A 57,671-nucleotide genomic window follows, 5' to 3' on the forward strand; every position below is an offset into this window, starting at 1 on the left:
TATTAACTCAAATAAAGCAATATTGTATATTTCTAATATTCTAAAATTATAATAACGTTTTTTTATTATTTTATCAGCTAACTTCCTAGCTTTTTCTATATCGTATTTTTTACCTTTTTCATTATACATTTTTACTATTTCTTTAGTCAATTTATTAGAATTATTACTTAGAATTTTATTTAAATTATCATTAGTATATGTTTTATATATTTCTTCAAGTAATTCTGAAAGTAAATATAATTTTTTATTATCTACATCAGTATACTTAAATTTATTTTTCTGAATATTTTGTCCTGTACTTTCATTAAACTTTTTCAAAAAATTTAATAATACTAAAATTTCTTCCTTATTTTTTAATATATTGTAATAATTATCATTATATATTAGTCGTGATTTTGCAAGCATTATAATGATAAATATAGAAGATAGTAATAAAATAATTATTGTAAAAAATATTTTACTATTATAAAATTTTAATATTAAATAAAACATAATAGAAAATATTAATAGTATCAAAAATACAAAAAATTGAGTATTCAAAAGTAACTTAATATTTTTTGAACTACTATATTCTAGTATAAATAATACATTTATTATAACCGTCACAGTAAATATACTTACTACTAATTTATTAATAGGATGATAAGTATATGCTAAAATTAGGTAAATTATAGAAAAAACATACATATATTTATAATTTTTAGATATATGTTTAATAGTTTCCACACAATCCTTAAGCTCTTCCTTACCAAATTTTAATATATTTAATATTATTTTTATCATAAAACTTATATTTAGTTACCTCCTATTCTGTATTACATAAAATAACACTACTAAATTCAGTAGTGTTATTTATTTTGTTACCTTATCTCTGCTCCATTAGGAATATCCTCGTTAATCTCAACTACTCTTAGTATTCCGTCTTTTTCTGCTGATAAAATCATTCCTTCACTTAATTCACCGCAAAGTTTAACTGGTTTCAAATTAGCTACTATTGCCACTTTTTTACCGATTAATTCTTCTGGTTTATAATATTTTGCAATCCCAGAAACTATTTGTCTCGTATGATTACCAACATCTAATTTAAATTTTAATAATTTTGAACTTTTTTTAATTTTTTCACACTCTAAAACTTGAGCAACTCTTAATGAACTTTCAAAAAATTTGTCTATAGTTATTTCTTTTGCTAAAGGAACGTAATTATCTTCCTTATTATCACTATTTTCCAAATTTTCTAAAGCTTTTGATGACATTTGTGATTTTATATATTCTATCTCGTCTTGTTTTTCAAATCTTGGGAATATTGGAGTTGGCTTTTCTACCACTTTGTTATTACCTTCAAACACTCCAAAAGTAGTAACTGTTTCGTAATTTAAATATTGTTCATCTATATTTAATTGCCTAGCAATTTCTATTGGTGCTTTCGTCAAAAAAGGAGAAATTACAATAGCTGCTATACGCAATGATTCTGCCAAATAATTCATAACTTTAGATAATTCTTCTTGCTTTTTGTCATCTTTAGCTAATACCCAAGGCATAGTTTGGTCTATATATTTATTAGTTCTTGATATAAATTTCCATACACTTTCTAAAGATCTAGAAAATTGCATAGTATCCATATATTTCTCATAATTTTCTACCATTTCTTTTGCACAATTAATTAAATCTTTGTCAACGTCATTATCAGTTTTCACAAAACTAGGTATAATTCCATCACAATACTTGTTTATCATCGAAATAGTTCTATTTAACAGATTACCTAAATCATTAGATAAATCTGAATTAATTCTGTCGATAAAACTCTCTGGCGTGAAAATACCGTCTTGACCAAAAGGAACTTCTCTCATTAAATAGTATCTTACTGCATCTAGTCCATATCTTTCTATAAGCATATATGGTTCTACAACGTTCCCTTTTGATTTACTCATTTTTCCATCTTTCATAAGTAGCCATCCGTGACTAAATATTTGTTTTGGCAATGGTAAATCTAGAGCCATAAGTAATATAGGCCAATAAATCACATGAAATCTTACTATCTCTTTTCCTACCACATGGACATCAGCAGGCCAATATTTATTAAATAATTCTTCACTGTCATCTGTTTTATAGCCAAGTGCCGTAATATAATTGACTAAAGCATCTATCCAAACATAAATAACATGTTTTGGATCCGATGTTACTTTAACTCCCCAATCAAAAGTTGTTCTAGTAACTGCAAGATCTTCTAATCCCGGTTTTATAAAGTTATTTAGCATTTCTGTTTTACGTGCTTCTGGTAAAATAAAATTAGGGTTTTCTTCGTAATATTTTACTAAACGATCTGCATATTTGCTCATCTTAAAGAAGTAACAATCTTCTTTTACTAATTTGACTTCATTACCACTAGGCGCAATACCACCAATCATTTTTCCATTTTCATCACGAAAAACTTCTGATAATTGCGTTTCTGTAAAATATTCCTCATCACTTATAGAATACCACCCCTCATATTGACCCAAATAAATATCTCCTTGTTTTAGAAGTTGATCAAATATTTTAGCTACTGCTTTTTCGTGATAAGAATCTGTAGTACGAATAAACTTATCGTATTTAATATCCATTGCTTTCCATAGTTTCTTTATATCAGCAATCATACCATCTACATACTCTTGTTCACTTAATCCTTGTTCTTTTGCTTTTTGTTGTATTTTTTGACCATGTTCATCAGAACCTGTTAAAAAAAATGTATCATAACCTTTTTCTTTTTTATATCTGCTCATTGTATCACATGCAACAGTAGTGTAAGCATGCCCTATATGCAATTTACCGCTAGGATAATATATAGGGGTTGTTATATAAAATGTTTTTTCTGACATCGTTGTATCCTTTCCTGAAAATTTAATTATAGCTGTTAATATTTTACCACAAAACAGCACTATATGTATACATAAATTCTATATTAAAGCAATATAAAAATGAACTTTATTATATAATAAAGTTCACTAATACTAAAGTTATTTTATTCTTTGAAATGTAAAATGCTTAAAAAATTGTAAAATATTAACTATTACAAAATATATAACGACATAATAATAAATAAATTCAATAGCAACATTAGATTTTAAAATAAATGTTATAGAAACTAATAACAGTAATAAATTAATAGAAACTTCTATTTAACCTATAAGAGGTAATTTAGAAATTTTTATAAGTTGTATTATAAGCAATAAAGTTAAAATAATTAAAATAAAATATTTTACATTATCTATAAAAATATTAGGAAACTTTTTGGCATTCCAAAAAGTTATGTGTCGTACTACTCCCATTTTCGCATCTTTCAAATTATTCCAATATAATATAGCTACTGTGAAAATAACTTCTAATGAAGTTATTATAAAATATAAATATTTATTTTTTATATTTTTCATTTTTCCTCCTAAATATAAATATTTGTAAAAAACTGTTGACTAAAGTGTCAACAGTTTTCTTCTTTATTTATAATCATTTTTTGCATCTGGTTTAGTAGTTTTATCTTTATTTATATCAACTGGTAGACTACTATCCATCTGCCAATCATTCCATCCACCGTCATAGAAGTAAGTATTAGCCCTACCTGTTAATTGTGTCATAAACCAAGGTATTCCATTTCTCCAACCTGTTCCACAATATAGAGCTATTTTATCATCTTCTGAAATTTCTTGCAATGCCCATAAGTTATAAATTTCTTGTGGATTTCTCAAAGTTCCATCTGGATCATAATAATCGTCCATATTGCTAGCACTTGTTCCTGAGAAACCATATATTGCTCCTTGAGGTTCCCCTGCTCTTTCTATATAATCATATCCGCTAGTTTTTCCTGTATATTCATCCCACGAACGAATACTTACAAGTTTTATTCCTTCTTCTTTCGCCCTAGTTGCCATTTCTTGTGCTTTAGCAATTGTATACTCGGGATTAGCTGGAACATCTATACCGAATTCTTTTTCTTCTGTAGGAGTGTTTACTTTAGTTTCTGTTTCTCCTCCAGCATCTTTCCAAGATTTCAGACCACCATTTAAGATTCTTACGTCTTTAACTCCTAGCCATTTTAGTGCATAATTAACACGGAAAGCAGCAGAAGCATCGTCAGAATAAAGAACAACTGTAGTATCACTAGTAATTCCTTGCTTCAAAGCATTTTCTTTTATTTTTTCAGCAGTTTGTAAATTCCATACTGGACCTTCTTCTATCCAGTCTGTATTAAAGTGATATGAACCTTTTATATGTTCTTTATTATATGCTTTCGCTTTATCTGTTTCTCCCCAAGATACTTCGAACACTTTATAATTGTTGTTATCATAAGTTTCTGGCTTTTCTCCACTTGTTAATTTCTTAACCCACTCTGCTGATACTAATGTATTATAGTGAATGTAACTTACAATATTTTCCTTATTATTATCATTATTTGCGTATTCTTTATAATCTTCAAATTTAAATACTTCATAGCCTAGCTTACTAAACTCATCAGCTACTTTTGTTAGATTTTCTTTGTTAGTATCATAGAGAACTACTTTTTTGTTAATGTCTATCCCTTTGTCACTAACATATTTTTTTAATTTATCTTTTGCAACATTCCCTACAAAAGTTGAACTGTATTGAATAGCATTTTTTAAATGCCCTCCATATTTAACCTCACCATTAGTAAAACCATTAAATAAATCATCACTTCTAGTATCGACAAATTGATAGTCCGATTTATTAATTGCATTTTCAAAATCTGTTAAATTTATAGTTTTTACTTCTTTAACCTCTACTTTGTCATTGTTATTACTGTTAGTTGTATTACTAGATGTAGAACATCCCGTAACTACCAGTCCTGCTGCTACCAAAATAGGTGTTAATTTTTTGAAGTTAATCATTTGTTTTCTGTGGTAACCTACCACTTTACCTCCTAGTTTTTTACAATAATATTATAACATCTAACATATTTTTTGTAAATATAACATGAAAAACGATAACATAAAAATATTCAGTATAGAGATTTTTTTCTCCATACTGAATATTATATAACCTTTATTTAATTTGTTTTCTAAGTGCCGTCAATGTATTACGCATTAACATAGTTATTGTCATAGGTCCAACTCCACCTGGCACCGGAGAAATATATTTTACTTTTTCTTTAACAAAGTCAAAATCAACATCTCCCACTAATTTATCATTTTTATAGTTATTTCCTACATCTATAATAAGAGAATCTTCTTTATAACTATAATTATCTCCTAAAAAATGAGCTATTCCTACACAACTAACTATAATATCTGAGTTTGCTATAAGATTTTTTAAATTTATAGTTTTAGAATGGGCTATAGTAACTGTTGCATTTTCGTGAATTAATAAATTAGCAATTGGCTTTCCTACTATGTTGGATCTACCTATAACTAAAGCATTTTTTCCCTCTATATTTATATTAGTAGATTTAATTAATTCAAGTATTCCTAGTGGAGTACACGGTATCAAATCAGCCTTTCCTACCGAAAGCTTTCCTATATTAACAGGATGAAATCCATCAACATCTTTGATAGGAGATATTTTTTCTAAAACTGTATCAGAATTTATATGCTTTGGCAAAGGCAATTGAATTAATATACCATTAATGCTATCATCGTTATTTAGTTTATTTATCTCTAATAATAGTTCTTCTTCTGTAGTATTTTCTGGTAGTTCAATCTTTATAGAGTTAATACCATTTTCTAAGCAAGCTTTATGTTTAGCATTTACATAACTTTTAGAGGCTCTATTATCTCCAACCAGTACAACAGATAATGTTGGATTTATTCCTAACTTTTTAAATTCTTCTGCCTCTTTTTTTATTTGATTTCTAGTACATAGTGCTATCTTTTTTCCATCTATTATATGAGCCATACTCCCTTACCTCCTAAAATTTATCTTTAACTTAGATACATTTTCCGTTCCATTTAATATTCTTTTTATATTACTTCTATGCATATAAATAACCAAAACACACATAGCTACCAAAATAAATCTATACATACCTTCACCATATAATGTTATATATGCAGATCCTATTGCAGATATTATTATACTTCCTAATGATACATATCCAGTAAGTAGTAAATTTACAAAAAATACTACAATCAAAATTAAAGCTAAATAGGGATAGAAATATACAAATAATGATGAGCCTGTAGCGACAGATTTCCCTCCTCTAAAATTAGCAAATATAGGAAACATATGCCCTATCATAGCAAATGCTCCAAAAATAATTATATAATCTACATCACCCAAAATAAAACTAGCAAATTTAAGACTAAGGTAACCTTTAGCAAAATCTAAAAAGAATACTACAAGTCCTGCTTTTCTCCCTAGTATTCTCATTGTATTTGTAGTTCCTAAATTACCACTTCCTAAATTACGAATATCTGTTCTAAAAAATATTTTCCCTATTATTAAGGCAAACGGAATAGATCCTAGTAAATAAGAAAATATTATTAATGAAATTATATTTATCATAATTGTTACCTTATAGTTACTCCATAATCAAGTAGCACTTTTTCTACTTTATTATGAACTTTATTAATATCTTCTTCTGTCAATGTTTTATCTTTGTCACTGTAAGTTAAAGTAATTGCTATAGATTTCTTATCTGCTGGTAATCCTATACCCTCATAAATATCAAATAATTCAACATTATAAATCAATTTATCATTTATATTAGTTATAACGTCATAAATATTCTGATATTCATCTGAACTATCTATTAACATTGCTATATCTCTTGTTACTTTTGGATATTTAGATATTTCTTCATATTTAGGATTAACTTTCTCCTCAAACACTACTTTATCTAAATCAATTTCAAATACATATGATGTATTTATATCATTATCTTTAGTATACGATGGGTGTAATTCTCCTATAAATCCTATTTCATTATTTTTATAAAACACTTTAGCACATCTTCCGGGATGCATATTTTCAATAATTTCTTTAGAATATTTAATATCTTCTAAAATACCTAATTTTTCAAATAACAATTCTAAATACCCTTTAGCTGTATAAAAGTCTATTTTTTGTTCTTCTTTTAACCATTTTGTAGAAAATTCATTACCTGTTAGTAGCACTGATAAATATACTCTTTCTTCTGGTTGAATATTATCATCTCCACTTCCAAAAAATACTTTTCCTATTTCTAACAATTTCAAATCATTTTGACGACGTGCTGTATTATAGTTTGCAGTATTTACAAGTCCAGGTATCAAACTTTGTCTAAGAGTAGAATGGTTTTCACTCATAGGCATCAATAATTTTACAGTAGGGTTAGGCTGTAATGAAAATTGTTTAGATTCTATTTCTGATACTAGAGAATAATTAATAGTATCCATAAATCCTACATTCATATACATTTTTCTTACATCACGTAGTATTTTTTGTTTATAGGTAAAGCCACCTTTTGTAGACTTAGAGAATCTAGGCAATGTCGAAGGTATATTGTTATAGCCATAAATTCTTGCAACTTCTTCTGCTATATCTTGTTTGATAGTTATATCTTGTCTACGCGATGGTACATTAACTAATATACTCTCACCGTCAACAATAACATCAAAACTAAGACTTCTTAAAATATCTACAATATTTTCTTCTGTTAATTGTAATCCTAATAAATTATTAATATAACTTACAGTAACTACTACTTGCTTAATTTCATTATCTTTTGCGTGTCCTACATAATTTTCTATTATGGCTTCTGGGCATAATTCTTTAATTAACTCAACTGCTCTTTCTAATGCTAATAATTGTAGATTTTTATCTATACCTTTTTCAAATCTTGCTGAAGAATCACTACGTAAACCGTGATAACTGGATGTTCTTCTTACAGATACAGGATTAAAGTAAGCTGATTCTAAAACTATATCAGTTGTACTATCACTAACTTCTGTATTTTGTCCTCCCATTACTCCTGCTAGAGCTACCGGTCTATCCCCGTCAGATATAATCAAATCATTATTTGTTAATTTTCTTTCAACTCCATCAAGAGTTGTCAATACTTCTTCATCTGTTGCTTGTCTAATTACTATTTTTTCTCCAAGTAATTTTTTATCAAAGGCATGCATAGGTTGTCCATACTCTAATAATACATAATTTGTTACGTCCACTATATTATTAATAGGTCTTATTCCACTATTAATTAATTTATTTTGTAACCAAAGTGGCGATTGTCCAACTCTAATATTTTTTATCACCTGTCCGTAATAATTAGGACATTTATCACTTTTTATAGCTACATCTAAATTTGTTTCGTCATATTTTCTATTATCTAATTTTTCTTTGAAATTAACTTTTTTATTGTATAAAGCTGATACCTCATATACTAAACCTCTTATACTCAAAGCATCTGCTCTATTAGGAGTTATCGATATATCAATAATACTATCATCTAAGTCCAACAATTCTACCGCGCTAGTTCCAATCTCTTGTGGTTCTTGAAAAACGTATATACCTTCTTCACTATTTTTTGGTAATAAAGATTTACTTATTCCTAGTTCTGCTAAAGAGCAAATCATTCCATAAGATTCTACTCCACGTAATTTTGCTTTTTTAATTTTTATTCCTGGTAATTTTGCACCTACCTTAGCAACTATAACATATTGACCTTTATCTACATTTTTAGCACCACATACTATTTGAACTATTTCATCACCAATATCCACTTTACAAACACTTAACTTTTCTGCATCGGGATGTTTTTCTTTTTCTATTACGTACCCTACTACTATATCAGATAAATCACTATCTAATTTAATTACTTCTTCTACTTCTAATCCTCCTCTAGTTATTTTATCTGCTAGAGCCTTAGGATTATCTTCAACATTTACATATTGCTGTAACCATTTGTAACTTACTAACATTTCATTCTCCTTTTAATCATTTCTCGTATTATTAAACTGTTCTAAAAATCTTACATCATTAGTATAGAAACTACGAATATCAGTTATTCCGTATTTTAACATTGCAATTCTTTCTGGTCCCATACCAAATGCAAACCCTGAATATTCATTGGGATCAAAACCAGCCATTTCCAAAACATTAGGATGCACCATTCCTGCACCTAATATTTCTAACCATTTTATACTTTCTTCATCATCTTCATTTTCCCAAGATATATCAACTTCAACCGAAGGCTCCGTAAATGGAAAGAAACTTGGTCTTAATCTAATTTTTTTATTTTCTCCAAATAATGATTTTATTAAATACTCCAAAGTTCCTTTTAAATCAGCAAAAGTAATATTTTTATCAACTACTAAGCCTTCAATTTGAGTAAATTGATGTGAATGCGTAGCATCATCATTATCACGTCTAAAAACCTTACCTGGACAAATAATTTTTATAGGACCTTTTCCTTCTGCTTTTAACATTTCTCTAGCCTGAACTGGAGAAGTTTGTGTTCTCATCAACAATTCATTAGTTATATAAAATGAATCTTGCATATCTCTCGCTGGATGATCTTTAGGTAAGTTTAACATTTCAAAATTAAATTTATCCGTCTCTACCTCTGGTCCTTCTGCAACTGAATATCCCATTGTAATAAACAATTCTTCTATTTCTTCAATTACTTTATTTAATGGATTCATGCCTCCTAAAGAATACTTTCTAGCAGGTAGGGTAACATCTATTTCTTCACTTGCTAATTTTTCTGCTATAGCTTTCTCTATAAGAATTTGTTTCGTTTCTTCTATATTGCTACTTATGTATTCTTTAATTTCGTTTACCAATTTTCCAAATGTAGGTCTTTCTTCTGGTAATAAATCTTTAGCTCCTTTCATTATTTCTGTTAATATTCCCTTTTTTCCTAAAAATTTAACGCGTAAATCATAAAGCTCTTTTTCGTTAGTTATTTCTTGTACTAATTGTTGATATTCTTTTTTTATATTTTCTAAATTCATCATTATCTCCTTTTAATATATAAATAAAAAATCCCTAGGATGTAAAATTTACACCCTAGGGACGAATTAATTCGTGGTACCACCCTATTTTAAGAAAATAGTATTTCTCCTTAATTTTGATTTTTAACGCAAATCAACACGACTATACTCACAAAATGCTTATATAGTTGCTTATAAGCTGAAAATATATAAAAATTAATATAGTATCTCTCAGTCTAGGAAACTATTCCCTGTAAAAAATTAATTATATACCGTCTTAATCATAGCATTTATTATTTATATTTCTTCACCACTAAATATATATTCCAAAAAATATTCCTTTTGAACTTTTATATAAGTTCCTTTCATTCCTAGAGATTTTGATTCTATTATTCCTGCACTCTCAAGCTTTCTTAATGCATTAACTATAACAGATCTTGTTATACCTACTCTATCTGCAATTTTACTAGCTATTAAAAGTCCTTCTGTACCATCAAGATTTCTAAAGATATGCTCTATAGCTTCTTTTTCAGAATACGACAATGAACTTATCGCCATAACTACTAAATCTTTATCTCTAGCTATATTCTTTTCTTTATCTTGTTTTTCGTGCAGAATCTCTATCCCTACTACTGTCGAAGCATATTCGGACAGAACTAAATCATCCTCACTAAAATTTTCTCCTATTTTACCTATTACTAAAGTACCTAATCTTTCTCCAGCCCCCCTAACCGGTAGTATAACTGTATATGTACGACCATCAAATCTTTCTTCTTCTTCTATTGGAAAAATTGATAACTCATGTCTAAAAGGAATATCAACTTTCGTTGAATAAACTTTCAAAGCTGCATTTATATATTCTTTAGAGACTTTTCCAGTTTTTATCATATCATCTAAACGTTCATTTGAATAATCAATACTCGAATCGTATCCTAATATGTTCCCTTCATTATCAATTATGTATACAACAGAATCAAGAATAGCACTAAGACGCATTGCCATAGCTTCAAAGTCTACTTTAGAATGTCTACCTTCTTGTAAAATAGCACTTATTTTCCTAGTTTTTTGTAATAAACTTGCCATCTCATTCTCCCATAATTTTTAATCATTCTTACATATTATACAGTTAAATCTTTATATTGTAAATAATTTTTAGAAAATTTAGTGTATATTTTCTAAAAATTCACTCAAAATGTTTAGAGAACGTTCTGCATATTTAGTATATTTTTCTTTTTTATCTTTTATTCTAATATCAAGAGGCTTTATTATTCCAAAATTAGCATTAATAGGTTGGAAGTTTTTATTAGTATTGTCTACTATATAATTTGCCATAGCACCTATCATAGTTTCTACTGGGAAAATTATTTCTTTTCCTTTATAATTATTTATTGCATTTAATGCAGCCACTATTCCTGATGCAGCACTCTCCACATACCCTTCAACACCTGTCATTTGACCTGCGAAGTAGATGTTACTTTTTTCTTTTAGTTGATAAGTTCTTTTAAGTAATGACGGAGAGTTTAAATAAGTATTTCTATGCATAACACCGTAACGTACAATATTAGCATTCTCTAAACCGGGTATCAAACTTATAATACGTTTTTGTTCTCCCCATTTTAGATGTGTTTGAAATCCTACTATATTGTATAACGTACCCTCTGCATTATCTTGCCTTAATTGAACAACTGCGTAAGGACGTTTTCCTGTTTTAGGATTTTCTAAACCTACAGGTTTCATAGGACCAAATAACAAAGTTTTTTCTCCACGTCTTGCCATTTCTTCAAAAGGCATACATCCTTCAAAATAAATTTCTTTTTCAAAATCTTTTAGTGGCGCTACCTCTGCATTAATTAGTTCATTATAAAACAGTTCAAATTCCTCTTTTGTCATAGGACAATTTAAATATGCTGCTTCTCCTTTATCATATCGTGATTTTAAATATACTTTATTCATATCTAAAGAATCTTTTTCTATTATAGGTGCGGCAGCATCATAAAAATATAATCCTTGTTGATTAGTATATTTTTTAATATCTAAACTCAACGCATCTGAAGTTAAAGGTCCAGTAGCTACAATAACAGGATAATCTACTTGGGGAATTTGTGTAAGTTCTTTTTCTATTACCGTAATATTAGGATGATTTTTTATTTTATAGGTAATTAGTTCAGAAAATTTATCTCTATCAACTGCTAGCGCTCCTCCAGCAGGAACTTGAGTTTTATCAGCACAAGATATTATTAAAGAGTCTAATTTACGCATCTCTTCTTTTAATAATCCTACTCCATTAGTAATACTATTTGCTCTTAACGAATTTGAACACACTAATTCTGCAAAATTTTTAGTTTTATGAGCTGGAGTCATTTTTGTTGGTCTCATTTCATAAAGCTCTACCTTTATGCCTCTTTTAGCTATTTGCCAAGCAGCTTCACTTCCAGCTAAACCTGCTCCAATTACTAATACTTTTTCCATCTTATTCTCCTTAAAATTTTATTATAATAGAGTAGAAAAATCATCTTCTTCAGATTTTTCTTCATTTTCAGAAGTTAATAATATTACTGAATCTTTATTTATCAAATATGTTTTTACACTATTAACAGTTTCTAACAATAAATCACTATAATCGTCTCTATTTTCGTATTCTAGTATTTTCTCTAACTTAGGTTTTGTTTTTGGCGCCTTAGGTGTAAATATAGTACAACAATCTTCAAATGGCAAATTAGATATTTCGTAAGTACCTATTTGAGTAGCTATTTTAATTATATCTACTTTATCCATAGTAAGAAGCGGTCTTAGAACAGGTAATGTAGTTACATTATTTATACAATGCATTGACTCTAAAGTTTGACTAGCTACTTGACCTAAAGATTCTCCTGTAGCAAGTGCTAAACAATCTTCTTTCATAGCTATTTCTTCTGCAATTTTCAACATAAATCTACGTGTTGAGGTCATTGTATAATTAGATGGTATTCTTTTTACTATTTCTGTTTGTAATTTTGTAAAGTTAACTACATTAACTCTTACTGTACCTATTACTTTGCTAAGTTGTTTTGCTAAACTAAATATTTTTTCTAAAGCATCTTCTGAAGTAAACGGTGGTGATTGGAAATGTAGCATATCTACCTCAACCCCTTTTACTTGTAGCATATGTGCAGCTACTGGAGAGTCTATTCCTCCTGAAAGTAATAATAAAGCCTTTGATGAAGTATTTACAGGGAATCCTCCTACTCCTTTTATGAAATCGGTAAATATAAAAATTCCTTCACTACGAACTTCTACATTAACAATAAAATCAGGTTTTTTCACATTTACAGACAAGTTTTTATATTTAGATAATACATAACCACCAAAAATATTATTTAATTCATTAGTATTATATTTAAAATTTTTATTTGGTCTTTTAGTTTGTATTTTGAAAGTATAATTTTTATCTAATTTTGTATCTAATAACTTAGAAATATTTAATTTAGCATCTTCTACATCTAATTTTGATTTAAGAACTGGAGAAAATGTATGTATTCCTGGAATTATTTTTAATTTACTTAATATTTCATTTATATATTGATTACTATCAAGATTTATATACATTCTATCTCTTTTAGTTTGAATGTGATAGCCTTTGTATTCTTTTAAATTAAGCTTAATATTCTTAGTAAGTTTTTTCAAAAACTCATTTCTATTACCTGATTTTAAAGTTAATTCTCCATATCTTACAATAATGTGACTATATTCCACTTTCTATCACCTCTCTAAATTGTTCATATTTTTCTTCAAATATTTCTACAAATTTTTTAACTTCTGCTTCTGTAGTAAAATAAGAAAAACTTATTCTTATACTACCTTTAATATTTTCTTCTGATAATCCTCTAGAATTAAGTGCTTCATTAACACTAAATTTTTTTGACGAACAAGCACTAGTTGTAGATACCATTATATCTTTTTCACCCAATGCATTTACTATAGCTTCACCTTTAATTTTAGGTAGGCTAATATTTATTATAGAATCTACATAACTATTTGACAATGGTGAATTTATTTCTAAATAATCTAAGTTACTTAACTTTTCTAATATATATTTCTTAAATTTATGATGTTTTTCTTTTGTTATATCCGATTTTTCAAAACACAACCTTAATGCTTTCGCCATTGCTACTATAGCGGGTAAATTAACTGTCCCACTACGCAAATTATCTTCTTGTCCACCACCATAACTAATATTATTTGTAGATCTTCTTGATTTAACATATAACATTCCTATTCCTTTAGACCCATGAAATTTATGAGCAGAAATAGAATAACTATCTACCTTTGATAAATCTATACTATTTTTCAAAACTCCTTGAACACCATCAACGTGAAAATGAACCTTAGGATAGTCGACCAATATATCAGCTATTTGCTCGATTGGTTGAATAGCTCCAAAAACATTATTAACTTGCATAATACTAAGTAAAACAGTATCTTTTGTTAATAAACTTTTTAAATGCTTTAAATCTATTTGTCCATTCGGTAACACATCAACATAATCTAATATAAATCCTTTATTTTCTAATGATCTAAAAGTTTCTAATACTGATGGATGTTCTAAACGAGAAGTTATTATATGTCTACCAAAATCTTTTTTATGTTCAGCTGCTCCTAAAATAGCTATATTATTACTCTCCGTAGCTCCAGAAGTAAAATATATTTTATCGTAGGGAATGTTCAAAATATCTCCTATTTGTTTTCTACTAGCTTCTAATAATTTTGCAGCTTTCTTTCCATATAAATTTATACTAGAAGAATTACCAAAATAATTATTATTCACCGCAATATATGCTTCTAATACTTCTTCGAAAGGTTTAGTTGTAGCTGCATTATCTAAATAAATCAATTTAATTTCTCCTTTTCATCAATAAAAGAGTGTCTTTTTTTATCAAAATAAACTAAGTAACAGTTAATATAAAACTATTTTTAGTATCGACACTCTTTTTATTAATATTTTATGTATATATTTTATAATTCATTATTAACAACATCTTTTAATATTTGATCCCATTTGGGCAAATATCTATCCATTCTAACTGCACGTTCACTATCTGAGCTAAGAATATTATGAGAAGATGATGCTGTAAATATAATAATACCATCTATACTAGCTTCATATAAAAATATAGATTTTACACCACTATGTTTAGAAAGTGAAACTTTTATATACATATCTTTATTGGTTTGTTTTATATTTTCATTGATAGAAATTTTTATTTCATTATCAGAATAATAAAATCCATACTGACCTAGACTATCTATATCTACTCCTAGACTACTCAAAAAATATTTTCTAGCCAATGTTAGCCAATCATAAATATACTTATTATCTAAATATCCCGCCTCATTAAAAAACTTATTTTTCAACTGAAACTTAATGACTTTTTCGTACATCTTTTTTCTCCTTTTCAATAATATTGGCTATAGAATCCATTATAACTTTAGTAATTTCATCATGTTTATATCCTTGTTCTTTAAGACTTGTAGTATTGATTATATCACCTATAACAATTTTTATCTCAGAAAATATTCTAAAATTTTTATTAGGAATAATGGCAAAGGTTAAAACATCTGCCTCTGCTCTAGTTGATATTAATGATACTCCATTGTGTGATTCTCCTAATTTTAAATCTTTATCTTTTGATCTTGTTCCCTCAGGAAAAATTCCTACATTTTCTCCATTTTTTAGTGCTTTTATAGCTTCATTTATACAGGTTCTATCAAATGTTCCTCTTTTTACAGGAATTGACCCAGTTGATAATAAAAATCTTTTCAATAATGGAATATTAAATAATTCTTCTTTAGCTATAAATCTAACCTTATTATCAAAAAATGGAACAAATAGTAAAGGATCATGATTACTCAAATGATTCCCTGATAAAACTATTCCTCTAACATTTTCCAATTTATCTTTGTTTAAAATAGTTACTTTATAAAATAACGTATAATAAATTTTTAATGACCATTTTACAAAATTATACACTTTTAATTCCCCTTAATCTTTTCAGCTATAATATCCTTAATTCTAATCACTACTTGACTAATAGTCATATTAGTAGTATCAACTAAAATAGCATCGGCACTTTTAATAAGTGGAGCTATTTTTCTATTAGAATCTTGATAATCTCTCTCAGATATTATTTTTTTTAATTCTTCTAAAGAAATACTTTTATCTCTTGATGACAATTCATTATATCTACGTTTTGCTCTCTCTTCAATTGATGCTGTCAAATATATTTTCACATTAGCATTAGGCAATACACAAGAACCTATATCTCTTCCGTCCATAATAACATTATAATCTTTTGCTAAATCACGCTGAATATCTATTAAGTAATTACGCACAGCACGACTAGTTGCAAAAAGGGAAGTATATTTAGATATCTCATTAGTTCTTATATTATCTGTAACATTATTACCATCTATTATGACCAACTGCTTCCCATCATTAAAAATAACTTCTAAATTAGTTTTATCTAAAATATTTAATATTTTCTCCTCATCTAATTCATACAAATTATTTTTCAAAAATTTATAAGTTAATGCTCGGTACATAGCACCAGTATCTACATAATTGTACTTTAAATCAGAAGCTACTTGCTTTGTTATCGTACTTTTACCCGAACCTGCTGGACCATCTATAGCGACAGATATATACATACAATAATTAACTCCTTACGATTATTTATTCTAAGTAATTATACAACATAAGTATATAAATAGCAATAAATCAAAGATATTAACACTACAATTATTAAAAATTTCCAAATTCAATAAAATATAACTATTTTATCTATATAACATTGAATTATAATATCTAATTTATTATTTCTAGAATAAACAAAATAAAACACCTCTTAAGAGGTGTTTTATTATTTATTTAAAGCTGCTTTAGCTTGATCACATAAAGTAGTGAATGCTGTTGCATCATGGATAGCTATTTCAGAAAGCATTTTTCTGTTTATTTCGATACCTGCAACTTTTAAACCATTCATTAAACGGCTATATGAAAGACCATTTAATCTTGCTGCTGCATTTATACGTACAATCCATAATCTTCTGAAGTTACGTTTTGTTTGACGACGGTCTCTAAATGCATACATTCCTGATTTCATTACTTGTTGCTTAGCAACTTTGAACAATGTATGTTTTGAACCAAAATATCCTTTTGCTAATTTTAAAACTTTTTTACGACGACGACGAGTCACTGTCCCACCTTTTACACGTGGCATATCAAATTCCTCCTTACAAATATATAAAATAAATTATTTTATAAACAACTAATATATTATTTTACTAATAAAGTTCTAATACGTTTGTAGTCACCACGTGATACTAAAGATGCTTTACGTAAATGACGTTTTTGTTTAGTAGTTTTTCTTGAAAACCAGTGTGATGTATAAGCACGGCTTCTTTTTAATTTTCCGCTTGCTGTTCTTTTCACGCGTTTTGCTAAACCACGGTGAGATTTCATTTTTGGCATTATCAGATTCCTCCTATATTAAACCTTTATTTTTCTTTCTTTGGTGCTAGAACTAAAAACATACTGCGTCCATCCATTTTAGGCTTTTGTTCGACAGTTGCTATATCACTAGCTTCGTTAGAAAATTGATCTAAAACTTTCTGTCCGATTTCTTTGTGCGTTATTGCACGTCCTTTAAAACGAATTGATACTTTTACTTTATCTTCTTTTGATAAAAACTTTCTTGCATTTTTCAGTTTTGTCTCAAAATCATGTTTATCAATTGTTGGTGATAATCTAATTTCTTTTACAGTTACAATTTTTTGCTTTTTACGTGCTTCTTTCTCTTTTTTCTGTTGCTCAAATTTAAACTTACCATAGTTCATTATTTTGGCAACTGGAGTTTTAGCATTTGGAGCTACCATAACTACATCAAGATTCATTCTTTCTGCTAATTTAATAGCTTCATCTTTAGACTTAACACCTAATTGTTCTCCATTTTGACTTATTAAAAGAAATTCCTTCGCTTTAATACCTTCATTTATTTGTGCAGTATCTTTACTAATAACTAGCACCTCCTATTTATAATTTCATTAAATACTAAAAGTAAATGGACTAGATATACAAAAAACGCATACCCAGTCCATAAATAATATAATTCATCTATCACTAACCTTACAGTTTTACGACTGCAGGTGAGAAACTGGTGCTTCTACTTTTGTATTCAACTATTATATTATACAATTTTAAGTTTTGATTGTCAACACTTTTTCTTAATTTTCTACAACTTCAGATAATTCTTCATCTGAACTTGAAAGTTCTTCTTTTTCTAAGTAGTCAACTTCTATATTATTATATTTTGTCATTCCTGTTCCTGCTGGAATAAGCTTACCTATAATAACATTCTCTTTTAATCCCATAAGTTTATCAGTCTTACCTTTAACTGCAGCATCTGTAAGAACCCTTGTAGTTTCTTGGAATGAAGCAGCTGATAAGAAACTCTCTGTTTCCAATGAAGCTTTAGTTATACCTAAAATTACTGGTTTAGCTGTAGCCATAGTTCCTCGTTTGGCTAATATCTTAGTATTTTCATCTGTAAACTTATGGATATCAACTAATGATCCTGGTAGTAAATCTGTATCTCCTGAATTTATGATACGTACTTTTCTAAGCATTTGACGAACCATTACTTCTATGTGTTTATCACTAATTTCTACCCCTTGCATTCTATAAACTTTTTGTACTTCTGTTAATAAATAACTTTGTACAGCTTGTATACCTGCAACAGATAACAATTCTTTTGGCTCTATTGATCCTTCTGTTAGAACTTGACCACGAGTAACACGATCTCCTTCTTTAACTAGTAATCTACTAGCTCCATAATCTTGATATTCTCGCTCTTCTTGTATATCACTTACAACAAATATACGTCTAACATGGTTCATATCTATATCTATCTTAGTTATAACACCATCAACTTCTGAAATTAATGCTTTTCCTTTAGGATTACGAGCTTCAAATAACTCTTGAATACGAGGAAGACCTTGTGTAATATCCGCACCTGCAACTCCTCCAGTGTGGAAAGTACGCATCGTTAACTGTGTTCCTGGTTCCCCTATAGATTGAGCTGCTATAGTTCCTACAGCTTCTCCAACTTCTACTTTTTCACCAGTTGCTAAATTCTTACCATAACATTTTTCACAAACACCATGTCTACTGTTACAAGTAAATGCAGAACGAATAACTACACTTTCTATTCCTGCTTTTTCTATTTCTTTAGCTTTATCTAGAGTAATAATCTCTCCGTCGTCTACAATGATATCTCCTGTATTAGGATTAATTACTAACTCTTTAGAGTATCTTCCTTCAAGTCTTTCTTGAAGTGATTCTATTTCATCAGTACCGTTTTTAAGTGCTGATACTTTCAGTCCACGTGACGTTCCACAATCTTCTTCACGAACTATTACATCTTGAGCAACATCAACCAAACGTCTAGTTAAGTAACCAGAATCCGCAGTTTTTAGGGCTGTATCCGCCAATCCTTTACGAGCACCGTGAGATGATATAAAGTATTCTAATACTGTTAAACCTTCTTTAAACGATGAACGAACTGGCATTTCCATAATACGCCCAGATGGAGAAGCCATAAGTCCACGCATACCAGCAAGCTGTGTAAAGTTAGATGCATTACCACGAGCTCCAGAATCACTCATCATATAAATAGGATTTGTTGCTGGTAAAGAGTCCATAAGTTGATCTTGAATAAGATCTTTCGCTTTCGCCCACTGAGCTATAACATTTTGATATCTTTCTTCTTCTGTTAACAATCCTCTCTTGAATAAGTTAATTATTTTGTCAACATTTTTTTGAGAATCTTCTAGAATTTCATATTTATTAGGTAATACAAAGACATCACTTACCCCTACTGTAATACCTGCACGAGAAGAATATTTAAATCCTAAATCTTTCATTCTATCAAGCATAGTAGAAGTTTCTGTAATATGGAATCTATTAAATATCTCAGATATTATTTTTGATAAGAAACCTTTTTTAAATGGTGTTACAGGTTCTAATTTAGATATATATTCTTTTAATCCTCCAGATGATAAATCTTTAGAAGAAATAAAATATTTATCAGGAGTTGATATTTCTAAATTATCTTTTGTAGGTTCATTTAAATATGGGAATTCTTCTGGTAGTATATTATTGAATATTACCTTACCTATTGTTGTAATAAGTATTTTTTTATTTTGTTCTTCTGTAAATGTAATATTATTGAATGATTTAGCTAAGATACCTATTCTAGTATGTAAGTGTATATATCCATTTTGATAAGCTATACTAGCTTCATTGGCATCTTTAAAAATCATACCTTCACCAACTGCACCTGGTCTTTCTAAAGTTAGATAGTAATTTCCTAAAACCATATCTTGAGAAGGTGTAACTACAGGTTTTCCATCTTTAGGGTTCAAAATGTTTTGTGCAGCTAACATTAGCATTCTAGCTTCTGCTTGAGCTTCTTTTGATAAAGGTACATGGACAGCCATTTGATCCCCATCAAAGTCGGCATTAAATGCAGTAGTTACTAGTGGGTGAAGCCTGATTGCTCTACCTTCTACTAATATAGGCTCAAAAGCCTGAATACCTAATCTATGCAGAGTAGGTGCACGGTTAAGTAATACTGGATGTTCTTTTATTATATCTTCTAATATATCCCAAACGTGATCTTCCATTTTTTCAATTTGTGTTTTAGCATTTTTTATATTATTTGCTAATTCACGTTTTACTAACTCACGCATTACAAATGGTTTAAATAGCTCTAAAGCCATTTCTTTAGGTAAACCACATTGATACATTTTCAAGTTGGGTCCTACTACGATAACTGATCGTCCAGAGTAGTCTACACGTTTACCTAATAAGTTTTGACGGAAACGTCCGTGTTTCCCTTTTAACATATTAGATAATGATTTCAATGTTCTATTTCCTGGACCAGTTACTGGTCTACCACGTCTTCCATTATCTATTAAAGCATCTACTGCTTCTTGTAACATACGTTTTTCATTTTGTACAATAAGCCCTGGTGCTTTTAATTCGATAAGTTTTTTCAAACGATTATTACGATTTATTACTCTACGATACAAATCATTTAAGTCACTAGTTGCAAAACGCCCACCATCTAATTGTACCATCGGTCTTAATTCAGGTGGTATTACTGGTAGCGCAGTAAGAATCATCCATTCTGGTTTATTACCTGAATTTTTAAATGCTTCAAATACTTCTATTCGTTTTATAATCTTAACTATTTTTTGTCCAGATTTATAATTACTTTCACTTAATTCTTTAAGTTCATTTCTAAGCTCTCTAAGTTCTTTTTCTATATCTAACTCAGCTAATAAATCTCTAATAGCTTCTGCACCCATTTTTGCTACAAATGATGAAACTCCAAATTTACTTCTAGTTTCTCTAACTTCGCGTTCTGAAATAATTTGTTTTTTAATTAAGTCAGTTTCTCCTGGATCAACAACTATATAAGAAGCAAAATAAATAACTTCTTCTAATTGTCTAGGAGTTAAATCTAATAATAACCCCATTCTACTAGGTATTCCTTTAAAATACCATATATGACTGACTGGAGCAGCTAACTCTAAGTGCGCCATTCTTTCACGACGCACTTTAGATAGAGTTACATCTACACCACATTTATCACATTTTATATTTTTATATCTTACACGTTTATATTTTCCACAAGAACATTCCCAATCCTTTGTTGGACCAAATATTTTTTCACAAAATAGTCCATCATTTTCTGGTTTTAAAGTTCTATAATTTATAGTTTCTGGTTTAGTTACTTCTCCATAAGACCAACTTCTTATTTTTTCTGGAGAAGCTAAGCTAATTTTCATATATGAAAAATTATTTACATCTATCAAGAAGCCTACCTCCTTTATTTAATAACAATAACTCTTGATTAGTTCCTATTGTAAGTCTTCTTCGATTTCATCGTCTATTTCTACATCATCATAGTCATCACTATCACTCATCAATCTTGATAATAAATCTTGCACTCCTGATTCTTGAGCATTTTCTTCAAGTTCACTACCTGATTCATCTTTTGTTGAATCAATATTTTGTATCTCTTCTGACACTTCTTGTTCTTTAGCATTATTATCTGATGTTTTGTTGATTGAATGATGTTCTACTGTATCTGAAATTTCAATTTGTGACAAGTCAACTTCATTATCATCTTTATCCATAACTCTAAAGTCCATACCTAAAGATTGCAACTCTTTCATTAATACTCTAAATGATTCTGGAACTCCAGGACGAGGGATATTTTCTCCCTTAACGATAGCTTCGTATGTTTTTATACGTCCATTCGTATCATCAGATTTATAAGTTAAAATCTCTTGTAATGTGTACGCAGCTCCATAGGCTTCTAAAGCCCAAACTTCCATTTCACCAAATCTTTGTCCACCAAATTGTGCTTTTCCTCCTAGAGGTTGTTGAGTCACTAGTGAATAAGGTCCTATTGAACGAGCATGAAGTTTGTCATCGACCATGTGGGCCAATTTAATCATATACATTACACCCACTGAAACACGACTGTCGAAAGGTTCTCCAGTTCTACCATCGTATAGAACTGTCTTCGCATCTTTAGCCATTCCTGCTTCTGCTATCGTGTTCCATACATCTTCATCAGTAGCACCATCAAATACTGGAGTAGCTATATGAATACCTAATTTTTTAGCAGCCATACCTAAGTGAAGCTCTAAAACTTGTCCAATATTCATACGTGACGGTACACCTAGAGGATTTAACATAACATCAACTGGTGTGCCGTCTGGTAAATATGGCATATCTTCTTCTGGAAGAATATTAGAAATAACCCCTTTATTTCCGTGACGACCAGCCATTTTATCTCCAACACGTATCTTACGTTTTTGAACGATAAATACTCTTACCAATTCATTAACACCATTAGCAAGCTCCGCTCCATTTTCACGTTTGAAAATTTTAACATCTGCAACTACACCGTCTGCTCCGTGAGGAACTCTTAATGATGTATCTCTAACTTCTTTAGATTTTGCTCCAAATATAGCATAAAGTAATTTTTCTTCTGGTGTTTGTTCAGTAACTCCTTTTGGTGTTACTTTTCCTACCAATATATCTCCATCTTTTACCTCTGCACCTATTCTTATAATACCGCGTGAATCTAGATTTTTAAGAGAATTTTCTCCTACATTAGGAATTTCTCTAGTTATTTCTTCTGGTCCTAATTTAGTGTCACGTGTTTCTATTTCATATTCTTCTAAGTGAATAGATGTATAAACATCATCTTTTACTAGACGCTCACTCATAATTACAGCATCTTCATAGTTATATCCATCCCAGTTAACAAAAGCAACTACTAAGTTTTTACCTAATGCTAACTCTCCTTTATCCATAGAAGGACCATCAGCTAAAATATCTTTTACATCAACTTTATCTCCTACCTTAACTATAGGCTTTTGATTATATGATGTACTGTGGTTAGAACGAACGAACTTGTGGACTGGATAAGTATCTACATTACCTTTAACTTCTTCACCATCTAAAATTTCAATTCTACGAACTTTAATTTTTTTGGCATCTACATATTCTACTATACCTGGATATTTAGCTACTACTGCTGCTCCTGAATCTCTCGCAGACACGTGCTCCATACCAGTACCTACAAAAGGTGCTTCCGTTATCATAAGTGGGACAGCTTGACGTTGCATGTTAGCTCCCATAAGTGCACGGTTAGAGTCATCATTTTCCAAGAATGGTATACAAGCTGTTGCCGCAGAAACTACTTGTTTTGGAGATACGTCCATATAATTCATCATTTCTTTTGGTTTTGTAGTATTATCTCCTCTAAATCTACATACTACCTCATCTTCTAAGAAATAACCATTTTCATCAATTTTTGAATTTGATTGCGCTACAACATATTTATCTTCTTTGTCAGCTGTTAAATACTCTACTTTCTTAGTTACATAAGGACGACCTTTTTCATCAATTTCTACTTTTCTATAAGGTGTCATAATAAAACCAAATTCATTAATTCTTGCATAAGAAGAAAGTGAGTTTATTAATCCTATGTTAGGACCCTCTGGTGTTTCAATTGGACACATACGTCCGTAGTGTGAATAGTGAACGTCACGAACTTCCATTCCAGCGCGCTCTCTAGTTAACCCACCAGGTCCAAGTGCAGATAATCTTCTCTTATGTGTTAATTCACTTAATGGGTTAGTTTGGTCCATAAATTGAGATAATTGTGAACTTCCAAAAAATTCTTTAATAATAGCTGTAACAGGTCTTACATTTATCAATTGTTGTGGTGTAACTTCTTCAGAATCTTGAATACTCATTCTTTCACGAACTACTCTTTCCATACGTGAAATACCTACTCTAATTTGATTTTGCAATAATTCACCTATACAACGTAATCTTCTATTTCCTAGATGATCAATATCGTCAGCATTTCCTATCAATTCATATTCAAAACCATCACTATTTCTTCTATTTCTTATAAGTAATAAGTAATAGTTAATACTTGCCACTATATCAGCTATTGACAATGTTAATAAATCTTTACTTGGAGATGCATTACCTATAATATGTAATACTTGATCTGCAGTAAGGCTATCTATATCGTAATTGTTTCCTACTTTTACAAAATTAACTACCTTAAATAATTGCAATTTAAGCACATCATTACCATCTAGAGATTCATTCATATCAAATTCTTTTATATTTGCTGTTGTAGAAAGTTGTTCTTGAATTTCATCTAATATTTTTCTAGTTAACTTTGTACCTTTTTCTACTAAAACTTCTCCTGTTTCTGTATCTACTATTGGCTCTACCAATACTTGATTTTCTAGGCGTTCAGAAACATTTAATTTGTTATTAAGTTTATAACGTCCTACTTTGGCTAAATCATATCTTCTTGTATCAAAAAATCTTGCATATAAAGTAGCTTTAGCTGTTTCAACATTTGTAGGCTCTCCTGGTCTTAATTTATCGTAAATAACTTTTAACGCAGTTGCTGTATCTCTATTTTCATCTTTTTCTAAAGTGTTTAGTAACTCGGCATCTTCTCCAAATAAATCTATTATTTCTTCATCTGTATTAAAACCTAGAGCTCTAATTAATGTAGTTAATGGTATTTTTCTAGTTCTATCTATCCTTGCATAAACTAAACCTTTAATATCCTTTTCAAATTCTAACCACGCTCCACGATTAGGAATTACCGTAGTTTTATAAGCATTAGAAATATTTTTTACTTTTAACTTATCATCTTCCGTAAAATAAACAGAAGGAGAACGAACAAGTTGAGAAACTATAACACGTTCCGCACCGTTTATAATAAAAGTCCCAGTATCTGTCATAAGAGGTAACTCACCCATAAATACTTCTTGTTCTTTTATCTCACCAGTTTCTTTATTAAGCAATCTAACTTTTACTCTTAAAGGTGCTGCATAAGTAGCGTCACGTTCTTTAGATTCATCAATATTATATTTAGGTGTACCTAGTTTATAATCAATAAATTCTAAACTTAATTTATCGTTATTTCCTTCAATAGGTGAAACATCTTTAAACACCTCTTTTACACCTGTTTCTAAAAATTTATCATAAGATAATGTTTGAATTTCTATCAAGTCTGGTAGATCAATGACTTCAGAAATTTTTGCATAGCTACGTCTCTCTCTATGTTTACCAAATTTTACTTTTTGCAACTGTGTCACCCCTCAAATTTTTTAAAAATAATCTCAACAAAATATGTAATTTTCATTAGATTTCAGCACATTTTGTTAATGACTTTCGTAATCTTATTATAAAAACAATTAAATTACTTGCAATATATCATTCTATCATTTTTTCTAAATTAAGTCAATTTTTTTATTGATTTTAATATATAATATCCTTTATTTTTAGCTACAACTTCAACATTCGAAAAAATATCTTGTATTAATTTTTTGCAACTAGCCATTCCCTGCTTTTTCTGAATTACTACCCATAGTTCTCCATTATAATTTAGTCTGTTGTAACTTTGTTTTATCATTTTATGAACAATTTCTTTCCCAGCTCTAATCGGCGGATTAGTAAGTATTATATCAAAATTCTTTTCTACATTATCTAAGGCATTATTTTCCAAAAATTTAACAGTTGATTCTATATTATTTAATTGAATGTTTTTTTGTGCTAATAATAAACTTCTACTATTGATATCTATCATTGTATAATTGTAATTTTTATAAATAGTGGATAAAAAAATAGTAACTACTCCATAACCACAACCTAAATCACAAACTTCAGCTTCTTCTTTAGTGCTAGAAAAATTTTCTAACATAGTCTTTGTTCCAAAATCAATATTTCCCTTTGAAAAAACTCCATTATCTGTATAAAAATAATATTTTTTATCGTTAATGTAACCACTAATCTTGCGTTCATTACTATTTGAATTAGGTTTGTTAGTATAATAATGTTCCATAATATCACCTATAATTAAAAAAGTATATCTCCGTAGCACAGCTAACTTGAGATATACTTATCTGTTATTATCATCGTATCAATATTCTCAAATAGAATATTTATGTTAATTTTACATCTATCTAATTAGTTAAAATTCAATTATTTAACTTCTACTGAAGCTCCAACTTCTTCTAATTTAGCTTTGATTTCTTCAGCTTCTTCTTTAGAAACTCCTTCTTTAAGAGTTGATGGCGCACCGTCAACTTTTTCTTTAGCTTCTTTTAGTCCGTCTCCAGTGATTTCACGAACAACTTTGATTACTTTAATTTTTTGGTCTCCAGCTGATGCTAATACTACATCAAACTCAGTTTTTTCTTCTGCAGCTCCTGCTCCTGCTCCTCCAACTACAGCTACAGGCGCAGCAGCAGTTACTCCGAATTCTTCTTCAATAGCTTTTACTAAATCATTTAATTCTAAAACTGACATAGTTTTGATTGCTTCTAAAATTTGTTCTTTAGTCATTATATAATTCCTCCGATTTTTTAATTAAATTAATTTTATTTTTTATTAAGCTTCTTGTTCAGCTTTTTGATCTGCAACAGCTTTAACTGCTAAAGCAGTATTTCTCATAGGTGCTGTTAACACAGATAGCAACATAGAAAGTAACCCTTCTTTGCTTGGTAATGTCGCAATAGCTTTAACTTCTTCTAATGAAGCAACTTTACCTTCAATAACTCCCGCTTTAATTTCTAAATTCTCGTGTTCTTTAGCGAAATCGTTAAGAACTCTAGCTGGAGCTACTACGTCTTCAGTTGAAAAAGCAACAGCATTAGGTCCAGTTAAAACTTCATTTAAACCTTCAATTCCTACTTGTTCCATTGCACGACGTACTAGTGAGTTTTTGTAAACTTTGAATGTTAATCCTTCTTTACGCATATTATCACGCAGTTCTGTTACTTCAGCAACATTTAATCCACGATAATCTGCAATAACGATTGATGAACTTGCTTTAATTTCTTCAGCAATTTGATTTACAAGTTCTTGTTTTTTCTCAATAGCTTTTGACATTGAATTTCCTCCTAATTAGATTTATCAATCTCAATTGTACCAAAAAAGAACCCTTTTATATGTGAGAACATATAAAAGGGCATAATATAATACTCTTTAATATTGTCCTCGGTAGGATATTAAGGATAACTCCCCCTACTGTCTTAGGTACATCTTAACTGACTTAAATATTATATACTAGAAAAAAGAAATTGTCAATAATATTTTTTATTTTTTAAATATTTTTTCTAAATTTATAGTTTTGTGTAATATTTCTGTTAATACAACACCTATTACCATTACAATAATTTGTGATAATAATAGACCTCCATATATTGATAAAAATATATTCCAATCAAAAGCTATCTTAGATCCGTTATCTCCAGAAAATACTGCAATTTCATAAGCTATTATAGGCATACATACTATTAAATATATAACGATATTAATTATATGTCTTATAATTCTATTTTTTATAAATTTAAAAATGCATATACTTATAAATAAAGCCAAACCTGTTCCTAATGTTCCAAAAAAAACATCAACCAATCCTAGAGGACTGAATAAATTAGCTATAGCTACACCTAAAGTTAACGGTAGCCAAAACAATTTATTAAATACTACTAATTGCGTCAAAGATTCACTAAATCTAAATTGAATAGAACCATAAGAAAAACTCAGATTAGATATAGTTAGAACTACATATATTGCTGTTATTAACGCTTGAACAGTTAAAATTTTAATTTTGTTATTTCTCATTTTATCTCCTTTATTAGTTTAAGAGAAAAAATAAAAGAAGCTCTCATTAAATAATAAAATTTAATAGAGCATCCTTATCTATAGTTTTTTTTATAGATGGATCTCTCAAACATCTTATTTTATTATGATATACAATGTTAACATTATATCGTTTTTTAGTCAACTACCTATAAAAAATTAAAGTTATAAAAAATATTTTTTATCCCTCAACATAATTTATAAAACACTATCTTTTCACATATAAATAACAAAAAAAATAAAACAATAATCTTATCTCCCCCCCAATAAAGTTATTGTTTTATTTATATTAAGCGTGTAAACTTATAACTTCATCACATAACTCTTCTATATCTGTTCTTATATGAGAAGTTAATATAATAATTTTGTCATCACTCATATATCTTTTTATATAATCTCTTGTTTTTTGCGCTGATTTTTCATATAAGCCGCTAAAACATTCATCTAATATGAGAGTTTTAGGATTTGTCATAAACGCTTGAATTAATAACATTTTTTGTTTTGTTCCTAATGATAGATGCTTATATTTTTTATTTCTATGTTCCCACAAATCATAGAAATCTAACCAATAATCTAAATTAATTTCATCTTTCTTATCAGAAAATTTTTTTATTATATTCAAATTCTCAAGCAATGTATAATCTTCCATAAAGCTAGGATTTTCTATAATAATTCCTGCATCTTCAATAGAATTTAAAGGATTTCTTATTTTTTTACCATTTGCAAAACATCACCTTTATCAAGTGCTATATAACCACAAATAGCTTTCATTATTAATGTTTTTCCACTACAATTTCTTCCTAATATTCCGTATATTTTACCCTCAACAAAACTCATATTTATATTGTCTAATACGCTTTTGCCACGATATTTCTTCGTCCCATTTTTTATTTCTATCATATTTACCCCCTATAAATCGAATTTCAAAAATATTTATATAGTACAAATTATCACAAAAAATATATAAACAACAAATGAGAATAAGATATATATTTCACTAAAAAATATATACTGTTATTACTATTTACTAACATACTTTTTAAAATAGAATTTCCAAAGGTTCCTGCTAAATTGACTACATACCAACCATTCCATACAGTTTTCTCAAGATAGCCGGTATGAGTTACACTATTACTATTAACCCAAATACCATTTAAAGAACTGATGTACCTGGCATTGGCTACATCTAAACTTGTTCCAAGTAATGTCATTATAAAAACTGCTACTATTATTTTTTTTAATTTTTTCATTGTTGTTTATCCTTTCTTATTTACTCCCTTAAGAATTATCCCTATGAGGTCATTACATAGTACAATTTACACAAAGTAAAGTTAGATATACAACAGTTTTTAAAAATTTTATAAAAAAATATTTAGCATAAAGATTCTAAGCTTTACAATATTATTGAATCTTATATACCTAGAAATTAAAAAAGTAGTCTGTAAAATAATACAAACTACTTTCTTTAACTAATTATAAACTTTCTGTTTTATAAGCATCTTTTTTGTAAAGTTTTAATACGTCTGAACATATTTTATCAAAAACAAATGCTGCTACAAAAGGAATTACAATAAATGATAATATTATATAAGGAACTTGAGTTGATAATTCAGCTGCTTTTACTGGACCAATAAGACCAATAATTCCAAATCCTGCACTACTTTTATCTCCTAATACGTTAAATAACCAACCAGAAAATCCTGCAGTTGCTGCTGTTAAAAATATAGGTACTAAAAGTAATGGCGTTCTCGCACAGTTAGGCATCATTAATTTAATTGCACCTAATAAAATAGCCCAACTAACTCCTTTTGGATTCTTAGCTTTTATAGATCCTATCATAAGAACTGCTGCTGCTGAAACTACTCCTAGCGCTGCTGCTCCTGCTCCTAAGTTGTTAGCGTTAGAGAATAATACTATTCCCATTGCTACTGTAGATACAGGCGTAACTATGAATAAAGAAAAAGACATTGCGATTAATATACACATTAATAGAGGCTGTAATGTAGTAAATGTTAATACTCCATCAGCTAATAAATTAGTCAATTTCTTCATATATGGTAAAGTTAACAGTCCTATAAATGCTGGAACTGCTCCTCCTATAATAGGTAAAAATATAATAGTAAGAGAACCAAATTTTCCACTAACTGCTCTAATAATTACTACAGCAACTAAAGAAACTAATAAGACATTAAATAAATCACCCATTGGGGTAGCTGTATATAATTTTGTTTCTGCATTATAAACTATTGATCCGCTTCCTGCTAATATGGCACTTCCTAAAACGGCTGTTTCTAAAGCAGAAAACTTAAGCGTCATTCCAATAGCAACACCAACTAATACAGGAACAGCAAATTGTAACAGATAGACTGCTTGCCCTAACATAGCAAAAACATCAGTCAAGAAATACTTACCTAAATACTTAAAGACTGCTGATAAAACTGCATTAGCAATTAAACCTGCCACTATTCCTAAAGCCATTCCATTTAAAACCGTATTAAACAATTTTTTAAAACCTAGTTTTTCTTGCATAATATTCTCCTTTACATTAAATTATTATAGTAATTATAATAACATATTTTCTGAAAAAAGCAATATTTAACATAAAGGTTCAAATTAACTTCATGCTTATACTATATTAAAACATAATAAATTTTATTAATTGATATAGATAATATATGGTTCATAATATAAATACTTCAAAAATAACATTTTTGAAGTATTTATTCATTTTATAATTCTATAATATAGGATTTTTATTAGGCGTTCCCGCTTTTCTAGGATATTTTTTAGTTGTTCTTTTATTTTTTCTTATTTTAAGAATATGACGTTCTTCTCCTTCAACATAGAATAAATCATCACTTTCTAAAATTCCTCCTAAAACGTTTATAGCTTTAGATGCTTCTAGTTTTTCTTCGTTACATTTTTGAGCTTTTAAACTTAAAAAATAACCGTCTAATTTTACTAATGGTATACATAATTCAGATAAAACATTAAGTCTTGCTACTGCTCTTGCTGTTACAACATCGAAACTTTCTCTAAAATTATCTTTTTGGCCAAAATCTTCTGCCCTCCCATGCACAAAAATACAGTCTTTTAAGTCTAATTCTTCTGCCAATAAATTCAAAAATTTTATTCGTTTATTAAGTGAATCAACTATAGTTACTTCTAAATGTGGGTATATTATTTTTAGAGGAATAGACGGAAAACCTGCACCACTTCCAACATCACAAATACTTTTTACATTTTTAAAATCAAAGTAAAATGACGTGGCTATAGAATCATAGAAATGTTTTGTATAAAATTCATCTTCATCAGTTATTGCTGTTAAATTTATTCTTTCATTCCAATAAAATACTAATTGAAAATATTTTTTAAATTGATCTTTTTGTTTATCTGTTAAATTTATACCATTATTTTCTAAATGTTTGTAAAATTGATTTTTATCCATATTTTTACCTTGTTTTTCTTTGTTCTAAGTATACTATCAAAATCGAAATATCTGCTGGATTAACTCCTGATATTCTTGAAGCTTGACCTATAGTTAATGGAGAAACTTTCTTCAATTTCTCCCTAGCTTCTAATGCTAAACTAGGAACTTCATCATAATCTAGGTCAGTTGGAATTTTTTTCTCTTCCATTTTCTTTAATCTTTCTACTTGTTGAAGTGATTTTTTAATATATCCCTCATATTTCACTTCAATTTCTACTTGCTCAATAATATCTTTAGATAGTTCAATATTTTGATTAGCTAAATTTATTATGTCATAGTAATTTAACTCTGGTCTACGCAATAAATCTATCGCTAGAATTCCGTCTTTTAATTCAGCAGTATTTAATTTTCTCATTTTTTCTACTACTTCTTTTGTTGGTGTTATACGGAAAGTTTTTAATCTAGCTATCTCATCTTCAATTAATTTACGTTTTTGACAAAATCTTACGTATCTTTCCTCAGAAATTAAATTATATTTATAAGCTATTTCTGATAATCTCATATCTGCATTATCGTGTCTAAGTAGTAATCTATGCTCTGCTCTTGAAGTAAGTAGTCTATAAGGTTCATTAGTCCCCTTAGTTACTAAGTCATCAATTAACACTCCTATATAAGCCTCATCTCTCCCTAATATTAAAGGTTCTTCTCCCAAGATTTTACAAGCTGCATTTATTCCTGCTATTATTCCTTGACCTGCCGCTTCTTCGTAACCACTTGTTCCGTTAAGCTGACCTGCTGTGTAAAGACCTGATATTAATTTAGTTTCCAATGTAGGCCACAGAGTTGTTGGATTAATAGCATCATACTCTATAGCATATCCATTTCTCATAATAGTTGCATTTTCTAAACCGGCTATTGAATGTACCATATCACGTTGAACATCATCAGGCAGTGATGTAGACAATCCTTGAACATATATCTCTTTTGTATTTCTTCCCTCGGGTTCTAAAAATAATTGGTGTCTTTCTTTATCACTAAATCTTACATACTTATCTTCAATACTAGGGCAGTATCTAGGACCTGTTCCTTTTATTACACCAGAATACATTGCTGATCTGCCTAAATTTTCATCAATTATTTCATGAGTTTTACTATTAGTATAAGTTAACCAGCAAGGTATTTGATCTTTTATATATTCTGTAGTTTCATAACTAAAGGCATGTTCCTTATCATCTCCTGGCTGAATTTCTGTTTTCGAAAAATCAACAGTATCCGCATTAACTCTAGGTGGCGTTCCAGTTTTAAAACGTACTAAATCAAACCCTAGTTCTTCTAATTGTTTGGCTAAATCTATAGAAGGCATTTGATGATTTGGTCCAGAAGAATACTTTATATCCCCTATTACTATTTCTCCTCGTAAATATGTTCCCGTAGTTATTACAACTGCTTTGGCTTTATATTTTGTACCAAGCATAGTAGAAATACCTATAACTTTACCTTCTTCTATTAATAATTCCTTAACCATAGCTTGCTCTAAATCTAAGTTAGGAATATCTTCTAATAATTTTTTCATAGCTAATTGATATTGTACTTTGTCTGACTGAACACGTAAAGCTCTAACTGCCGGTCCTTTTGCTGTATTAAGCATTCTTGATTGAATATTAGTTTTATCAGCAATAATTCCCATTGCTCCACCCAAAGCATCAATTTCCCTAACTACTATACCTTTCGCAGGACCTCCAACACTTGGATTACAAGGCATAAATCCTATAGTATCCAAATTAATAGTAACTAATAGCGTATTTACTCCTTTTCTACTAGCAGCATAAGCAGCTTCAATTCCTGCATGTCCCCCACCAATCACAATAATATCATATTCTTTTAAAAATTCAGTCATAATTCCTCCAAATATACTTTAATATAGACAATTAATATTGTTAATTATTTAGTAACTATATTAACTCGTTAAACGATTGTTATACATTTCAAAATTATGCTTTCACCAAAATTTTGATTTTTCATTATAATATCTTAACACAATATATTTTTTTTATCTAATATTTCAAACAAAAAATGAATAAAAGTAGTTAATAATTACTTTTACCCATTTACATATTATAAAAAATTACAAAGCATTAGTAAAATCTTTTATAAATTTATCAATATTTTCGAAATCTTCATCACTATCTGCTTCTATTTCTATTTTTAAATTTTTCGTAGGATTAATTGCGCCTGTTTTCTTAATTTGTTCATCAAATTGATCAACACAGACACAATATTCCTCATAAAGAGTATCCCCTGTACCAATTACACCATAAACTTTACCTTCTAAATTTAAATCAGGAATAATTTCAAAGAATTCTTCCATTTCATCAGGTAAATCTCCTTCTCCATAAGTATAAGTTGCAACAATAAATGCGTCAGATTCTTCTAAAAAACTAAAGTCATCTAAATCCTCTACAAAATTCATATTTATATCAATATCTTTTTCATTTTTAAATTTTTCTACTATAAGTTCACAAAGTGCTTCAGTATTACCTGTTAAACTAGCATAAACTAATTGTATATTCATAAAATTTAACTCCTCTATTTTTTTTCTAACTTACTATATATTCTTTCAAATTCTTCTTGCCAATTATTCCAATCCAATCGAATTGTCGAATTTTCTTGTAAAATATTACGTGCAATATCTTCTATAGTAACGCTTAACAATGACTGTTTTAATATTTTATTAAATTCTGATATTGTAGACAAGTACTCTTCGTATCTTCTACTTATCTCTTTTGCTCCTTTAAATATCCTAGCTATGTAATCCGTCTTTAAAACAAACAAATCTATAGGCCCATTTATTGCCTCATATATGTCATATAAAGAAACTTTTTTATTTTCTCTATATCTATATCCGCCACCTACTCCAGTACTAGCTTTTACTAGATTATTAACTACTAATTTTCTCATGATTTTTTTCAAATAAGTAGGTGATATATCCAAACGATCACTTATTTCTTTGGAATTTAGATATATTCTTCTATCTTGAAAATATAACATTACCATTATACATATTGCTTGTTCTGTACTTTTTGTTAAATGCATTTTTTTCTCCTTATTTACATAGAAAAAATTAACTTATTAGTCCTTTTTTCTTTCTCCCCAATATTGATAATATGTACATTCTATAGAACCATTAAAAAGTTTTCGTCTTTTTGTAGCTTTTTTTCCGTATAAATGTTCAAACATTTTGTTAGATGTTAATAAATATAATGACCAGTATCTAAGATCTTTTAATTGTTCTCCCAAAAATTTATACATTTTCTCTACTTCTTTTTTCTCACCAATACGCTCTCCGTAAGGTGGATTAGCTATTACACATCCTGTTTCTCTTTTAGGTACAAAATCATAGACAGTCATTTGCTTAAATTCAATAACATCTACTAATCCTATTTCTTCAATATTATTTTTAGCTGTTTCTATCATTTTTGGATCAATATCTGATCCGTAAAGCTCTAATTTTTTATCATAGTCTATTAATTCTTCTGCTTTATTTCGTTCTTCTTCTATTAAATTTTTGGGTATCCAGTGCCATTTTTCAAAATCAAATCGTCTGTTAATTCCAGGAGCCATATTTTGAGCCATCATTGCAGCTTCTATTAATAAAGTTCCTGATCCACAGAATAAATCATAAAAAGGAATATCACCTTTCCAGTTAGTTAATTTTACCATCGCCGCCGCTAAAGTTTCTTTTAATGGTGCTGTCCCTTGTTTAGCTCGGTAGCCTCTTTTATGTAGTGCATCTCCCGAGGTATCTAAAACTATCGTAGCTATATCGTTTAGCATAATAATTTCTAGTCGGTACCTAGCACCTGTTTCTTTTAACCAACCACTTACATTATATGATTTTTTCATTTTCTCTACTATAGCTTTTTTTACTATAGACTGACAATCGGAAACACTGAATAATTTGGATTTGTGGCTACGTCCATCAACAGGGAATTTAGCATCTTCTGGTAAATATTTATCCCAATCTATCTCCTTAGTTTTCTCGAACAATTCTTCAAATGTATAAGCAGGAAATTGAGCAACAACAATTTTAACACGATCTGCACAACGCAACCATAAGTTCGAACGTACAATTGCACGTTTATCCCCTAAAAAATATACTCTACCATTTTCAACTTTAGTTTCATAACCTAATTCTTGCACTTCTTTTGCTACTATTGATTCTAATCCCATAGGGGTTGTCGCTACTAATTTATATTGCATTATTTTCTCCTAACTTAACTATAATATTAATCCTTTTAAATTATAAAAATAAGGCTCAAATGAGCCTTGCTAGTCAATTTACTTTATCATAAGCCATATTCTGTTCCTATACTTACTATAACGAGCAACTAGAACTCTCGTAAAAATAGGTGTAATCATCTGTCTAAATAATAAATTATTTCTCATCTCTATATTCATTTCTACAAGATGAGTGCTTCTACCAAAATTTGAATTGCTCGCTCAAGGGGTTTACCGCGTTCCACTTTTTATATTTCTATAAAAACTTCGTCACTGTGGCACTTTAAAGATACATTTTTCCATATGCAAACACTTAGGAAAAATCGTCTGCCGTTACTAAAATTAGTACCTAAACTTATTGTTTCATTTAGCATGAACACTACTAGCATCTCAGCTAGTGCGAGTATGGACTTTCCTCACCAAATTAAATTAGCGCGATTACTCAAAAGTAAATACTCTTAAAATTATACCATATTTATAACATATATGATACTATTTTAAAACATTTATTTTTCCAGCAGCTATCTCTTCTAATGCTTTTCCTACTTCTTTATGTGAAACATAATTATCTAACTGTTTTGATTCTGGTTCTGAAAAAATTACTCTAGCTCTCTTACTAGCTAGTGATACTAACATATACTTTGAATCTACCTTTTCTTTTAAAACATCTAATTTTGGGTATAACATTTTTATCCTCCTTATTATACTTCTTCTAACTCTAACAATGCTCTTCTATATTTCATCTCAACTCTATCTCGTCTCAAATGTTCGCTTTTTATAATAGCTTTTATTCTATCTACAGCTAATTCTACTTTATCATTTTCTACAACATAGTCATATAGGTGCATCATTTGAATTTCTCTACGTGCCTTAGATATCCTTTCTTGAATAACTTCCTCACTTTCTGTTCCACGACCTTTAAGTCTACATTCTAAATCGAAAATACTAGGTGGAGCTAAAAATATAAATAATGCTTCTGGAATTTTATTTTTTACTTGCTCAGCACCTTGAACTTCTATTTCTAAAAATATGTCTTTTCCTTTTTCCATAGTTTCTCGAACATATTTAACTGGAGTTCCGTAATAGTTATCTACATATTTTGCATATTCTAGAAGTTCCCCTTGCTCGATTAAAGCCTCAAATTCTTCTTTTGTTTTGAAGAAATAATCGATACCTTCTTCTTCTCCTTCTCTTTTATTACGTGATGTCATAGATATAGAGTACTCAAAATCAACACTATTTTCAAATATAGCTTTTCTTACAGTACCTTTGCCTACCCCTGATGGTCCTGATAATACAATTAATAATCCTTTCTCAATCATTGTTATATCCTTTATAGTTTTATTTATCTATATATATTATCATAAAACATATAAAATTTAAACCTATATATACTATAAATTTTAATAATATGTTATACTGAATATATTTAATTGGGAGGTAATAAAATTATGGCTTTTGATGGTTTTTTCACAAGAAAAATAATTACTGAATTAAACAATGAATTATCATATGGGCGTATCAATAAAATAAATAACATATCTAATAACGAAATTATCTTTACAATAAGAAAAAACACTAAAAAGAAATTACTAATTTCTATCAATCCACAAAAATCAAGAATACATCTTACTAATAATAAATATGAGAATCCAAAATATCCTTCAAATTTCTGCACTGTACTTAGAAAATACTTGACCAATGGATATATAATAAATTTTTCGCAAACAAATAATGATAGAATAATTTTTATGAAAATTAAAAATAATGATGAGCTAGGATATGAACATATATACTATTTAATAGTAGAATTGATGGGAAGACATTCTAACATTATTATTACGGATAATAACTATAAAATTATAGAAGCAATAAAAAACAGTTATGATATAGAATATTCTCGTTCTACAGTAGCAAATATTGAATACAGACTTCCTCCTACTCAAAAAAAATTAGATCCTTTCAATATAGAAAATTATAAAGATTTATATTACGATAAAAATGACGATAAATTTCTACTAAATAATTTTTCTGGGGTTTCTAGCAATCTAAATAATTACTTTTCACAAAAAAAATATAACTTATATAAATTCCAAGATTTTTGTGAAAACTTTGAAGATTATTATAAACCTACTTGTATAACCGAAAATAAAAAAGACTTTTATTTCTTTGATATCTATGATTCAAATTACGAAAAAGAAACTTTTGATAATCTGTCACAATTACTAGATTATTACTACAACATAACTAACTTTGAAAATGAAACTAACAAAAACTCTAATAAAAAAATATATACATTCGTAAAAAATAAAATATTCAAATTAGAAAAAAAAATAATCATTTTAACAAATGAAATAACTAAGGCAGAGAATAACAACACCAATGAATTAAAAGGAAATTTAATTCTAGCAAACAATTATTTATATAAAAACTATGTTCCTAATGAAATAACAGTTCAAAATTTTTATAATGAGGATTTAGAGAATATAACGATAAAATTAGATTCCACACTTTCTATTGAAAAAAACGCAGAATTATATTTTAATAAACATAAAAAAAACAAAAGAACAGTAGATAATTTAACTACTCAAATAGAAATTAGCAAGCAAGAGTTAGTATATTTTCAAAATATAAATGTACAATTAAATAATGCAGACATATCCGATATTGAAGAAATTATAGAAGAGCTAACAAACTACGGATATATTAAAGAGAAAGTAAATAAAAAAAATAAACAAACTAAGTATAGTATTTTGAATATTGATGGATCTGATATCTATATAGGAAAAAATAATATTCAAAACAATGCAATCACTAATAAATTAGCTAAAAGAAATTATTTTTGGTTTCATGCCGAAGATATCCCAGGAAGTCACGTTGTTATTTTCTCTGACAATCCTAGTAAAAATCAAATTGAGACAGCTTCTATTTTAGCTGGGTATTTTTCAAAAAACAAAAATGAAAAATATGTTAATGTAGACTACACACAAATTAAACACGTCAAAAAAATACCAGGCGCTAAACCAGGTATGGTTAGTTATACAAATCAAACTACTATAAAAGTAGAAATTGACAATTATAAAGTCCAAAGATTATTACAACAAATCAAAAAATAATCAATGCTTTTTAAGCAAAAAAGTTTGTAAGTACAAATATATAAATATAACTAGAAATAATATATCTGTACTTACAAACTTTTATTTTATTATATAGTCAAGAAGATAAGCAAGCGACATTATTATTGAAATTAAAATTGTCAATTTCGCTGTTAATACCATATATGGTGCCATTGTCTTCTTATCATTATTAGCTAAGAAACCTTTTACTATTTTTATTGCTAACGGAATAGTAATTAAAACCAACAAATTATAAACAGATCCTATTTTTGTAATACTATAAATCATATTAAGAATATAAACTAATACAAAAGATAACGCTAGAGTAAATATCGCTATCCTTCTTCCGACACTTATTGCATACGTATATCTTCCAGATAACTTATCGTTATCCAAATCTCTTATGCTATTAGACAATAATATAGCTCCTATTAAAAGAAATAATGGCAATGAAATCAATACTATACCTACATTTACAAAACCAGTTTGAATATAAAATGCTATACATGCTATTACAGTCCCCATAAAAAAGCCAGCAGTTACTTCTCCATACGGTGTATAGGCAATAGGATTCTTTCCACCAGTATAAAAATAACCTGCCAACATACAAACTAAACCTAATATAAGTAAATAATGGCTAGTTATACTAGACAAATAGATACCCAACATGAGTGCCACTAAGTATACTGCACAGGCTCCTAGAAATACTTCATTTGTTTTAAGTTTTTCATTAACTATTGAAGCTGATATCCCTTGTGAATCTTTTTTATCTATTCCATTTTTAAAATCATAATATTCATTAAATAAATTGGTACCTGCCTGAATAAGAATACAAGCTAATAAAAATATGGCAAATTTAAACCAACTAAAAGATATTACATATTTCAATGAGAAGCTACTTCCTACTAAAACAGGACCTATTGATGCAGGAAAACTATGGGGTCTAATACATAATAAAAACTCTTTTAATTTATTCAATAAAATCACCTTCCATTCCAATTCTAATTAATACCACATAATATTATATCTCATTTAATTAAAAAATACTTAATAAATAACATAAAAAATAAAATTTAGCTACAAATTTATTATTAATAGTCAGATATTAAGAACATCATAAGATTAAAATATACTCAAAAATTTTTGGGGATTTAGAATATAATAAAAATTAAAGATGATCAAAAATACTATTAATCATCTTTAAAGCATTAATTATTAAAATTTATATTATTTCGTTATAACTATATCTTCTATTGATATGTTAGTTCCATTTGTTATTCTATTTCTATAAGAAATTGAGGCCGGACTATTTATTGTCCATACATTATCAAACCAATTTATAAATTCAGTAATATCATAATCTATTTTTACTAATTCTACAAAAACACCATCTACCTCTTGAGAAATTATAGCGTCTTTATGTTTAGTATTAGCTATTCTAGTAATAAGACCAAATGTAGTATCTCTTACATTTGCCATACCTGCTGATCCATTGTTAACTACAACTTTATTTCCCAAGCTAAGTAATACAGGCAAGCAAGTATGGGTCGTTGCCAAAATGTCTACATTGTTATCTTCTAGCCAATGTTCTATTTCTTTTTGTCTATCAAACTTTTTTAAATTTTCATTGGAACATTGCCAACCAGCCATATTCTTCTCATCTCCATGAGTAATAGCAATTTTTTTATCTAAGTATTTCAAACAAATTGTAAACTTTCTATTTTTTAGATTTCTTAATATTCCTTCATCAGTAATATTATCTTTGAGCATTGAATGAATATTATTAGATCTTTCTACTATAGATTCATCAACATTTTCTGGGTAATTACACCCACAGCCAAATAAACTATCTTTATTTAATAGTTCATATTCTACATTTCCAAAAAGCTTTATACAAGATTCTATATCATTTTCAATAGCAAGAAAATCTTCTTCATACACATCAAACCAATGAATATCACCGTTAAATATTAATAACGGATTTTCTTTTTCCTCATTAGCCAACTCTTTTATTTTCATTAGTGATTGATAATTCCCATATAATCCCCCTATAATATAGATAGGTTTATCTGATAATATGTCTATATTTTCTGCCCACTTTTCTTGTAGCATATATTTTAGTGAACAATTTCTACCTTTAATCATTATTAGTACCTTTTACAAAGAAGCTAGGTAGCACGTATAACAGAGTACAAAGTATTAATCCATAAAAATTCACACCTAATGTTAGTGCTTGTTTTCCACTTCCTATTGCAAAAATTTTCGGTACACCATTAATTACTAGCAATATTCCCAAAATAATTCCTAACCAAAAACTCAAATGAAATCCTATTTTTGTAGGTTTTACTACTCCATGCAATAAAAATATTGGTGCTAATCCTATTACCATCGTTCCACTAATAGTTGTCGCTTTTAATATGTCTGTTCCCATAATCATAGGTAAATTTCCTAATATAGCAAATATAATCATTGTAATTATCGCTATAAGTTTAGCATTATTTAACCCTGATTTTCCGGCAACTTCTGGCAACTCTTTTGCAGTTAATTTTCCTAAACTTGAGAAAGTTGAATCAAGAGTTGATCCTGCTGCAGAAACCATAACTACTATCATAGCAAAATATCCTGCTGTTCCCAATGTTTTCCCTAACGCTGCTGGTACATTGCTAGATAATTCCATACCTATTAAATTTGCATGAATACCTATGAAACTAAAAATTAATATTGAGAAAAATCCTAATATTCCAGAAACTGTAAATGCTTTAACCATTTCTTTTTCATCTGAGATAAAACCTCTATCAGTAAGCACAGGATCATGAAACGGATAACTAAATAATTGAAGTACTGTTACTAATAGCATATCTACACCAGCATCAAGAGCCCACGATCCAGAAGTAACAAACTCTCCGATGCTATGTTTTGGTAAAATTAATAATACTACCCATCCTACAAAGAATATAAATATTATAGCTTGAATAACATCAGTAACTATTGAACTTCTTAAACCACCCATTATAGAATAAATCAGTGTTATAACAGTAAATAATACTGCTGAAATTATAAATTCTTTACTTCCAGATTTACCATAATAACCTCCTACAACAGATGTATTACTCCAAACTTCGTTAAATAAACGAATTAAAATAGCTGCAGAAAAAGCTACTGCTGCCGCTCTACCATAGTTAGACGTTAAAAAACTTACCAAGCCTTTAGCCTTGTACTTTACACGTAATCTATAAATGGCAAATCCTGCTAAAGGAATACATAACCAATAAGTTGCATATGCCAATCCTCCTACAAATCCATACTGAGCCCCTAGATTAGCTGCATTAGTAACAGATTTAGCAAAAATCCAACTTATAAAAATACTAAGCATTAACATCATTTGCGTTGGCTTCTTACCACTATTACTCTCCCCTTCAAAAAATCCCTTATCTGTTACTTTTTTGGGAGATAATAAAAACATTATCAATCCATAAACAATCAAAAATCCCCAAAATAAATAACCAGTATATAAATTCATTATAATTCCTCCTAATAATTAATAAATTTACAATGATACTATGCATTATAACAAATTACATTATTATTGTAAATACTAATTAGATTGATTACCTATCAACAATATAATATAATAGTATAAAATATTACATTATTGAGGTAAACTATTAATGTTAAAAATTATATTTAATAAACATATATCATTATTATGTATTATCGTAATATGTTCTATAATAATTTATTTTTCTCATCAGACAGGAGTAGAATCTTCAAAAATTAGTAGCAATATATTAATTAGAAAATTAGGACATATTACTGAATATACTGCACTAAGCTTTTTTACTAATGTATTTCTCTCTAATCATATCAATAAAGAAAAGTCAATTATATATTATAGTTTTATGTTTGTAGTTTTTTTCGCTACTACAGATGAAATACATCAACTATTAATCCCTGGACGTACTTTTAAAATTACAGATATTTTTATTGATTCTATAGGGGGAATTATAGGAATACTACTTTATCTATCCATAAATAAAATATATATAAAACTTCCTAAATAAATATAAAAATATTTTAATAAATATATTTATGTTTTTTATAACTTATATTGTTATTTTTATTCAAATATGTTAACCTTTAATTTAGTAGAACATATGTGTTTTACGTTATTAAAAACCTATTTTTCAACATATTATGTAAATATACACTTTCCAAATAAATATATATTTAATATATTTTTTTAACACATTATTTGTAATTTCAAAAAAAAAGATGTATAATTATATTTAATATAAAAAATAGAAAGAGGTCTAAAATGTTAAAAGCTCTTATTGTTGAAGACGATAAACTATTAGCTTCTTTATTCCAGAAATTTATAGAAGAAAAGTTTACTTCTGATATTTGCAGTAATGGTTTAGAAGCTATCGAAAAACTTAAAACAGAACATTATGATTTAGTTATAGCTGACAGTATATTACCTAAATTGAACGCTCTTGGTATTATTAGAGAACTAAAGAAAAATAATATGTTAATTCCCATAGTTGTTATATCATTTACTGAATCTACAGATGATAAAACAGAAATAATGGAATACCCTATGGCAGATTATTTCCTTAGAAATTACGGTAAAGAGACTTTCTTAATAATGGTTGATAATTTGCTACAAAGATTTAATAATAAAAAAGATAATGCTGTAATTTCGTACAAAAATCTTAAAGTGGATTTAACAAGCGAAGTTGCTTCTTTTAATGATGTTGTTTTAGAAAATATAAAAGGTAAATATCTTGATTTGTTGTATTTCTTTGTTCTTAACAACAATATAATTTTGAAAAAAGAAGAAATTTTCGATAGAGTCTGGGGCGTAAATTCAGAAACAACGATAAATGCTATTGAAGTATATATTTCTGGTCTTAGAAAAGAATTAAAAAAAGTTGGCTGTGATCAATATCTAAAAACTATTCGTGGGATAGGTTATTCACTTTCATAATGAAAAATTTAGAATTTGACTATCCTATAGATTATGATATATACTCAATTGAAGAAATAACCATAATTATAGATTTCTTTAATACTATTGAACAATGTTACTTAGATGGTGTCTTATTAGAAGACTATAAAAAAATTTATAAAAAATATAAAACTGTAGTCCGAACAAAATCAGAAGAAAACAGTATGCTAAAAGATTTCAAAAAAGTTTCCGGCTATGATGGCTACTTAACTACAAAAGAAATGAAAAACGAAAAAACAATTATTAGAATAAAAGTCTAATAATTGTTTTTTTTATTCAATCTAAATATAAAACTATATTTTCTATAGTACTTTTCTTCAAAGAAATAATTCTTTGATTACTACTCCCTCTAAATTTTAACGATAAATCTCTAAGCGCCAAAATAAAAGGTCCGTCTACTAAAATATCACATAAAGATAACAATTTTATTTTATCTTTATCTGATGACTTAATTAATTGCTCATAAGTATACCCACTATATACCCAAATATCTTTTGTATCACCAAATTCTTTTCTTACTCTTTCACAAAGTTTTATAGCTACTGTTGTGTTCAAAAAAGGTTCTCCCCCCAAAATAGTCAACCCTTGAACATAACTTCTGCTCAAATCTGTAATAATTTTATCTTCTACTTCATCAGTATAGTAACTTCCTGCATTAAAATTTTGAATACTTGCATTAAAACATTCTTTACAAGAAAATAGACACCCGCTAAGATAAATCGAACATCTAACTCCCTCACCATCAACAAATTGAAACGGTTTGTAACTTGCAAATTTATTCTTAGAATATTTTTTAGAAGTCCAATCTTCCTTAGGAGATTTGTAACTCTTTAAATTACTTTCATTTATATTTATCAAATTTTGATTACAATCTATATTGTTAATTATAGTTTTAAATTTTTCTTCTCTCGACACAACAGCACCTCCTAATAACTATTTTAATATATCATTTTATAACTAAATATTCAAACAATATCTTGACTAAAAAATTTAATTTACATATAATAACATTATATTAGGAGGTCATTATGAAAATTTTAATAACTGGTTTTGATCCTTTCGGTGGAGAAAAAATAAATCCATCAGCAGAAGCAATTAAACTCTTACCTAAACATATAAAAGATTGTGAAATTATAACTAAAACTATACCTACAGTTTTTGAACTATCAGCAGAAGTATTGAAGAAAGAAATATTAGAACATAATCCAGATATAGTAATTTGTATAGGACAAGCTGGTGGTAGTAGTAATATTTCTATTGAGCGTGTAGCTATAAATATAGATGATGCTCGTATTCCAGATAACAATGGAAATACTCCTGTAGATAAAAAAATTAAGGAAGACGGTGCTAATGCTTACTTCTCTACACTACCTATAAAAGCTATAATCACTAAATTAAATGAAAATAATATTCCTGCTAAAATATCTAATAGCGCTGGAACTTTTGTTTGTAATCATATAATGTACCAGTCATTATACTTAGCCAATCAGTTAAACAATAATTTTAAAACAGGATTTATTCACATACCATTCTTACCAGAACAAATAGGTAAAGCATATCCTTCTATGAGCTTAGAAAATATTATAACTGCTATAGAAATAATAATAGAAACAACTATAGATTATTTTTATATTGATGATATTAATGTTTCCTATGGTACCGAATTCTAAAAAGAAAAGACTAATTTCTAAAAATAGAAATTAGTCTTTTTTTATTATCTAGTTTTTTCATATTTTAATTTATCTTTATTTTTTTCTAAAAATTCCGATAATTCTTTATCTGGAATTTGTCTTAAATAAAGGTTAGATCTAATAGTCTCATCTTCTTCTCGACATGTTGATAACACTAAATATTTATCATTGGCATCTATCTTTATATTATTACTCTTTGTTGTTGCATCTTTACTAACATCTGATAGTTGTTGTGCAAAATCCGAATCACTATCAAATGAAGTTCTGTAAAACGCTGTTGTTTCTGGAACAATAATTAAAAATGCTGCTTCATAATAATATTTTCTTTCTGGCGTTTCTATTACAACATATGGATGAGCATCAAAATAACTTTGTTTATCATAAAAGTTAACATCGTTAAACATTCTACTATCTGGAACTTTACTTCCGCGAGCATGTCCAAACAACCAAGTTAATTTGTCATTAAATGTTTTATTATTATCCATATCCATATATACAGTTCCCATAAGCGGTTCAATAGCACCCTCAAATGTTTTGTCAAGGTAAGTTTCATTATCTGTAGTTTGAACTATAGGTTCATCTAGGTTTGTACCTGGAGCATAAACATAAGATATAGTATCCTTATTAATACTAGACAAATTATCAAACTTATCTTTTAAATAAGTTTTCTCTTCTTCGCTTACTTTATACGAACTTTCAGATTTATTATTACTGCTATTGTCAGAACTACTACATCCTGATAATGTAAAAGTTATACCTATAGCTAAAAATAGTACAATTACTAATGAAAAAAATCTTTTAAAATTAATTTTTAATAAATTCATTTCATAATCTCCTATTATATATTATTAATTTATCTTTATCTAACTACTACTGCTGTTCCTGTTGCTGCAACAAAAATCATAGAACCATTTTGTCCTAGACTTTCAAAGTCAATATTTACACCAACAACAGCATTAGCACCTAATTTAAAAGCATTGTTCTTTAATTCTTCTAAAGCATCGTTACGTGCAGATATCAATTCTTTTTCATAACCGCTACTTCTTCCTCCGAAGAAATTTCTAAGTCCAGCTCCTATATCTCTAACAAAATTTATACCCGAAACAACCTCACCAGTTGCTAAACCTTTATATTCCACTATTTCCATACCTGGAATATTATTTGTTGTTGAAATTAACATCGTTATTCCCCCTTTTATTAATCTACTATAATGCCTACTACTTCATCTAAAGATGCTCCTAAAAAATAAGAGTTAATATCTACATTTTCAAGAACTTTTGTTACATCTAATTTACTGTACTTAACGCCTATTAACTTTTGAGCTATATCTTCTACATCCATAACTCCAAAAAAATCTCCAAAGAACTTAACATTAGATATAATACCATTGTCTACCTGAATATTTGCTTCTATCTTACCAGTAGGTAATCTACGATTTCGTTTAATATTAAATTCTGGATTTTTACCATAAACCCAATCCCAAGAATCATTTTTTTCAGATTGTATTTTCTTTATACTAATTAAATCTTCTTCATTAAAAGTATAATCTTCCATATCATACTTATCATTCATATATTTTTTCAAAGCTGTCTTAAAGTCTATCACTGTCATATCTTTATTAGGTAGATGCTTCTTAATGTTAGTTACCCTTGATCTTACCGACTTAATACCTTTTGACTCTATTTTATCTTTAGATACTTTTAAAGCTTCAGAAAGTACACTAGTATCTACATCAAACATTAGACAGCCATGATGCATAATTCTACCCGAACGAACATATTGTGCATTTCCACAGAATTTTTTTCCGTCAATTTCTAAATCATTACGTCCCGTAAAACTAGCACTAACTCCTAAAGAATCTAATGCATCTAATACCGGTTGAGAAAAACTCTTGAAATCAAAAGCTTCCCCACTTCTCCCATTAGATATAATAGTGTAATTTAAATTATTTAAATCATGATAAACAGCTCCTCCGCCACTCACACGACGGATAATCTCTATTCCATTATCATCACAATATTTTTGATTTATCTCTTCTGTGGTATTTTGATTTTTGCCTACAACTATACAAGGCTTATTAATCCATAAAATAAAAACATCATCTTGCTTAGCTAATTCATTAAAAGCATAAAATTCAACCGCAGTATTAAACTTAGGGTCATTACTATTTGTTTCTATATATATCATATACATCCCCTCTATACAAATTTATATTTTCATTAAATTATGCTTACATATATTTAATAAAATTCATCATACAATATAATTCATTACTAAGTAATTATATTATAAAAATAAAACATATTCAATATTGTTGCATAATTTGTAAAATAATTTTTATATATTCAATAATAATTATATTATAAAAAAGATATAATGTAAACTCGGCAAATAAAATTTCTATTTTTACCGAGTCTACATATTAATATATAAAATTTTAAAATAAACTTATTTAGCTAATTCATATCCCGCATCAATCCAAGATACAATTCCTCCTGGTTGACGATAAACTTCTGTAAATCCTGCTTCTTTAGCTATAGTTGCAGCAACATCACTTCTCTCACAAGCTACAAAACCACAATAAACAACTATTTTTTTGTTTTTATTATCTCCCAATATTTTTAAAAATGCCTCTTTTTGTTCAGTAGTTACATCATCCATTTTTGTTGGCAATGTAGCATTTATAGCTCCAGGTATTTTTTGTTTTGCATAAGCATCAGCTGGCATAGTATCTACAAGTATCATATCTTCTTTATTGTCAATCCATTTTTTTAACTCTTCTGTACTAATAAGTTTGTATTTATTTTTATCAACAGCAGTCACTAAATTCATTGCTGCTTTTTCAATTTTTTGCTCATTTCCATCTTTAGATGTTCCTACTCCTTTAGAACAAGCTGATAATGTTAATATTAATAATCCTACAGTAGTAATTAATAATAATTTTTTTAACTTTTTCATTTTTATCTCCTATCCTACAATCTCCCTATATTAATTATAATATTTTAAAAACTATTAGTCAAACGTTTTCTTAAATATGATTTCTTAGTTATATTTTATAAAAATTAAAAGACTTAATATATCATTAAGTCTTTAATAAATTTATTTAAAATAATTAATTCCCATTGCATCTTTAACTTCATCTAAAGTTTTAGCAGCTACTTCTTTAGCATTATCACTTCCTAATTTAAGGATTCTGTAAACTTCTTCTTTATCTTTAGCAAATTCTTCTCTTCGTTCTCTTATTGGGCGTAATAATTCTTGCATTATTTCGTTTAATCTTAATTTTAATTTTACGTCTCCTAAACCGCCTCTTTCATATTGAGCTTTTAATTCTGCTACTTCCTCTTTATTAGGATCAAATATATCTAGATACGTAAATACCACATTCCCCTTAACTTGACCAGGATCTTCGACTCTAATATGATTTGGATCTGTATACATCTTCATAATTTTTGCTTTTATTTCATCAGGAGAATCAGATAAATATATCCCATTATTTAGAGATTTGCTCATTTTTCCATTTCCATCAATACCAATTAGTCTTCCTTGATTTTTTTCTGGTAAAACAATTTCTGGTAATGTTAGTACTTCTTTTTGATAAATTCTATTAAAATCACGAACAATTTCTCTAGTTTGCTCTAACATAGGTTTTTGATCTTCTCCAACAGGTACATGAGTTGCTTCGAATGCTGTAATATCTGCTGCTTGACTTATAGGATAAGCTAAAAATCCTGCTGGAATACTTTCACCAAAATTTTTACTAATTAATTCTTGTTTTACGGTAGGATTACGTTGTAGTCTAGCCAAACTAACTAAATTCATATAATACATAGTAAGCTCAGCTAACTGTGGTATTTGTGATTGAATGAAAATTGTTGTTTTTGCAGGATTTAATCCTATAGCTAGATAATCTAACGCTACCTCTGTGACACTTTCAATAATTTTTTTAGGATTATCTGCATTATCAGTTAATGCTTGTTGATCTGCTATCATAACAAACATTTTGGTATTTTCTTCATTTTGTAACTTTATTCTATTTTTTAAAGAACCTACGTAATGCCCTAAGTGCAGTTTTCCTGTTGGTCTATCTCCTGTCAAAATAATCTTTTTACTCATTAATTAACTCCTTAGTGTATAGTTATGTAAATTATACAATATTGTAATAATATTTGCAATATCAACACAATCAAAAAAGACTAGAGACAATCTCTAGCCTTTTATCTTGTAATCACTAATTATTTGATGATTTCAGTAACAACACCTGAACCTACTGTACGTCCACCTTCACGAATTGAGAAACGAGTTCCTGATTCGATAGCTATTGGTGAAATAAGTTCAACGTTGATTGATACATTATCTCCAGGCATTACCATTTCAGTTCCTTCTGGTAATGTAACTACTCCTGTTACGTCAGTTGTACGGAAGTAGAATTGTGGACGATAGTTTGTGAAGAATGGAGTATGACGTCCACCTTCTTCTTTTGATAATACATACACATCTGCTACGAATTGAGTATGTGGAGTGATTGTTTTAGGAGCTGCTAAAACTTGTCCACGTTCAATATCTTCACGAGCAACACCACGTAATAAAGCACCGATGTTATCTCCTGCTTCAGCGTAGTCTAATAATTTACGGAACATTTCTACTCCTGTTACTGTAGTTGAAGCTGGTTCTTCAGTTAATCCAACGATTTCTACTACATCTCCAACTTTAACTTGTCCACGCTCAACACGTCCTGTTGCAACAGTACCACGTCCAGTGATTGAGAATACGTCCTCTACTGGCATCATGAATGGTTTAGCGTTATCTCTTTCTGGAGTTGGAATATATTCGTCAACTACGTTCATTAACTCAACAACTTTATCTTCCCAAGCTTCTTCACCTTCAAGAGCTTTAAGAGCTGAACCGTGGATTACTGGTACATCGTCTCCATCGAATCCATACTCAGAAAGTAATTCACGTACTTCCATTTCTACTAATTCTAATAACTCTTCGTCATCTACCATATCACATTTGTTTAAGAATACAACGATTTTTGGTACTCCAACGTTACGAGAAAGTAAGATGTGCTCACGAGTTTGAGCCATTGGTCCGTCTGTAGCAGCTATAACTAAGATAGCTCCGTCCATTTGAGCTGCTCCAGTGATCATATTTTTAACGTAGTCAGCGTGTCCTGGACAGTCTACGTGTGCATAGTGACGAGATTCTGTTTCGTACTCGATGTGAGAAGTATTAATTGTAATACCACGTTCTCTTTCTTCTGGTGCGTTATCGATAGCATCGTATGATTTAGCTTCTCCTTTACCAGAACGTTTTGCTAAAACTGTAGCAATTGCTGCAGTTAAAGTAGTTTTTCCGTGGTCAACGTGACCTATTGTACCAATGTTGGCATGTGTTTTACTGCGGTCAAATTTTTCTTTTGCCATTATTTAATGTTCTCCTTGAAATAAATAGATTTTTTACAAGTTACATAGAGTACATCTATGATAACTATATTTTATAATTTTAATGCATAAATTGCAACTATAAAGAATAAATTTATTAATTATCCTTTATTTTTTTTGATAATTTCTTCTGAAATTGATTTTGGTACTTCTTCATAGTGATCAAATACCATTGAGTAAGTTCCACGTCCTTGTGTTGCAGAACGTAATGATGTAGCATATCCAAACATTTCAGATAGTGGTACTTGTGCACTAACTACTTGTGCATTACCACGTGCTTCCATTCCTTCTACACGCCCACGACGTGAAGTAATATCTCCCATAATATCTCCTAGATATTCTTCAGGCATTACTACTTCTACCTTCATAATAGGTTCTAAGATTACAGGGTTACATTTTTTAGCTGCTTCTCTAAGAGCTAAAGAAGCTGCAACTTTAAATGCCATTTCAGATGAATCGACATCGTGGTATGAACCATCGAATAATTTAGCTTTAACGTCTATTAATTCATATCCAGCCAATACCCCATTAGCCATAGAATCTTTAAGTCCTGCTTCTACTGCTGGGATATATTCACGAGGTACAACCCCTCCGACAATTGCATTTTCAAATTCAAATCCTGCTCCTGGTTCGTTTGGAGTAAACTCAATCCAAACATCTCCATATTGTCCACGTCCTCCTGATTGACGAGTGAACTTACCTTGAACTTGAGCTGCTGTTTTGAATGTTTCACGATAAGATACCATTGGTGCCCCTACTGTACATTCAACTTTAAATTCACGACGCATACGGTCTACAATAATATCTAAGTGAAGCTCTCCCATACCTGCTATAATAACTTGACCAGTTTCCTCATCAGTTCCTGCACGGAATGTTGGATCTTCTTCTTGTAATTTTTGTAGAGCTGTAGTCATTTTATCTTGGTCAGCTTTAGATTTTGGTTCAACAGAAAGTTGGATAACTGGTTCTGGGAACTCCATAGATTCTAAGATAACTTCGTTCTTTTCATCACATAAAGTATCTCCAGTAGTTGTATCTTTTAGACCAACTGCTGCTGCAATATCTCCAGCATAAACTTCTGAAATTTCGTTACGTGAGTTAGCGTGCATTTGCAAAATACGTCCTACACGTTCACGTTTACCTTTTGTTGAGTTTTTAACATAAGATCCTGATGATAGTACACCTGAATAAACACGGAAGAATGTTAATTTCCCTACATAAGGGTCAGTCATTACTTTGAAAGCAAGTGCTGCAAATGGTTCTTCATCAGATGCATGTTTTTCAACTTCTTCATCTGTATCTGGATCAATACCTTTAATTGCTGGTACGTCTAATGGAGATGGAAGGTAATCAACTACTGCATCTAGCATTGCTTGAACACCTTTATCTTTAAACGCAGAACCACAAACTACTGGATAAAATTCTACATTACATGTAGCACGACGAATAGCCGCTTTAATTTCATCAATAGTTAATTCTTCTCCACCAAGATATTTTTCCATTAATTCTTCATCAGTTTCAGCAACTGCTTCAATTAATTTTTCACGATATTCTTCTGCTTTATCTTGATATTCAGCTGGAATGTCAGCTATACGAATAGTCTCACCTTTTTGACCTTCGTTATAAATAGCTTTCATTTCTAATAAGTCAATTACAGCCTCAAAGTTGTCTTCAGAACCAATAGGTATTTGAATTGGATGAGCATTTGCTTGTAAACGATCATGTATTGTTCCTACTGAATAGAAGAAATCTGCTCCTGTTTTATCCATTTTGTTGATAAATACTATACGAGGAACTCCATAAGTTGTTGCTTGACGCCAAACTGTTTCAGTTTGTGGCTCAACTCCTGATTGTGCATCAAGAACAGCTACTGCACCGTCAAGTACACGCAATGAACGTTCAACTTCAACAGTGAAGTCTACGTGTCCTGGAGTATCGATAATATTAATACGGTGATTATTCCACTCTGCAGTTGTTGCTGCTGATGTGATTGTTATACCACGCTCTTGCTCTTGTTCCATCCAGTCCATTTGAGAAGCACCTTCATGTGTTTCTCCTATTTTATGAATTTTACCAGTGTAAAATAGAACACGTTCAGTCGTAGTAGTTTTCCCAGCATCAATGTGAGCCATAATACCGATATTACGAGTATCTTTTAAAGAAAACGCTCTAGTCATGAGTCACTTTTCTCCTTTCAATTTTATATAATTAAATTTATTTTGTTTATATAGTGAAAAAGTCAAGCTAATATATAGCTTGATATATCACATTTTTGATTACCAACGGTAGTGAGCAAATGCTTTATTTGCTTCAGCCATTTTGTGAGTATCTTCACGTTTTTTAACAGCTGATCCTGAATTGTTAGCTGCATCTAAAATTTCATTAGCTAGACGTTGCTCCATAGTTTTCTCTCCTCTTAAACGAGCATAGTTAACTAACCAACGTAATCCTAATGTAATTCTTCTTTCTGCACGAACTTCTACAGGTACTTGGTAGTTAGAACCACCAACACGACGAGCACGTACTTCAAGAACTGGCATAATGTTATTTAATGCTTCATCGAACACTTCAATAGCATCACGACCTGATTTTTCTTTTACTATATCAAACGCAGAATATAAAATTCTTTGTGCAGTACCGCGTTTTCCATCTATCATTATTTTGTTAATCAATTTTGTAACTAATTTTGAGTTATAAATTGGATCTGGCAAAACATCACGTTTTGCAACTGGACCTTTACGTGGCATTATGTTGCCTCCTTTCGTATATTTTATCAAATTAATTTTCTGTTATTATTTTTTCTCTTTAGGTTTTTTAGCTCCGTATAGAGAACGACCTTGCATACGGTTGTTAACTCCAGCAGTATCTAACGCTCCACGGATTATGTGGTAACGTACCCCTGGTAAGTCTTTAACACGTCCACCACGAATAAGTACAACACTGTGTTCTTGTAAGTTGTGTCCAATACCTGGGATATATGCTGTAACTTCTATTTGATTTGATAAACGTACACGGGCATATTTACGTAAAGCTGAGTTAGGTTTTTTCGGCGTCATTGTCCCAACACGAGTACAAACTCCTCTTTTTTGTGGAGAAGAAATATTAGTTTCTTTCTTTTTTTGAGAGTTATAACCTTTATTAAGTGCTGGTGAATCTGATTTTGCTAATTTTGATTTACGAGGTTTACGAACTAATTGATTAATAGTAGGCATTCCTTGAATTCCTCCTTCCTTAATTTTTATTAATATAAATTTCTATTTTATTGACCCACAAATCCGGGTGGATCATTTTTGAATAAAAAATTAAAAAGCTAAATGCTTAATTTTAGAGAGTACAGAAATACTCACAAAAAATATAATATCATTTTATAAAAACTTTGTCAACACTTTTTTCAAAAAATATTCAATAATTCCTAATATAATAATTACACTTATCCAGGTGGTTCATTTATAATAAATTTCAATACCTATTTTAGTAAGTATTTATCAAACTTATTTATAAATAAATATTATACATTAATTTATAATTATTAACCTATTATTCAAATAAATAATATTTTCACACAATAAAATTACTTTTATTACTATTAATACATATTTTTTATTAAATAAAAATATAACTTACCGAATATTCGGCAAGTTATATTTTCATTTTTTATTTAGTTTCTCTGTGAAGAGTTACTTTTTTTAATCTTGGACAGTATTTTTTTAATTCAATACGGTCTGGATTATTTCTTTTATTCTTTTTAGTAATGTAGTTTCTATCACCACATTCTGTACAAGCTAATGTTACATTTACGCGCATTGATATAACCTCCTATTTAATATCTTACAACTTTTTCATACAACGTTGAATATTATATCATCTTTTATTTTAAAAAGCTAGTATTTTGTTAAAATTTTATAATTGTTTTTTTCTATTTTTTAACTCTTTAATTTTATTTAATCTTTTTTCTTTTCGTTCTTTCTTTTCTTGACGTGAACTACTCTTAATTGGTCCTCTTGCAACGTGTTCTTTACTGTCATTAGTTATTAAAACTTTTTCTTCTTCTTTTATTTCTATTTCCGCTTGTTTTTCAACTTTAAGTTTTAATAGTCCTTCTGCTACACTATCTTCTATCTCATCAATCATATTTTCAAACATTATATGACCTTCATTTTTATATTCTCGTAAAGGATCAATTTGTCCATATGAACGTAAAAATATTCCTTTTCTTAGTTGATCCATTTGATCAATATGGTCAGTCCAATGTTTATCAATAGAATTTAATAAAATATATTTCTCAAAATTGTTCATATTTTCATCAGTAAGTTGTTCACGTTTTTCAGCCAATTCTTCTTCTGCATTTTTCAACGCTATTTGTATTATTTCTTCTGCATCAGCATCATCAGAATAATTTCCTACTAAAATTTTATTATTAGTCAAATATTTTTCGTTTAAAGTTTTTACAACATCTCTAACATCTACTTCTTCATCACTATAAATGTTATTAAACGAATATTCTACTGTTTTTGTAATAGCACTATTTATCATATCATTTACTATATCTGATACATATTCACTTTCTAGGACTTGATTTCGCTCACCATACATGATTTCTCTTTGTTTCCTAAGGACATCATCATATTGTAAAACTTGTTTTCGAGAATCAAAATTATTTCCTTCAACTCGTTTCTGTGCACTTTCTACAGAACGACTAACCATTCTACTTTCAAATGGTGAGTCATCATTTGCATCCATCAATCCTTTAAGTCTATCTGCACCAAATCTAACCATAAGCTCATCTTCTAATGATAAGTAAAATCTAGAATATCCTGGATCTCCTTGACGTCCAGAACGTCCTCTTAACTGATTATCAATACGTCTTGATTCATGTCTTTCTGTACCGATAACAGCTAAGCCTCCTAGTTCTCTAACACCTTCGCCTAATTTAATATCTGTTCCACGTCCTGCCATATTAGTTGCAATTGTAACAGAACCTAACTGTCCAGCTTGTTTTATAATTTCAGCTTCACTTTCATTTTGCTTAGCATTAAGTACTTTATGAGGCACACCTGCTCTATACAATAATTTTGATATTAATTCACTAGTTTCTATTGCTACTGTACCTAAAAGGACTGGTTGTCCTTTTAAATATCTTTCTCTAACTTCTTCTACCATAGCACGATACTTCGACTCCATACTTCCATATATCAAATCTGGTGCATCGATACGCATTATCGGTTTATTAGTTGGTATAGTAGTAACATACATATTGTAAATATTTCTAAATTCTTCTTCCTCTGTCTTGGCTGTACCAGTCATACCACTAAGTTTTTTATACATTCTAAAATAATTTTGGAAGGTAATTGTAGCCATCGTCTTACTTTCTCTTTGGACAGTTACTCCTTCTTTAGCTTCTATAGCTTGGTGTAATCCTTCAGAGAATCTACGTCCTGGCATTGTACGTCCAGTAAATTGATCAACTATTAATATTTCACCTTCTTCTACAACATAATCAACATCTAGCTTCATAGTATAATTTGCTTTTAATGCTTGATTAATATGATGAGTTAATTCTACATTTTTCAAATCATATAAATTGTTCAATCCAAAATAACTCTCTGCTTTATCTATACCATGCTCAGACAATTGAATATTTTTAGTTTTCACATCTAGAGTATAATCTCCGTCACTACCATCCTCTTCTTCTGCACGATGTAGAGTTTTTACAAAAGCATTAGCTACTTGGTATAAAGAAGTAGATTCTTGACCTTCTCCAGAAATAATAAGCGGTGTTCTAGCTTCATCAATAAGTACAGAGTCTACCTCATCTATTACTGCATAACTAAGTGGTCTTTGTACTCTTGATTCAACAGTACGAACCATATTATCACGCAAGTAGTCAAAACCTAACTCATTATTAGTCGAATAAGTTATATCACATTTATAAACTTCACGTTTCTCTTCTGGAGTAAGAGAGTTTAAATTTAACCCTACTGTTAATCCCATATATTCATAAAAAACACCCATCTCTTCTTTATCACGTTGAGACAAATATTCATTTACCGTAATAACATGTACACCTTCTCCATATAATGCATTTAAATATACAGGCATAGTAGCAGTTAACGTCTTACCTTCTCCTGTACGCATCTCTGCAATATCTCCCCTATGAAGAGCAAGTCCACCCATAATTTGAACTTTATAAGGCTTCATTCCCAGTGATCTACTAGAACCTTCTCTTGCAGCAGCCATAGCATCTATTAAAATATCATTTAAAATATCTTCTTTAGATCTGCCTTTTTCTTTTTGTTCTAAAATATAATTTTTAAATTCTACTGTTTTATTTTTTAATTGCTCTTCTGTTAATAGAGCATATTCTTCTTCTTTTGCAATAATTTTATCAGCTATTTTTGATAGACTTTTTAATTCTCGTCTGTTCGCATCAAAAATTTTACCAAATAAACCCATATTAGTTTTCCTCTCATTTAATTACCTAATATAATTTTGTCATAA

Annotated in this window: 55 protein-coding genes, 1 other RNA gene and 1 other annotated feature; of the genes, 5 read left to right on the top strand and 51 right to left on the bottom strand. The window is 29.0% G+C overall.

What is annotated here, in order from left to right:
* The 36 genes from HZY83_RS02055 to gmk all read right to left on the bottom strand — a co-directional run.
* A partial coding sequence (locus HZY83_RS02055; RefSeq protein WP_179942423.1) for a hypothetical protein occupies positions 1-726 on the bottom strand: 726 nt, incomplete at its 3' end.
* A gap of 134 nt (positions 727-860) precedes the next feature.
* Positions 861-2,855, bottom strand: coding sequence for a methionine--tRNA ligase (metG, locus tag HZY83_RS02060; RefSeq protein ID WP_179942424.1), 1,995 nt, complete (start codon positions 2,853-2,855; stop codon positions 861-863).
* Between the two features lie 300 nt (positions 2,856-3,155).
* A complete protein-coding gene (locus HZY83_RS02065) occupies positions 3,156-3,407 on the bottom strand; it encodes a hypothetical protein (protein ID WP_179942425.1) in 252 nt (83 codons plus the stop codon).
* A 63-nt stretch (positions 3,408-3,470) separates the two neighbouring features.
* Positions 3,471-4,901 carry a rhodanese-like domain-containing protein gene (locus HZY83_RS02070; RefSeq protein WP_370520034.1) on the bottom strand — a complete coding sequence of 477 codons (1,431 nt, stop codon included), beginning with the start codon at positions 4,899-4,901 and terminating at the stop codon, positions 3,471-3,473.
* A gap of 130 nt (positions 4,902-5,031) precedes the next feature.
* Positions 5,032-5,880, bottom strand: a complete 849-nt coding sequence (locus tag HZY83_RS02075; protein ID WP_179942426.1) for a bifunctional 5,10-methylenetetrahydrofolate dehydrogenase/5,10-methenyltetrahydrofolate cyclohydrolase — start codon at positions 5,878-5,880, stop codon at positions 5,032-5,034.
* A 6-nt stretch (positions 5,881-5,886) separates the two neighbouring features.
* Positions 5,887-6,489, bottom strand: coding sequence for a glycerol-3-phosphate 1-O-acyltransferase PlsY (gene plsY / locus HZY83_RS02080; protein WP_179942427.1), 603 nt, complete (start codon positions 6,487-6,489; stop codon positions 5,887-5,889).
* Between the two features lie 5 nt (positions 6,490-6,494).
* Positions 6,495-8,885, bottom strand: a complete 2,391-nt coding sequence (gene pheT, locus HZY83_RS02085) for a phenylalanine--tRNA ligase subunit beta (protein WP_179942428.1) — start codon at positions 8,883-8,885, stop codon at positions 6,495-6,497.
* A 12-nt stretch (positions 8,886-8,897) separates the two neighbouring features.
* Positions 8,898-9,920: a phenylalanine--tRNA ligase subunit alpha gene (gene pheS, locus HZY83_RS02090; protein WP_218925307.1), complete on the bottom strand. Its 1,023-nt coding sequence runs from the start codon at positions 9,918-9,920 to the stop codon at positions 8,898-8,900.
* Positions 9,921-10,196: 276 nt separating this feature from the next.
* Complete coding sequence (gene codY / locus HZY83_RS02095) at positions 10,197-10,982, bottom strand: GTP-sensing pleiotropic transcriptional regulator CodY (protein WP_179942429.1); 786 nt, start codon at positions 10,980-10,982, stop codon at positions 10,197-10,199.
* 78 nt (positions 10,983-11,060) lie between these two features.
* Positions 11,061-12,368, bottom strand: a complete 1,308-nt coding sequence (gene trmFO / locus HZY83_RS02100) for an FADH(2)-oxidizing methylenetetrahydrofolate--tRNA-(uracil(54)-C(5))-methyltransferase TrmFO (RefSeq protein ID WP_179942430.1) — start codon at positions 12,366-12,368, stop codon at positions 11,061-11,063.
* Between the two features lie 21 nt (positions 12,369-12,389).
* Positions 12,390-13,631: a tRNA uracil 4-sulfurtransferase ThiI gene (gene thiI, locus HZY83_RS02105; RefSeq protein ID WP_179942431.1), complete on the bottom strand. Its 1,242-nt coding sequence runs from the start codon at positions 13,629-13,631 to the stop codon at positions 12,390-12,392.
* Entirely contained in the window at positions 13,621-14,769 is a 1,149-nt protein-coding gene (locus HZY83_RS02110) for a cysteine desulfurase family protein (protein WP_179942432.1), read from the bottom strand. Before HZY83_RS02110 ends, thiI begins: the two co-directional genes overlap by 11 nt.
* 122 nt (positions 14,770-14,891) lie before the next feature.
* Positions 14,892-15,317, bottom strand: coding sequence for a hypothetical protein (locus HZY83_RS02115; RefSeq protein ID WP_179942433.1), 426 nt, complete (start codon positions 15,315-15,317; stop codon positions 14,892-14,894).
* On the bottom strand, positions 15,298-15,906 hold the full coding sequence (locus HZY83_RS02120; protein ID WP_179942434.1) for a lysophospholipid acyltransferase family protein: 609 nt from the start codon (positions 15,904-15,906) through the stop codon (positions 15,298-15,300). Before HZY83_RS02120 ends, HZY83_RS02115 begins: the two co-directional genes overlap by 20 nt.
* A 2-nt stretch (positions 15,907-15,908) precedes the next feature.
* Complete coding sequence (cmk, locus tag HZY83_RS02125; RefSeq protein WP_179942435.1) at positions 15,909-16,583, bottom strand: (d)CMP kinase; 675 nt, start codon at positions 16,581-16,583, stop codon at positions 15,909-15,911.
* A gap of 212 nt (positions 16,584-16,795) precedes the next feature.
* Positions 16,796-17,155, bottom strand: a complete 360-nt coding sequence (rplT, locus tag HZY83_RS02130; protein ID WP_179942436.1) for a 50S ribosomal protein L20 — start codon at positions 17,153-17,155, stop codon at positions 16,796-16,798.
* 56 nt (positions 17,156-17,211) lie between these two features.
* Entirely contained in the window at positions 17,212-17,406 is a 195-nt protein-coding gene (rpmI, locus tag HZY83_RS02135) for a 50S ribosomal protein L35 (protein ID WP_179942437.1), read from the bottom strand.
* A gap of 26 nt (positions 17,407-17,432) precedes the next feature.
* Positions 17,433-17,960: a translation initiation factor IF-3 gene (infC, locus tag HZY83_RS02140; protein WP_179942438.1), complete on the bottom strand. Its 528-nt coding sequence runs from the start codon at positions 17,958-17,960 to the stop codon at positions 17,433-17,435.
* A gap of 198 nt (positions 17,961-18,158) precedes the next feature.
* Positions 18,159-21,815: a DNA-directed RNA polymerase subunit beta' gene (gene rpoC / locus HZY83_RS02145; RefSeq protein WP_179942439.1), complete on the bottom strand. Its 3,657-nt coding sequence runs from the start codon at positions 21,813-21,815 to the stop codon at positions 18,159-18,161.
* 45 nt (positions 21,816-21,860) lie between these two features.
* Positions 21,861-25,646 (bottom strand): DNA-directed RNA polymerase subunit beta, encoded by a 3,786-nt coding sequence (rpoB, locus tag HZY83_RS02150; RefSeq protein ID WP_179942440.1) that lies wholly within the window; start codon positions 25,644-25,646, stop codon positions 21,861-21,863.
* A 149-nt stretch (positions 25,647-25,795) separates the two neighbouring features.
* Positions 25,796-26,401, bottom strand: coding sequence for a class I SAM-dependent methyltransferase (locus HZY83_RS02155; RefSeq protein WP_179942441.1), 606 nt, complete (start codon positions 26,399-26,401; stop codon positions 25,796-25,798).
* A gap of 140 nt (positions 26,402-26,541) precedes the next feature.
* Entirely contained in the window at positions 26,542-26,904 is a 363-nt protein-coding gene (gene rplL / locus HZY83_RS02160) for a 50S ribosomal protein L7/L12 (RefSeq protein ID WP_179942442.1), read from the bottom strand.
* Positions 26,905-26,949: 45 nt separating this feature from the next.
* Positions 26,950-27,450 (bottom strand): 50S ribosomal protein L10, encoded by a 501-nt coding sequence (gene rplJ, locus HZY83_RS02165; RefSeq protein WP_179942443.1) that lies wholly within the window; start codon positions 27,448-27,450, stop codon positions 26,950-26,952.
* A 35-nt stretch (positions 27,451-27,485) separates the two neighbouring features.
* Positions 27,486-27,616, bottom strand: a sequence feature (ribosomal protein L10 leader region).
* 41 nt (positions 27,617-27,657) lie between these two features.
* The gene (locus HZY83_RS02170; protein WP_179942444.1) at positions 27,658-28,188 is read right to left on the bottom strand and encodes a QueT transporter family protein; all 531 of its coding nucleotides are present in this window, start codon (positions 28,186-28,188) and stop codon (positions 27,658-27,660) included.
* Positions 28,189-28,495: 307 nt separating this feature from the next.
* On the bottom strand, positions 28,496-28,915 hold the full coding sequence (locus HZY83_RS02175) for an ATP-binding cassette domain-containing protein (protein ID WP_370520036.1): 420 nt from the start codon (positions 28,913-28,915) through the stop codon (positions 28,496-28,498).
* The gene (locus HZY83_RS02180) at positions 28,912-29,106 is read right to left on the bottom strand and encodes an ATP-binding cassette domain-containing protein (protein ID WP_179942446.1); all 195 of its coding nucleotides are present in this window, start codon (positions 29,104-29,106) and stop codon (positions 28,912-28,914) included. The genes HZY83_RS02175 and HZY83_RS02180 overlap by 4 nt, the downstream gene beginning before the upstream one ends.
* Positions 29,107-29,156: 50 nt before the next feature.
* Complete coding sequence (locus tag HZY83_RS02185; RefSeq protein ID WP_179942447.1) at positions 29,157-29,417, bottom strand: hypothetical protein; 261 nt, start codon at positions 29,415-29,417, stop codon at positions 29,157-29,159.
* Between the two features lie 262 nt (positions 29,418-29,679).
* A complete protein-coding gene (locus tag HZY83_RS02190; RefSeq protein WP_179942448.1) occupies positions 29,680-30,735 on the bottom strand; it encodes a PTS sugar transporter subunit IIC in 1,056 nt (351 codons plus the stop codon).
* 208 nt (positions 30,736-30,943) lie between these two features.
* Entirely contained in the window at positions 30,944-31,654 is a 711-nt protein-coding gene (gene rsmG, locus HZY83_RS02195) for a 16S rRNA (guanine(527)-N(7))-methyltransferase RsmG (protein WP_179942449.1), read from the bottom strand.
* A gap of 4 nt (positions 31,655-31,658) precedes the next feature.
* Complete coding sequence (mnmG, locus tag HZY83_RS02200; RefSeq protein WP_179942450.1) at positions 31,659-33,533, bottom strand: tRNA uridine-5-carboxymethylaminomethyl(34) synthesis enzyme MnmG; 1,875 nt, start codon at positions 33,531-33,533, stop codon at positions 31,659-31,661.
* Positions 33,534-33,761: 228 nt separating this feature from the next.
* Positions 33,762-34,208: a flavodoxin domain-containing protein gene (locus HZY83_RS02205; RefSeq protein WP_179942451.1), complete on the bottom strand. Its 447-nt coding sequence runs from the start codon at positions 34,206-34,208 to the stop codon at positions 33,762-33,764.
* Between the two features lie 14 nt (positions 34,209-34,222).
* The gene (locus HZY83_RS02210) at positions 34,223-34,729 is read right to left on the bottom strand and encodes an RrF2 family transcriptional regulator (protein ID WP_179942452.1); all 507 of its coding nucleotides are present in this window, start codon (positions 34,727-34,729) and stop codon (positions 34,223-34,225) included.
* A 36-nt stretch (positions 34,730-34,765) separates the two neighbouring features.
* Positions 34,766-35,896: a THUMP domain-containing class I SAM-dependent RNA methyltransferase gene (locus tag HZY83_RS02215; protein ID WP_179942453.1), complete on the bottom strand. Its 1,131-nt coding sequence runs from the start codon at positions 35,894-35,896 to the stop codon at positions 34,766-34,768.
* Positions 35,897-35,980: 84 nt separating this feature from the next.
* Positions 35,981-36,364: RNase P RNA component class B (gene rnpB, locus HZY83_RS02220), an RNA gene on the bottom strand.
* 42 nt (positions 36,365-36,406) lie between these two features.
* Positions 36,407-36,601 (bottom strand): DNA-directed RNA polymerase subunit omega, encoded by a 195-nt coding sequence (rpoZ, locus tag HZY83_RS02225; protein WP_179942454.1) that lies wholly within the window; start codon positions 36,599-36,601, stop codon positions 36,407-36,409.
* Positions 36,602-36,615: 14 nt separating this feature from the next.
* Positions 36,616-37,236, bottom strand: coding sequence for a guanylate kinase (gene gmk / locus HZY83_RS02230; RefSeq protein WP_179942455.1), 621 nt, complete (start codon positions 37,234-37,236; stop codon positions 36,616-36,618).
* A 129-nt stretch (positions 37,237-37,365) separates the two neighbouring features.
* Here gmk and HZY83_RS02235 point away from each other — a divergent pair, with 129 nt between their 5' ends.
* Positions 37,366-39,030, top strand: a complete 1,665-nt coding sequence (locus HZY83_RS02235) for an Rqc2 family fibronectin-binding protein (RefSeq protein WP_179942456.1) — start codon at positions 37,366-37,368, stop codon at positions 39,028-39,030.
* A gap of 81 nt (positions 39,031-39,111) precedes the next feature.
* On the opposite strand, the gene HZY83_RS02240 is transcribed toward HZY83_RS02235, so the two are convergent.
* From HZY83_RS02240 to HZY83_RS02250, 3 genes are all read right to left on the bottom strand, one after another.
* Positions 39,112-40,008, bottom strand: a complete 897-nt coding sequence (locus HZY83_RS02240) for a 1,4-dihydroxy-2-naphthoate polyprenyltransferase (RefSeq protein ID WP_228098444.1) — start codon at positions 40,006-40,008, stop codon at positions 39,112-39,114.
* 249 nt (positions 40,009-40,257) lie between these two features.
* Positions 40,258-41,175 (bottom strand): metallophosphoesterase family protein, encoded by a 918-nt coding sequence (locus HZY83_RS02245; RefSeq protein ID WP_179942457.1) that lies wholly within the window; start codon positions 41,173-41,175, stop codon positions 40,258-40,260.
* The gene (locus tag HZY83_RS02250) at positions 41,168-42,550 is read right to left on the bottom strand and encodes an SLC5/6 family protein (RefSeq protein WP_179942458.1); all 1,383 of its coding nucleotides are present in this window, start codon (positions 42,548-42,550) and stop codon (positions 41,168-41,170) included. The genes HZY83_RS02245 and HZY83_RS02250 overlap by 8 nt, the downstream gene beginning before the upstream one ends.
* A 148-nt stretch (positions 42,551-42,698) precedes the next feature.
* Here HZY83_RS02250 and HZY83_RS02255 point away from each other — a divergent pair, with 148 nt between their 5' ends.
* The 3 genes from HZY83_RS02255 to HZY83_RS02265 all read left to right on the top strand — a co-directional run bounded on the left by HZY83_RS02255 (position 42,699) and on the right by HZY83_RS02265 (position 44,298).
* The gene (locus tag HZY83_RS02255; RefSeq protein WP_179942459.1) at positions 42,699-43,091 is read left to right on the top strand and encodes a VanZ family protein; all 393 of its coding nucleotides are present in this window, start codon (positions 42,699-42,701) and stop codon (positions 43,089-43,091) included.
* Positions 43,092-43,345: 254 nt separating this feature from the next.
* Positions 43,346-44,017: a response regulator transcription factor gene (locus HZY83_RS02260; protein WP_179942460.1), complete on the top strand. Its 672-nt coding sequence runs from the start codon at positions 43,346-43,348 to the stop codon at positions 44,015-44,017.
* Positions 44,017-44,298, top strand: coding sequence for a UPF0223 family protein (locus tag HZY83_RS02265; protein WP_179942461.1), 282 nt, complete (start codon positions 44,017-44,019; stop codon positions 44,296-44,298). The genes HZY83_RS02260 and HZY83_RS02265 overlap by 1 nt, the downstream gene beginning before the upstream one ends.
* 16 nt (positions 44,299-44,314) lie before the next feature.
* Here HZY83_RS02265 and nrdG read toward each other — a convergent pair whose 3' ends face one another.
* Positions 44,315-44,893: an anaerobic ribonucleoside-triphosphate reductase activating protein gene (gene nrdG, locus HZY83_RS02270; protein WP_370520037.1), complete on the bottom strand. Its 579-nt coding sequence runs from the start codon at positions 44,891-44,893 to the stop codon at positions 44,315-44,317.
* 170 nt (positions 44,894-45,063) lie between these two features.
* On the opposite strand from nrdG, the gene pcp reads away from it, so the two are divergent.
* The gene (pcp, locus tag HZY83_RS02275) at positions 45,064-45,708 is read left to right on the top strand and encodes a pyroglutamyl-peptidase I (RefSeq protein ID WP_370520038.1); all 645 of its coding nucleotides are present in this window, start codon (positions 45,064-45,066) and stop codon (positions 45,706-45,708) included.
* Positions 45,709-45,752: 44 nt separating this feature from the next.
* Here the strand turns inward: pcp and srtB are convergent, their stop codons facing one another.
* The 11 genes from srtB to secA all read right to left on the bottom strand — a co-directional run bounded on the left by srtB (position 45,753) and on the right by secA (position 57,626).
* Positions 45,753-46,553 (bottom strand): class B sortase, LPKTxAVK-specific, encoded by an 801-nt coding sequence (gene srtB / locus HZY83_RS02280; protein WP_179942464.1) that lies wholly within the window; start codon positions 46,551-46,553, stop codon positions 45,753-45,755.
* Between the two features lie 35 nt (positions 46,554-46,588).
* Positions 46,589-46,909: a YbjQ family protein gene (locus tag HZY83_RS02285; protein WP_179942465.1), complete on the bottom strand. Its 321-nt coding sequence runs from the start codon at positions 46,907-46,909 to the stop codon at positions 46,589-46,591.
* A gap of 17 nt (positions 46,910-46,926) precedes the next feature.
* On the bottom strand, positions 46,927-47,916 hold the full coding sequence (lplA, locus tag HZY83_RS02290; RefSeq protein WP_179942466.1) for a lipoate--protein ligase: 990 nt from the start codon (positions 47,914-47,916) through the stop codon (positions 46,927-46,929).
* Positions 47,917-48,177: 261 nt separating this feature from the next.
* On the bottom strand, positions 48,178-48,687 hold the full coding sequence (locus HZY83_RS02295) for a rhodanese-like domain-containing protein (RefSeq protein WP_179942467.1): 510 nt from the start codon (positions 48,685-48,687) through the stop codon (positions 48,178-48,180).
* Positions 48,688-48,828: 141 nt separating this feature from the next.
* Positions 48,829-49,845, bottom strand: coding sequence for a tryptophan--tRNA ligase (trpS, locus tag HZY83_RS02300; protein ID WP_179942468.1), 1,017 nt, complete (start codon positions 49,843-49,845; stop codon positions 48,829-48,831).
* A gap of 119 nt (positions 49,846-49,964) precedes the next feature.
* Complete coding sequence (tuf, locus tag HZY83_RS02305; protein ID WP_179942469.1) at positions 49,965-51,155, bottom strand: elongation factor Tu; 1,191 nt, start codon at positions 51,153-51,155, stop codon at positions 49,965-49,967.
* A gap of 119 nt (positions 51,156-51,274) precedes the next feature.
* The gene (gene fusA, locus HZY83_RS02310; protein WP_179942470.1) at positions 51,275-53,350 is read right to left on the bottom strand and encodes an elongation factor G; all 2,076 of its coding nucleotides are present in this window, start codon (positions 53,348-53,350) and stop codon (positions 51,275-51,277) included.
* A 99-nt stretch (positions 53,351-53,449) separates the two neighbouring features.
* Complete coding sequence (rpsG, locus tag HZY83_RS02315; RefSeq protein WP_179942471.1) at positions 53,450-53,920, bottom strand: 30S ribosomal protein S7; 471 nt, start codon at positions 53,918-53,920, stop codon at positions 53,450-53,452.
* A gap of 45 nt (positions 53,921-53,965) precedes the next feature.
* Positions 53,966-54,385, bottom strand: coding sequence for a 30S ribosomal protein S12 (gene rpsL / locus HZY83_RS02320; RefSeq protein WP_179942472.1), 420 nt, complete (start codon positions 54,383-54,385; stop codon positions 53,966-53,968).
* A 442-nt stretch (positions 54,386-54,827) separates the two neighbouring features.
* A complete protein-coding gene (gene rpmG / locus HZY83_RS02325; protein WP_003145675.1) occupies positions 54,828-54,977 on the bottom strand; it encodes a 50S ribosomal protein L33 in 150 nt (49 codons plus the stop codon).
* Positions 54,978-55,073: 96 nt separating this feature from the next.
* The gene (gene secA, locus HZY83_RS02330; protein ID WP_179942473.1) at positions 55,074-57,626 is read right to left on the bottom strand and encodes a preprotein translocase subunit SecA; all 2,553 of its coding nucleotides are present in this window, start codon (positions 57,624-57,626) and stop codon (positions 55,074-55,076) included.
* Positions 57,627-57,671: the final 45 nt, after the last annotated feature.

Origin of the sequence: Gemella sp. GH3 (genome assembly GCF_013415425.1) — a bacterium.
GTDB lineage: Bacteria > Bacillota > Bacilli > Staphylococcales > Gemellaceae > Gemelliphila.

Coding starts and splice junctions, on each gene's coding strand:
- metG (WP_179942424.1), bottom strand. CDS start 2,855: ATGTCAGAAAAAACATTTTATATAACAACCCCTATATATTATCCTAGC.
- HZY83_RS02065 (WP_179942425.1), bottom strand. CDS start 3,407: ATGAAAAATATAAAAAATAAATATTTATATTTTATAATAACTTCATTA.
- HZY83_RS02075 (WP_179942426.1), bottom strand. CDS start 5,880: ATGGCTCATATAATAGATGGAAAAAAGATAGCACTATGTACTAGAAAT.
- plsY (WP_179942427.1), bottom strand. CDS start 6,489: ATGATAAATATAATTTCATTAATAATATTTTCTTATTTACTAGGATCT.
- pheT (WP_179942428.1), bottom strand. CDS start 8,885: ATGTTAGTAAGTTACAAATGGTTACAGCAATATGTAAATGTTGAAGAT.
- pheS (WP_218925307.1), bottom strand. CDS start 9,920: ATGAATTTAGAAAATATAAAAAAAGAATATCAACAATTAGTACAAGAA.
- codY (WP_179942429.1), bottom strand. CDS start 10,982: ATGGCAAGTTTATTACAAAAAACTAGGAAAATAAGTGCTATTTTACAA.
- trmFO (WP_179942430.1), bottom strand. CDS start 12,368: ATGGAAAAAGTATTAGTAATTGGAGCAGGTTTAGCTGGAAGTGAAGCT.
- HZY83_RS02115 (WP_179942433.1), bottom strand. CDS start 15,317: ATGTACGAAAAAGTCATTAAGTTTCAGTTGAAAAATAAGTTTTTTAAT.
- cmk (WP_179942435.1), bottom strand. CDS start 16,583: ATGTATATATCTGTCGCTATAGATGGTCCAGCAGGTTCGGGTAAAAGT.
- rplT (WP_179942436.1), bottom strand. CDS start 17,155: ATGCCACGTGTAAAAGGTGGGACAGTGACTCGTCGTCGTCGTAAAAAA.
- rpmI (WP_179942437.1), bottom strand. CDS start 17,406: ATGCCAAAAATGAAATCTCACCGTGGTTTAGCAAAACGCGTGAAAAGA.
- HZY83_RS02155 (WP_179942441.1), bottom strand. CDS start 26,401: ATGGAACATTATTATACTAACAAACCTAATTCAAATAGTAATGAACGC.
- rplL (WP_179942442.1), bottom strand. CDS start 26,904: ATGACTAAAGAACAAATTTTAGAAGCAATCAAAACTATGTCAGTTTTA.
- rplJ (WP_179942443.1), bottom strand. CDS start 27,450: ATGTCAAAAGCTATTGAGAAAAAACAAGAACTTGTAAATCAAATTGCT.
- HZY83_RS02170 (WP_179942444.1), bottom strand. CDS start 28,188: ATGAGAAATAACAAAATTAAAATTTTAACTGTTCAAGCGTTAATAACA.
- HZY83_RS02180 (WP_179942446.1), bottom strand. CDS start 29,106: ATGATAGAAATAAAAAATGGGACGAAGAAATATCGTGGCAAAAGCGTA.
- HZY83_RS02185 (WP_179942447.1), bottom strand. CDS start 29,417: ATGACATTACTTGGAACAAGTTTAGATGTAGCCAATGCCAGGTACATC.
- HZY83_RS02190 (WP_179942448.1), bottom strand. CDS start 30,735: ATGCAAGAAAAACTAGGTTTTAAAAAATTGTTTAATACGGTTTTAAAT.
- rsmG (WP_179942449.1), bottom strand. CDS start 31,654: ATGGATAAAAATCAATTTTACAAACATTTAGAAAATAATGGTATAAAT.
- mnmG (WP_179942450.1), bottom strand. CDS start 33,533: ATGACTGAATTTTTAAAAGAATATGATATTATTGTGATTGGTGGGGGA.
- HZY83_RS02205 (WP_179942451.1), bottom strand. CDS start 34,208: ATGAATATACAATTAGTTTATGCTAGTTTAACAGGTAATACTGAAGCA.
- HZY83_RS02210 (WP_179942452.1), bottom strand. CDS start 34,729: ATGCATTTAACAAAAAGTACAGAACAAGCAATATGTATAATGGTAATG.
- HZY83_RS02215 (WP_179942453.1), bottom strand. CDS start 35,896: ATGCAATATAAATTAGTAGCGACAACCCCTATGGGATTAGAATCAATA.
- rpoZ (WP_179942454.1), bottom strand. CDS start 36,601: ATGTTATACCCAAAATTAGATGTTTTAAAAGAAAAGGTAGATTCAAAG.
- gmk (WP_179942455.1), bottom strand. CDS start 37,236: ATGATTGAGAAAGGATTATTAATTGTATTATCAGGACCATCAGGGGTA.
- HZY83_RS02235 (WP_179942456.1), top strand. CDS start 37,366: ATGGCTTTTGATGGTTTTTTCACAAGAAAAATAATTACTGAATTAAAC.
- HZY83_RS02245 (WP_179942457.1), bottom strand. CDS start 41,175: ATGATTAAAGGTAGAAATTGTTCACTAAAATATATGCTACAAGAAAAG.
- HZY83_RS02250 (WP_179942458.1), bottom strand. CDS start 42,550: ATGAATTTATATACTGGTTATTTATTTTGGGGATTTTTGATTGTTTAT.
- HZY83_RS02255 (WP_179942459.1), top strand. CDS start 42,699: ATGTTAAAAATTATATTTAATAAACATATATCATTATTATGTATTATC.
- HZY83_RS02260 (WP_179942460.1), top strand. CDS start 43,346: ATGTTAAAAGCTCTTATTGTTGAAGACGATAAACTATTAGCTTCTTTA.
- HZY83_RS02265 (WP_179942461.1), top strand. CDS start 44,017: ATGAAAAATTTAGAATTTGACTATCCTATAGATTATGATATATACTCA.
- srtB (WP_179942464.1), bottom strand. CDS start 46,553: ATGAATTTATTAAAAATTAATTTTAAAAGATTTTTTTCATTAGTAATT.
- HZY83_RS02285 (WP_179942465.1), bottom strand. CDS start 46,909: ATGTTAATTTCAACAACAAATAATATTCCAGGTATGGAAATAGTGGAA.
- lplA (WP_179942466.1), bottom strand. CDS start 47,916: ATGATATATATAGAAACAAATAGTAATGACCCTAAGTTTAATACTGCG.
- HZY83_RS02295 (WP_179942467.1), bottom strand. CDS start 48,687: ATGAAAAAGTTAAAAAAATTATTATTAATTACTACTGTAGGATTATTA.
- trpS (WP_179942468.1), bottom strand. CDS start 49,845: ATGAGTAAAAAGATTATTTTGACAGGAGATAGACCAACAGGAAAACTG.
- tuf (WP_179942469.1), bottom strand. CDS start 51,155: ATGGCAAAAGAAAAATTTGACCGCAGTAAAACACATGCCAACATTGGT.
- fusA (WP_179942470.1), bottom strand. CDS start 53,350: ATGACTAGAGCGTTTTCTTTAAAAGATACTCGTAATATCGGTATTATG.
- rpsG (WP_179942471.1), bottom strand. CDS start 53,920: ATGCCACGTAAAGGTCCAGTTGCAAAACGTGATGTTTTGCCAGATCCA.
- rpsL (WP_179942472.1), bottom strand. CDS start 54,385: ATGCCTACTATTAATCAATTAGTTCGTAAACCTCGTAAATCAAAATTA.
- rpmG (WP_003145675.1), bottom strand. CDS start 54,977: ATGCGCGTAAATGTAACATTAGCTTGTACAGAATGTGGTGATAGAAAC.
- secA (WP_179942473.1), bottom strand. CDS start 57,626: ATGGGTTTATTTGGTAAAATTTTTGATGCGAACAGACGAGAATTAAAA.